Origin of the sequence: Rhodococcus sp. UNC363MFTsu5.1 (assembly GCF_000686785.1) — a bacterium.
Lineage (GTDB): Bacteria > Actinomycetota > Actinomycetes > Mycobacteriales > Mycobacteriaceae > Rhodococcus_G > Rhodococcus_G maanshanensis.
In genome coordinates, this window is sequence record NZ_JMLO01000039.1 from 1 (window position 1) to 45,914 (window position 45,914).

The window sequence follows — 45,914 nt, forward strand, 5'->3', positions numbered from 1 at the left end:
GGCTCGCCTGACCCACGGCCTGCGCCTGCCGGATGAGGGTTTCGGCATCGCGTGCCCACGCCTCCGTCGTGGTCCGTAGCGGGTCCCGCAGGTCATCGGAGAAGACGGCGCTCGCCCGGAGCTCACCCCAGGCGATGCTGTTCTCCCGGACCTCAGGGATGCCCCGGATCTCGAGCAGGAGCATCTGCTCGAGTTGCGTTCGGGGGTCGGAGGATTCGAATGCCTCGTCGGAATAGCGCTCGGCCCTGTCATTGATGTGGTCGAGGGCGCTGCGCAGTACCCCGGACCGGTCCTGGAAGTGGTAATAGATCAGGGCGGTCGAGACACCCGCCTCGGCAGCGAGCTTCTCCACCCGCAGGCCGCGCACGCCGTCCTGCGCGATCACACGGACCGCTGCTTCCATGATCTGTGTTCGACGGTCTGCCACGACACCTCACTCTACGGACGCGCTCGGGCCGCCCGACTCGGCGCGGCTGCCAGCGATCGGGCGCTTCGAGCACGACACCTCGACCACACCGAAGGAACGGCCACACGCAGGAGGAATGGCGAAAACTGCCCGCGGGCGCGGTAATCTCACTGCACGCGCCGACGACGTTCCGTGAGATCGGGGGCGCCCCGCGGCCCAACACCCGGAGGCAACCGCGACATGTCCGACCCAGCCACAGCAGGACCCGCACCCACCTTCGCGGGCCTCGGCCTTCCGCCGCTGCTGGTGCAGTCGCTTAACCGCGAGAAGATCACCGCCCCGTTCCCGATCCAGGCCGCCGCGATCCCCGACATCCTGGCCGGGCGGGACGTACTCGGGCGCGGGCCGACCGGTTCAGGCAAGACGCTCGCCTTCGGGCTGCCGATGCTGGTCCGGCTCAAGGGCGCGCCGAGCGCACCGGGACGGCCCCGCGGGCTCGTGCTCGCGCCGACCAGGGAACTGGCCGCGCAGATCGAGAAAGCCCTCGACGAGTCCGCCCTCTCGCTCGGACTGCGCCTGGCCTGCGTGGTCGGCGGCCTGCCGATCAAGGCACAGGCGCAGCGGCTCGCGCGCGGGGTTGACCTGCTGGTGGCGACGCCCGGCCGGATGGCCGACCTGATCGCACAGGGGTCCGCCTCGCTTGCCGATGTCCGCGTGACCACGATCGACGAGGCCGACCACATGGCGGAACTCGGATTCCTGTCCCAGGTCACGACCCTGCTCGACCAGACGGCGAAAGACGGTCAGCGACTGCTCTTCTCGGCGACCCTGGACGGTGGAGTGGACGACCTCGTCCGGGACTACCTCAATGATCCCGTCACCCACGCGACCGCGCCGGTGGCCGCGTCGGTGGCCACGATGGAGCACCACCTGCTCCACGTCCGCAAGGCCGACAAGTGGGCCGTGCTCGCCCAGATCGCCTCGCGCAACGGCAAGACCCTGCTGTTCGTTCGCACCAAGCACGGCGTGGACCGTGTGGCCGAAGAGCTGCGGGCGGCCGGGGTCGTCGCGGGCGCCCTGCACGGCGACAAGACGCAGAGCAACCGCACCCGCACCCTCGCGGCGTTCGCCGACGGCGACACCCCGGTCCTCGTCGCCACCGATGTCGCGGCGCGCGGCATCCACGTGGACGGCATCGACCTCGTCGTCCACGTGGATCCTCCCGCCGAGGCGAAGGACTACCTGCACCGCGCCGGACGGACCGCTCGCGCAGGCGAATCCGGGACCGTGGTGACCCTGGTGACCGAGGACCAACGCGCCGAGGTGGCCGCGCTCACCGCGAAGGCAGGCGTGAGTGTCGTCGGCGTCGAGGTGCGCCCCGGCGCCGCCGAACTCGTCGCACTGACCGGCGCCCGCGAGCCCACCGGCATCCCGGTGCCCCCGCCCTCCGCACCTGCGCCGACGGCACCGAAGGAACGGGCCGCCGGACCGGGTGCCCGCGGCAGGCGTCCTGGCTCGACCACGGTCCGCGCCGGCGGGCGGCGCGGCAGCGGCGCAGGGGCGCACGGCCACCGCAACCGAGGAGGGCGCTGAGCGATGTCAGGAACCCCGCTGTTGGCGGTCGCGTTCGCGCTGATCGGTGCACTGCTGTTCGCCTGCGGCTCCGTCGCGCAGCAGAGCGCGGCGGCCGGGGTCGCCGAGGACGAGGCCCTGCTGGCCGAGCTCGTCCGCAGCAAGCGATGGTGGGCGGGCCTGCTCGGTGACGGCGGCGGATACGTGTTCCAGGCGATCGCGCTCGGCGTCGGGTCGGTGCTCGTGGTGCAGCCACTGATCGTGGCCTCGCTGCTGTTCGCGCTCCCCCTCTCCGCCCGGTTCAGCGGCGCCAGGATGACCGCACGCACCTGGGCGATGGCCTTGGCGCTTGCGGCCGCGCTCGTCGTGTTCCTGATCGTCGGGAATCCGACCGAGGGCCACAACTCGGCGGCGATCGCCGACTGGCTCATCCCACTCGCGGGCGTCCTCGGACTCGTTGCCGCGGCGGTCGCGACCGCGATGACCCGGATCGGCCCCGGCCCGCGGGCCCTGCTGCTCGGGTTCGCCAGCGGCGCGCTGTACGGGGTCGCGGTCGCACTGACGAAGTCCGTCATCGACCTGCTGCACCTGGGACCGGCGGCCGTGCTCGGCAACTGGACCACCTGGGCGCTTGTCGCCGCCGGCCTCACCGGGTTCTACCTCCAGCAGCGCGCGTTCCACGCCGGTCCGCTCTCGGCGTCACTGCCTGCCATCACCATCGCCGAGCCGCTGGTGGCCGCCTTCCTCGGGTTCGCGGTGCTCGGTGAGCGGCTCCGGGTGCAGGGCCCCGGTATCGCCCTGATCGCCGTCGCGGTGCTGGTCATGGTGGTCACCACGGTCGGGCTGTCCCGGTCCCAGGCCGATGTGACCACCCACGCCCAGTCGTCGCAGCCGGTACTCTCGTAAGACGTGCGCTTCCTCGACGGCCAGCAGCCGCCCTATGACCTGACCTACGACGACGTCTTCATGGTGCCCAATCGCACCGACGTCACCTCGCGCTTCGACGTGGATCTGTCCACGCTCGACGGATCGGGTACCACCATCCCGATCGTCGTCGCCAACATGACCGCGGTCGCCGGGCGCCGGATGGCCGAGACCGTCGCGCGACGCGGCGGGATCGTGGTCATCCCCCAGGACATCCCGGCGTCCGCGGTCGCCGAGACCGTCGCGTTCGTCAAGAGCCGCCACCTGGTGGCCGACACCCCGGTCACCCTCGGCCCCGAGGACTCCGTCTCCGACGCGATCGCGCTGCTGCCCAAGCGTGCGCACGGCGCGCTGGTCGTCGTCGAGAACGACCGGCCGATCGGCGTCGTCACCGAGGCCGCGTGCGCGGATGTCGACCGCTTCGCCCGGCTCCGCTCCGTCGCCATCACCGACTTCGTCACCGCGCCCGTGACGGCCTCCCCGCGCGAGGTCTTCGAGCTGCTCGAGACCAAGCACGACCCGATCGCGGTCATCGTCGACGAGGACGGCACCCTGGCCGGCGTGCTCACCCGCACCGGCGCGATCCGGGCCGGCATCTACGAACCGGCCCTCGACGCAGACGGCAGGCTGCGCGTCGCCGCGGCCGTCGGCATCAACGGCGACGTGGCCGCGAAGGCGAAGGAACTGGTCGCGGCGGGCGCGGACGTCCTCGTGATGGACACCGCACACGGGCACCAGCAGAAGATGCTCGACGCGCTCGGCGCCGTCGCATCGCTCGACCTCGGCGTGCCGCTGGCCGCAGGCAACGTCGTGTCCGCGGCGGGCACCAGGGACCTCATCGCCGCGGGCGCGAACATCGTCAAGGTCGGCGTCGGCCCCGGCGCGATGTGCACGACAAGGATGATGACCGGAGTCGGCAGGCCCCAGTTCTCCGCGGTGGCCGAGTGCGCCTCGGCCGCACGGGAACTCGGCGCCCACGTGTGGGCGGACGGCGGCGTCCGGCACCCCCGCGACGTGGCACTGGCCCTCGCCGCAGGCGCATCGAACGTGATGATCGGCTCCTGGTTCGCGGGCACCTACGAGTCGCCGGGCGATCTGCGGATGGACCAGGCGGGCAACGCCTACAAGGTGAGCTTCGGCATGGCGTCCAAGCGCGCCGTCGCGGCCAGGACCGCAACCGACAGCGCCTTCGATCGCGCCCGCAAGGGTCTGTTCGAGGAGGGCATCTCCAGCTCCCGCATGCGCCTGGACCCGGACCGCCCCGGCGTCGAGGACCTCATCGACCACATCTGCTCCGGGGTGCGCAGCACCTGCACCTACGCAGGCGCCCGCACGGTCGAGGAACTGCACGAGAAGGCGCTGCTCGGAGTCCAGTCCGCGGCCGGGTTCGCCGAGGGTCGCCCGCTGCCCGCCGGCTGGTAGCCGCCGGACACACCGGCTGGTAGCCGACCCGACACACCGGCGCACCACCTCGACTACCGGGCACGGTCACCCGTGCCCGGTAGAATCGTGGTCTGCACGCGCCCACGCGCAGGGAAGCCCTGCGCACAACAGGAAGGAACAAGGTGCCTGAGGCACCCACACCGACCGTCGCCGACTCGACCGAGTCCGGCGGCGAGAGCACCTCTACGGAGGGCTCCTCTACCGAGCCGGGCGACAAACCCGGCGCACATCCCCCATCGTTCGGACCCACGCTCGGCGGCGATAGCTGATGGAGATCGCACTCACCGTCTTGAGCCTCATCGGGTTCGCGGCCCTGACCGCAGGCACCGCCTTGTTCGTGGCCGCGGAATTCTCGCTCACCGCGCTCGAGCGCAGCACCGTCGACGCCCACGCGCGCGACGGCGACCGGCGCTCACGCCAGGTGCAGCACGCACACCGCACCCTCTCGTTCCAGCTCTCCGGCGCCCAGCTCGGCATCACGATCACCACGCTGATCACCGGCTATCTCGCGGAACCGGTGCTGGCCAAGCTGATCGCGCCGCTGTTGACGGCAGTCAACATCAGCGAATCCGTTGCGAGCGGCATCTCGCTGACGCTCGCCCTGGTGCTGGCGACCTCGTTGTCGATGGTGTTCGGCGAGCTGGTGCCGAAGAACCTGGCCATCGCCCGCCCGCTGCAGACCGCACGAGCCACCGCGGGCCTGCAGGCCGGGTTCTCGGCGGTGTTCAAGTGGGCGATCAACGGGCTCAACGGATCCGCCAACTGGGTGGTCCGACGGCTCGGCATCGAGCCGGCCGAGGAACTGCGCTCGGCACGCTCCCCCCAGGAACTGGGGTCACTGGTGCGTACCAGCGCACGCCGCGGTGCGCTCGATGCCGGGACGGCGCTGCTCGTCGATCGCTCGCTGAGGTTCGGCGAGCTCACCGCGGAGGAACTGATGACCCCGCGGGTCAAGGTCGAGACCCTCGAACTCCGGGACACCGTCGCCGACCTGATCGAGGCCGCGTCCAGGACCGGCTTCTCGCGGTTCCCGATCGTCGACGGAGACCTGGACGACACGGTCGGCGTCGTGCACATCAAGCACGCGTTCACGGTTCCTGCCGCGGGCCGCGCCACCACGCCGCTGATCACCCTCGCGCAGAAGGTCCCTGTGGTGCCGTCGAGCCTCGACGGCGACGAGCTGATGGAGCGCGTGCGCGCCGACGGCATGCAGGTCGCGCTCGTGGTCGACGAGTACGGCGGCACCGCGGGCATGGTGACCATGGAGGACCTGATCGAGGAGATCGTCGGCGACGTCCGCGACGAGCACGACGAACCCGAGATCGAGGTGCAGCGCAGCGGCGACAGCTGGATCTGTTCCGGCCTGCTCCGCATCGACGAGGTCACCCAGACCACCGGTTACTCGGCACCCGAGGGCGAGTACGACACCCTCGGCGGCCTCGTCCTCGCCCACCTGGGCCGGATCCCGGAGGTCGGCGACCAGGTGGCGCTGCCCGATCCGGACGACGACGGCCGGTCGACGGGCGGCTGGATAGCCCGGGTCGCGGCGATGGACGGCCGCCGGATCGACCGGGTGGTGCTCACCCCGGTCGCCGACCTGGCCGACCACTCGACGGAGACGAAGGAGCGCGGCGATGAGTGACCTGTTCGCGGTCGCACTGACCGTCCTCCTGCTGGCGGGCAACGCGTTCTTCGTTGCCGCCGAATTCGCGCTGATCTCGGCCAGACGCGACCGGCTCGAGGCGCTGGAGGCGCAGGGCAAGAAGCGGGCCCGCACGGTGATCCGGGCAGGCGAGAACCTCTCGCTGATGCTGGCGGGCGCACAGCTCGGCATCACGATCTGCTCGATCCTGCTCGGCCGCGTCGGCGAGCCCGCGATCGCGCACCTGATCGAGATGCCGTTGGACGCCCTCGGCGTGCCTGCCGGGTTCCTGCATCCGATCGCGTTCACGGTCGCGCTCTCGCTGGTGGTGGTCCTGCACATCCTCCTAGGCGAGATGGTGCCGAAGAACATCGCCATCGCCGGGCCGGAACGCAGCGCGATGCTGCTCGTTCCCGCACACCTGGCGTTCATCCGACTGGTGCGCCCGCTCATCTCGTTCTACAACCTCTGCGCGAACGCGACGCTGCGGCTGGTGCGGGTGCAGCCGAAGAACGAGCTGGACACCACGGTGTCGGCGCTGGAACTCGCCGAGATGATCGGCGAGTCCCGGTCCGAGGGGCTGATCGACGAGGAGGAGCACCGACGGCTGACGCTGGCGCTGCACACCGCCGACCGGACCGTCGCGGACGTGCTGATCCCGCTCGACAAGGTGCGCAGCGTCCCGTTGACCGCGAACGGGACGACGCTCGGCGTCGTCGAGGAGGCCGTGATCGAGACCGGGTACTCGCGCTATCCCGCGCGGCTGGCCGACGGAACGCTGGCCGGGTACCTGCACCTCAAGGACGTCCTCGACGAGGTCGGTGACGTCGACGCGGGCCCGGACACGGTGATCCCGCGTTCGGACGTGCGACCGTTGCCGCAGGTAGGGGTACAGACCACGCTCGACGAGGCGCTCGGGACGCTGCGACGCGCGAGCAGCCACCTGGGGTCGGTGGTCGACGAAACCGGGCAGACGATCGGCATCGTCGCACTGGAGGACCTGGTGGAGGAGTTCATCGGTACCGTGCGCGACGGCACCCACCGGATCGACGACGCGGTGCCGGGACAGCAGACGCCGTGACACAGCCGGACCTCTCGAGCGGTTCACTCGTCCTCACCCAGGACGAGTGGACCGCCCGCCGCGACGCGCACAGGGAGCGGGTGGACACGCTGATCGGGGCGCACCTGTCCCGGCAGACGCGCGGTGAGAAGCACCCGGTGATCGACTTCCTGTTCACCTATTACAGCCTGCGGCCCGCGCAGCTGCGACGCTGGCATCCCGGGCTCGGCGTGCGCCTGACCGGACCTGCGGCGCGCGAATACTGGGACTACTCGGGTTACCACCGGTGCGGCGAGGACGCCGAGGCCGACCCCCGGCTGCTGACCCAGCGCCGCTCGATGCTCGAGTTCACCGAGCGCCTGCTCGCGGGCACCGCCGCGCGGCCCGCACAGCTCGGTTGCTTCGGCCTGCACGAGTGGGCGATGGTGTACCGCGGCGGCGAGGAGGCGGTCCGCCATTCGGGCACCCCGCTGCGGCTCGGGCCGGGCGGCACCGACGCGGTGGTGGAGTCGATGAACCTGCGCTGCACGCACTACGACGCGTTCCGGTTCTTCACCCCGGACGCGGTGGGCCGCAACGACACCGCGCTGCGGCGCGAGGACCAGGCGGCGCGGGAACAGCCCGGCTGCCTGCACGCGGGCATGGATCTCTACAAGTGGAGCTACAAGTTGGCGCCGCTGGTCGACTCCGACCTGCTGCTGCGGTGCTTCGAGCTGGCGATGGCCGCGCGCGAACTCGACATGCGGGCGAGCCCGTACGACCTGAGCGCGCTCGGCTACGAGCCGGTCACCATCGAGACGCCGCAGGGCCGAGCGGACTACGTTCGAGAGCAGTCGGCGCTCGCCGAGCGCGCGGCGCCGCTGCGCGCGGAGTTGCTGGCCAGGTGCCGGGCACTGCTGAACCGGTGACTCCCCCGGCGCTCACGCCCCCTGCGAGGCCCACTCGATCGCGGCCGGCTCCTCGGCGAGCGCGAAGGACCGCACTTCACAGGGAATCAGAAAACTGATCAGGTGAATCGCCTTGTCGATCCACTCGTGATCGGTGACCAGCGCGATGCGACCCCAGCTGTGCCGTGGACGAGACTCGAGCTCGGCGTCCTGCCACAGCGCACCCGCCGTGTAGCGGCTCAGGTCGTCGCCGAGCACATAGACGATGTTGACCTTCTCGTGCTCGGCGATCTTCGCGTCGATGGCCGGGTCGAGGACGTCCTTGTAGTCCTGCGCGGTCACCGTGCCGCTCGCGCGGAAACCCAGGGTGCCTGCGGGCAGGTTCTCCATGGTCTCGATCACGGATCCATGGTTTCACAGGTCGAGACCCGGTGGGACGCAACGCGAAAGTGCCGAGCGACCTGATTCGCTCGCGTCCCTCGGACGAGTACGCCAGGATCACACGGTGAAGTTCACCCGAGAAGACATCGACATCGAGGAACTCGACCGGCGCCGGGCGCTCTACGGCCCGCTCACCGCGGCGGTCCGCGACCTCGTCGACGCCACCATTCGCACCGAGGTCGACGAGGCGGTGATCCGCGAGGTAGAGGCCACGGTCGTCGCCGCGACCGCGAAGCTGCGCGCCCAGCAGATCGACGGCGGGTTCGGGATGCGATTCACCGCCGGCGGCGAGTCGATCGCCTGGGGCAATGCGGGGATCGGCCTGCGGAACGCGATCGCTCCGCCGCTGGTCATCGAATCCGACGACGCCGGCCTGCACTGGACGGAGGTCACCCTCGGCGCCGCCTACGAGGGCCCGCCCGGCCTGGTGCACGGCGGAATCTGCGCGCTGGTGATGGACCACCTGCTCGGCACCACCGCCAGTTCGATCGAGCCGCGGTTCACCGGCACCCTGACGCTGAGATACCGCCGCGGCACCCCGCTCGGACCACTGCGCGCCGAGGCCCGCATCGACCGCAACGAGGGACGCAAGACCATCGTCGTCGGCACCCTCTCGGACGACCTCGGCGTCACGGTCGAGGCAGAGGGGATCTTCATCGGCCCGGCCACGCAGAACTGAGGTCGCACCCTCGATCCGGTGGTGATCAATAGCGGCGTGTCATGTCCGCGCCTCGGGTAGCGTCCGCACCAGTTGCATCCCAGGAGGGCATCACGCAACGAAGGAGTTCGACAATGGAACTCTCACGACGTGGATTCTTCGGTATGGCAGGCTCGGTCGCCGCGCTCGGCTGGCTGGGCGCACCGGCGGCCTCGGCCCAACCGGGAGCGCCGGTGCCACCGCCGCCTCTCCCGATCCCGGATCTGCCGCCGCCGACCGCCCCGAGTCCGCTGAACTTCTCGTCGTCACCGCCGCTACGACGGTTCGTCACCGACCTGCCGCGCCTCCCGACGGCCCCGGCGTCGGGAACGCTCACCGCGCAGTCCAGCACCCACACGTACCACCCCGATCTGCCGGCAACGACGGTCCTCGGCTACCACGCAGGCATCCTCGGCCCCACTCTCGAGGCCCGTCGCGGCGCGCCGACGACGGTGTCGTTCGTCAATTCGATCGACGTCAATCCACTCGCCGACGCCGTCGACCTGACAATGCACGGCGCCACCGAGGAGGATCGGACGAATCCGCGCACGACGGTGCACCTGCACGGCGCCCCGAGCCGTCCCGACTCGGACGGGCATCCGTTGATCGCGTGGCGACATGGCGGCGTGCAGACCAACCACTACGCCAACGGTCAAGAGGCCGCGACTCTCTGGTACCACGACCATGTGATGGCGAACACCCGCCTGAACGTGCAGGCCGGACTCGCCGGGTTCTATCTGCTGCGCGACGAGTTCGACACCGGCCGCGCCGGCAATCCGCTCGGGCTGCCGGCCGGGGAGTTCGAGGTGCCGATCGTGGTGCAGGACCGTACGTTCAACGCAGACGGAACGCTGCAGCCGCGACTGGCCCGGTACCAGCCGAGCGGCTACGGCCAGGGCGGCCAGTTCGGGGATGTCGCCGTCGTCAACGGAGTCGCGTGGCCACGGATGCCGGTGCGGCGCACGCTGTACCGGCTGCGGCTGCTGCAGGGCTCGAACTCACGCACCTACCGGTTCGCGTTCTCGAACGGGATGCGGTTCACCGTGATCGGCGGCGACCAGGGCCTGCTCGACCAGTCCGTCGACACCGACCACATCGTCATGACCTCCGGGGAGCGCGCCGACCTGCTGGTGGACTTCGCGGCGCTCGCGCCGGGCGAGTCGGTGACGCTCGTCAACACCGCCCTCAACGCAGTCGCCAACGCCGTGCTCGCGGTCCCCGCACTGCCCGAGATCATGCGGTTCGACGCGGATCAGGCTCCGGCCGAACCTGTCCGGGCGCCTGCGCGACTGCGGGGCGGGCCTGGACTCCCACCGGCGATCGCGCCCGCCACCACCGACGGTGTCGTCCGCACGCGGGTCATGACGTTCCTGGGGCGCTTCGACCTGAACCGGACGGCCGCCGTGCTGCCGTTGATGGGGTCGATCAACAATCTGCCGTTCCTCACCGACGACATCGACGTCGCCAGGGCCGGGACGACGGAGATCTGGCACATCGTCAACGTGTTCCCGCTCGAGCATCCGGTCCACCTGCACCTGGCCCGCTTCCGGATCCTCGGCAGGCAGAAGCTGTGGTCGGCCGGCTACATGGCCGCCTCACCCCCGCCGCTCGAGAACGGCATCCGCTGGGCGCCGGACCCGTCGCCGTTCCTCATCGGGCAACGCGCGGCGCCGGCACCCTGGGAGGCGGGCTGGAAGGACACCACCCTCGTCGAGTCCGACGCGGTGCTCACCCTCCTCGTGCACTGGCCCTCGGTCGACGACCTCGGCTTCGACCCGGACGCGCCGATCCCGGTCCCGCACGACGCAGCCGGTGACCACGGCACCCACCAGGAGGTCCGCGGGTACACGTGGCACTGTCACAACCTCGAACACCAGGACCACGACATGATGCAGCAGATCCGGGTGCGCGGGTAGGCATGTCCACCCGATCGCGAGCTCATGCCGCGCGCGCGATGCCACCAACCGGACTGTATACCCATAGGGGTATCCTTGGGATGTCGCATCCATCCAGAGGAGGACCCATGTGTTACGCCGTCGCCTGTTCGACCTGCAAGAAGACGACCTGGGGAGGCTGCGGGGCGCACGTCGGAGACGTCATGAAGGCGGTCCCCGCCTCCGAACGCTGCGTCTGCGAGGAGAAGCCCGCCCCGGCCGCAAAGTCGGGATTCTTCGGTCGCCTCTTCGGCTGAGCGCCGCGCTGGCACCGGCCCGATCCTGCGGCCCGGGTCCACCTGATAGGTTTCGACCAGCCGCTGCAGGCCCGCGCTGGACAGTGCGGGCGCGTCCGACACGACCGTTCCGACCCGGGCCACCCGCCCGTTCCGATCGAAACTGCGGCAGGCCGGGCCGACTACGCCCGCGCCCCGTCCGCGCTCGCCTCACGCGCCGCACACCGCGCACGAGATGCCATAGCGCAGTGTGCGTCCCCTCTCGCACCTGGACAAAGAGTAAGAGGATTACCGGAGAGTAACATGTGGGTCGTCTGCAGGCTTTCACATGAGAAAGAGCGAGGAAATTCATGACTGAGCGCGTTCAGGTCGGTGGGCTTCAAGTCGCCAAGGTTCTCCACGATTTCGTGGGCACCGAGGCTCTCCCGGGTACCGGTGTAGACGCAGACGCGTTCTGGGCCGGTGCCGTCAAGGTCATCGAGGACCTCGCCCCGAAGAACAAGGCGCTGCTGGCCAAGCGCGACGACCTGCAGGCGCAGATCGATGCCTGGCACCGCGACCACTCCGGCCCGGCCTTCGACGCCGCGGAGTACAAGGCGTTCCTGCAGGAGATCGGCTACCTGCTGCCGACGCCGGCCCCGTTCAGCATCGAGACCCAGAACGTCGACGCGGAGATCGCGACGACCGCGGGCCCGCAGCTCGTGGTGCCGGTGCTCAACGCCCGGTTCGCACTCAACGCCTCGAACGCCCGCTGGGGCTCGCTGTACGACGCGCTCTACGGCACCGACGCCATCTCCGAGGCGGACGGCGCCGAGAAGGGCAAGGGCTACAACAAGGTCCGCGGCGACAAGGTGATCGCCTGGGCCCGTGAGTTCCTCGACACGGCGGCGCCGCTCGCGGCGGGCAGCCACGCCGACTCCAAGCGCTACTGGATCGACGGCGCCGAGCTCAAGGTCGAGCTGACCGACGGCACCGTCACCACGCTCGCGCAGCCGGAGAAGTTCGTCGGCTACCTCGGCGAGAAGGACGCGCCCACCTCGGTCCTGCTGCGCAACAACGGACTCCACGCGGAGATCCAGATCGACGCGAGCTCCCCCATCGGCCAGACCGATGCGGCCGGGGTCAAGGACGTCGTCCTCGAGTCCGCGCTCACCACGATCATGGACTTCGAGGACTCCGTCGCGGCCGTCGACGCCGACGACAAGGTCGTCGGCTACCGCAACTGGCTGGGCCTGAACCGCGGCGACCTCGCCGAGGAGATCAGCAAGGGCGGCAAGTCCTTCACCCGCACCCTCAACGGCGACCGCACCTACACCGCGGCCGACGGCGGCGAGCTGACCCTGCACGGTCGTTCGCTGCTGTTCGTGCGCAACGTCGGCCACCTGATGACCAACCCCGCGATCCTCGACGCCGACGGCAACGAGGTCCCCGAGGGCATCCTCGACGCGCTGATCACCAGCCTCTGCGCGATCCACGGCCTGAGCATCAGCGAGGCCAACGGACCGCGCAACAACAGCCGCACCGGCTCGGTCTACATCGTGAAGCCGAAGCAGCACGGTCCCGAAGAGGTCGCGTTCACCACCGAGCTGTTCGGTCGCGTCGAGCAGGTGCTCGGCCTGCCCGCGAACACGCTCAAGGTCGGCATCATGGACGAGGAGCGCCGCACCACGGTCAACCTGTCCGCGTGCATCAAGGAGGCCAGCGAGCGCGTGGTCTTCATCAACACCGGCTTCCTCGACCGCACGGGCGACGAGATCCACACCTCCATGGAGGCGGGCGCGATGGTGCGCAAGGCCGAGATGAAGAAGCAGAAGTGGATCGGCGCCTACGAGGACTGGAACGTCGACACCGGACTGGCCGCGGGCCTGCAGGGCAAGGCGCAGATCGGTAAGGGCATGTGGGCCATGACCGATCTGATGGCGGACATGCTCGAGCAGAAGATCGGTCACCCCCGCTCGGGCGCCAATACCGCGTGGGTCCCCTCGCCCACCGGCGCCACCCTGCACGCGACGCACTACCACCGCGTCGACGTGTTCGCCGTCCAGGACCAGCTCAAGGGCAAGCCGCGGGCGACCGTGGACGACATCCTGACCATTCCGCTCGCCCCGAGCACGGACTGGTCGGACGCGGAGAAGAAGGAGGAACTGGACAACAACTGCCAGTCCATCCTCGGCTACGTGGTCCGCTGGATCGACGCGGGTGTCGGCTGCTCCAAGGTGCCGGACATCCACGACGTCGCACTCATGGAAGACCGTGCCACCCTGCGCATCTCGAGCCAGCTGCTCGCGAACTGGCTGCGGCACGGCATCGTCACCGAGGCCGACATCGTGGCCAGCCTCGAGCGGATGGCCCCGGTCGTCGACCGCCAGAACGAGGGTGACGCCACCTACGTCCCGATGGCGCCGGACTTCGACACCAACATCGCCTGGCAGGCCGCCAAGGAACTGATCCTCGAGGGCGCGTCGCAGCCGAGCGGTTACACGGAGCCGATCCTGCATCGCCGTCGGCGGGAGTACAAGGCCGCCAACGCCTGACCCGCAGCGACACCGCTAAGCCGCCACCAGACCGATCCGGTCCGGTGGCGGCTTCGCCGCTTTCACGGTGCCGCCGTCCGTAGACTGCGGGGGAACCGATGAGGCGGACCTACGTGCCGCCACCGATCGACGACAAGGCGGGCACAGGTGGGGCAGCATCGCGGCACACGGGGCACGAGGGGTGTGAGCAGGGGCCCGGTGATCGCGGTGGGAGCCGTCATCGCCGTCGTGCTCGCCGTGGTCGGCTGGTTCCAGCTCAGGGACCGGATCTCGGACCAGGGCACCCAGGCGGCGCAGATGTGTGTCGAGGGTTCCGCCGTCCTCGACGTCACCGCGGATCCCGACATCGCCCCGCAGATCCAGATCCTGGCCGACCGCTACACGCAGACCACCCCGGTCGTGCGCGACCACTGCATCACCGTGGCCGTCACCGCTGCCGCCTCACAGGCCGTCGTCGACGCGATGACCGCGAGCGCCGGTCAACACTGGTCCGGTCCCGGACCGGCACCGGCGCTGTGGATTCCGCAGAGCACCCAGTCCATCGCGCGGCTCGGTGGGCAGACGGGCCTGATCGACGGCCAGCCGAAGTCGCTCGTCACCTCGCCGGTGCTGCTGGCGGCCCCCGTCACGCTGGCCGAGGCCCTCAGCGGATCGAAGATCGGCTGGCAGGACCTCGCACGCCTGCAGTCCGACCCGAACGCGCTGCAGGGGCTCGGGCTCCCCGGATGGGGCTCGCTGCGGCTGGCCCTGCCGACCGGCCCCGGCTCGGATCCCTCCACCTTGGCCGCCGAGGCCGTCGCCGCGGCGGTGTCGGGTGCGGGCGCGGGACCGGTCACCGAGGCGCAGGCCGCGTCCCCACCGGTCGTCTCGGCGCTCTCCACGCTCGCGGTCGGCTCCGCGGCCGCGTTCCCGAGCGCTCCCGACAAGCCCGCAGTGACAGCGGATGCGCTCGCCGCGCTCGGCGCGCAGCACGACCCACGGACCGGCGCATTGCACGCGGTGGCGGTCACCGAGCAGCAGCTCTACGCCGCCGAGCCGGACGCGAACGCGCTCACCGCCTTCCTGCCTGCCGGAGCCACCCCGATGGCCGATCACCCCGCCGCGATCGTCTCCGCCGGCTGGGTGGACGAGGCGCGTGGACGCGCGGCATCGGAGTTCGCGGACTACCTCCGTCGTCCCGAGCAGGCCTCGGTGCTGCGCGACGCCGGGTTCCGAGTCGACGGAAAGTCCCCCTCTGCGGTGGGAGCGGTCCCCTTCGCGCCCATCGACACGCCGCTGCAACCGGCCAACGGGGCCGCGGTCGACACGCTGACCCGAACGCTCACCAATTCGGCGGTGCCCCGCAGATCGACCGTCCTGCTTGACGTCTCGGGGTCGATGAGCAACGTCGAGGGCGACGGGACGCGGCTGACGAACACGACGGCGGCCCTGACCGAGCAGCTGAACCGGACACCGGACGCCACCGAGCTCGGGCTGTGGATCTACTCCAGGAACCTGGACGGCACCAAGCCGTACCGAATCGCCGTCCCGACGGGCCCGCTGACCGACACCGTCGGCACCGGAACACGGAGGCAGGCGATCGACACCGCGCTCGACGCCCTGACCCCCGCGACCGCGACGTCCACCTACGCGGCCGTCGAGGCCGCCTACGCGGACGCGGTGCAGGGCTTCGACGCGGACCGCCCGAACTCGGTGCTGCTGATCACCGACGGCCCGAACGACGACACGTCGATCACGGCCCGGCAGCTGCTGGCCTCGATCCGGGCGGCCACCGTGGACGGCAAGCCGGTCCGCATCGACGTCATCACGATCGGCGAGAACTCCGACTCCGACACCCTGCGGGCCCTCGCCGAGCAGACCGGGGGTTCGCTGACCGCCGTCGGCTCGTCGCAGGGACCCGAGCTGGGCGCCGCGATCGGCCAGACCCTCGGCTGACGCCGGGCCGGTGGGCCTACGGGTTCATGCCTTTGTCACAGGCACCAGGAGATGTCGGCGGAGCCGGGCAGCGGGACGACGAAGCACAGGTGCAACGACCCTCCCCCGATGATGCGGTCCTCGGCATTGGCCGCCGGGGCGGTGACGGCTGCGACGGACAGGACGACGGCGGTTGCGGCGGCGGCTCTTGCGATGGTGGTGAACATTGCCTGCACCTTTGGCTCGACGAGGGCGGCCGACAAGCCGCCCATACCCACCCCATCGTCCTCCGGGCAGGTCGCGGCAGACAAGGACCCTTCGGTGTCCTCACGAATGCGCGCGACCGCCCGGAGCGCGATCAGCCGCTGAATGCCTCGATCGGCGGGCACGAGCACACCAGGTTCCGGTCACCCGCCGCGCCGTCGATCCGGCGCACCGAGGGCCACACCTTGGCCCTGGCCTTGCCCAGCGGGAACACCGCGAGCTCGCGCGAGTACGGGTGGTCCCATTCCGCCGCCAGGCAGCCCGCGGTGTGCGGCGCGCCGCGCAGCGGGTTGTCCTCCACCGGCCACTCGCCAGCGCCGACCCGGTCGATCTCGCCGCGGATGGCGATCATCGCGTCGCAGAACTGGTCGATCTCGTCCAGGTTCTCGCTCTCGGTCGGCTCGACCATCAACGTGCCCGCCACCGGAAAGCTCATCGTCGGCGCGTGGAAGCCGTAGTCCGCCAGTCGCTTGGCGACGTCGTCGACCGTGACACCGGTTTCCTTGGTGAGCGGACGCAGGTCGAGGATGCACTCGTGGGCGACCATGCCGTTCTCGCCGGTGTAGAGCACCGGGAAGTACTCGTCCAGGCGGCGGGCGATGTAGTTCGCCGACGCGATCGCGGTGAGCGAGGCGCGCCGCAGCCCGGCCGCACCCATCATCCGGATGTACGCCCAGGTGATCGGCAGGATCGACGCGCTGCCGTACGGCGCGGCCGAAACCGGACCCGATCCGCCCAGCTCCGGCGCCATCGGGTGCCCGGGCAGGAACGGGGTCAGGTGCGAACGCACACCGATCGGGCCGACGCCGGGACCGCCACCGCCGTGCGGGATGCAGAAGGTCTTGTGCAGGTTCAGGTGGCTGACGTCGCCGCCGAAGCGCCCTGGCCGGGCCAGACCGACGAGCGCGTTGAGGTTCGCCCCGTCGACGTACACCTGTCCCCCGGCGTCGTGCACGGCCGCGCAGATGTCCGCGACCTCGTGCTCGTACACGCCGTGCGTGGACGGGTAGGTGATCATGATGGCCGCGAGCCGCTCGGCGTGGTCCGCGATCTTCGCCCTGAGGTCCGCCAGGTCGACGTCGCCATTGGGGCGGCAGGCCACCACCTCGACGCGCATGCCGACCATCACGGCCGACGCCGCGTTGGTGCCGTGCGCGCTGGACGGGATCAGGCAGGTGTCGCGGTGATCGTCGCCGCGGCTGAGGTGGTAGTTCCTGATGGCCAGCAGGCCCGCGTACTCGCCCTGGCTGCCGGCGTTCGGCTGCAGGCTCACCGCGTCATAGCCGGTGATCGCCGCCAGCCAGCCCTCGAGATCGTGGATGATCTGCAGCATGCCGGGCGCGTCCGCGGTCGGCCCGAACGGGTGTAGGCCCGAGAATTCCGGCCAGGTGATGGGCTCCATCTCCGCGGTGGCGTTGAGCTTCATCGTGCAGGATCCGAGCGGGATCATGCTCCGGTCGAGGGCGATGTCCTTGTCCGAGAGCATCCGCAGGTAGCGCAGCATCGCGGTCTCGGTGCGGTGCTTGATGAACGCGGGGTGGGTCAGGTAGTCCGAGGTACGCACCATCGCGGCGGGCAGCGAGGAGATCGACGCGTCCGCCGCGGTGTCGGGCCGGACACCGAAGGCGGCGAAGACCGACTCGAGATGGGCCTCCGTGGTCGCCTCGTCGCAGGAGATGCCGACGTGGTCGGCGTCCACCAGACGAAGGTTGATGTTCCAGCCCTTCGCCGTCTCGACGACCTCAGCCGCCCGTCCCGGGACGCGGGCGAGCACGGTGTCGAAGAACGACTCGTGCACGATCTCGACGCCCTTCGACCGCAGGCCGGTCGCGAGGGCGACGGCGCGCCCGTTCACGCGCTCGGCGATCGCCTTGAGCCCGTCGGCACCGTGGTAGCTGGCGTACATCGCGGCGACGATGGCCAGCAGCACCTGTGCGGTGCAGATGTTCGAGGTGGCCTTCTCCCGGCGGATGTGCTGCTCACGGGTCTGCAGCGCGAGCCGGTACGCGGGATCACCGTCGGCGTCGACGGACACGCCGACGAGGCGGCCCGGCAGCTGACGGGCGTGCTTGGTGTGCACAGCCAGGTATCCGGCGTGCGGTCCGCCGAAGCCCATCGGGACGCCGAACCGCTGCGTGGTGCCGAAACAGGCATCCGCGCCGAGCTCACCGGGCGGGGTGAGCAGGGTCAGCGCCAGGAGGTCGGCGCCGACCGCGACCAGAGCGCCACGCTCGTGGGCGGCCGCGATGAGGTCCGTGTGGTCGACGATGCGACCGGAGGCGCCCGGCAGCTGGGCGAGCACGCCGAAGAACTCTCCCTCGGGCAGCCCCAGGCTCAGGTCGGCCTCCACCAGCTCGATACCGAGCGGGGTCGCGCGGGTCTCGATCACGGCCCTGGTCTGCGGGAACAGGTCGGTGTCGATGACGAAGCGCGGGGAACGGCTCTTGCTGGCCCGGCGCAGGAGCGTCATCGCCTCGGCGGCAGCGGTGCCCTCGTCGAGCATCGACGAGTTCGCGACCTCCATGCCGGTGAGGTCGGAGACCATGGTCTGGAAGTTGAGCAGCGCCTCGAGCCGGCCCTGGCTGATCTCCGGCTGATACGGGGTGTACGCGGTGTACCAGGCGGGATTCTCGAGCAGGTTCCGCACGAGTACGGGCGGGGTCAGGGTGCCGTAGTAGCCGAGACCGATCATCGAGGTCGCGACGGTGTTCCTGGCGGCAAGCGCGGAGAGCTCGGCCAGCGCCTCGTGCTCGGTGAGCGCGGCGGGCAGCACGCTCAGGCCGTCGCTGATCCCGTCGGTCACGGTGTCGAGGATGCTCGCGGGAACGGCCTTCCCGGCCATCTCGTCGAGGCTACCGACACCGATCACACGCAGAATCCGCTCGAGTTCGGCGGAATCGGGGCCGATGTGGCGGTCGACAAATGAACGAGTTCTGGCGTCTGACAAGGCAACTCCCGCGGCTGAAGGATCGTAGGCACATTCGGCTCGACCCTGTCGGGCCGGGCGGAACGTTCCTCCCCCTCTGTCGCCTGCTCGTCGCCGCGAGCGCCTGAGAGATTGAGGGCCGCCTTCGTGTGGGCCCCTTTCCCCGTGGGCGGGTGGGTGCTCCCACCGCTTTCCAGAGACGTCGTAGCCCGCACGGTCCTCGGTGCCTGAGAGATTGACGGGGAGGTATTGCTCCTTCGGCGTCCGGATCGTGCTCCGGAACTCTCCCATGCGGCGGCGACGTACCCCGAATTCTAGGCTACGTTCGACCCCTTGCGCTCCCACGGGCCCGGCCGCGGGGTGTGCCGCGCGCCACGTCGACCGCGTGGGCGCCGGATCGGGCTATCCGGCGCGGCTGGCCCGGTTCTTGCGTCGTGACGCGAGCTCGTCCTCCGGGCTCGGTTCACTCTCGCCGCCGTCGGCCCGCTCGGCCGGGAAGTCCGCGATCGTGCCGGTCAGCTCGCGCATCGCGCCACTGACCGCGATCCCGAACACACCCTGACCACCCTGCAGGAGGTCGACGACCTCTTCGGCGGAGGTGCACTCGTAGACGGTGGTGCCGTCGGAGAACAGCGTGATCTTGGCCAGGTCGCCGACGCCGCGCTGACGCAGGTGGTCGACGGCGACGCGGATGTTCTGGAGCGAGATGCCGGTGTCCAGCAATCGCTTCACGATCTTGAGGACCAGGATGTCCTTGAACGAATACAGGCGCTGACTGCCGGATCCGGCTGCGCCACGGATCGACGGCACGACCAGCGAGGTGCGCGCCCAGTAGTCGAGCTGGCGGTAGGTGATGCCCGCGATCTGACACGCGCTCGGCACCCGGTAGCCCACCAGGTCGTCCGGCACCGAGTCATCGGGAAAGAGGCCCGGCTGAAGATCCTCGACACCCTCGGACGGGGCGAGGCCGCGCTGAGGCTCTTGCGGATGATCTCCCACTGACTGCTCCCTCTCGCATGGAATTCCATACCGTGGATTCGACTCAGAGTACGCCTCGGGGTGAATCACATGGTGTGCGTTCGATGGATCAAAGCTATTGCGACGATTGACCAGGGTCAATGCAACACGCCGAAGTCTAAACCTCAACTTGAGGGTGAGACCTTTTCGTTGCCCAGGCCATGAACTCGACACCGTCTCTCGACAGCGGGATCACACTAACCGTCAGTTGCCTTGAAATCGTCCGGCGACACGGATTCGAGGAACTCTTTGAATTTCTCGACCTCGTCCTCGCGCTCATCGGGCATCACCAGCCCGGCCTCCGCCAGCACCGCTTCGTCCGCAAAGATCGGCACGCCTGCCCGCAGCGCGATGGCAACCGAATCGGACGGCCGCGCCGAGATCCTCAGGTCGTCGGCGAAAACCAGGTCGGCATAGAAGGTGCCCTCCTGCAGATCGACGATCCGGACCTCGCGCAGCGCGTTGCCGAGCGCCGTGATGAGCGTGACGATCAGGTCGTGGGTGAGCGGCCGCGCCGGCTCCACGCCCTGCTGCTCCAGCGCGATCGCCGCGGCCTCGGTCTGACCGATCCAGATCGGCAGGTACCGATCCCCGTCGGCCTCCCGGAGCAGCAGTACGGGCTGATTCTGTGGCTGCTCGACACGAATCCCGATCACACGCATCTCGCTCATCGCGTCTGCCTCCCGTCTGATCAGCCTCACCGGCGTCGACCGCATTCATCGCATGAAGCCGTACCCAAATTCTAAGCGAACCCGGCGACCCATTCGACTCTCGCCGAACAGGTGCAGGTCGTCACGTGTCCGGCCAGGGCGATCGTCAGCGGTCGAGCGCGCCGCGCACGGCCGCCTTGACCAGACAGGTGTGCAGGGTGAGCGACAGCGCGGCGAGTTCACGCACCATCTCCTCGGCGCGATCACGCGCGCCCGCGTCCCTGCCCTTCGCGACGGGACCGGCGATCTGGGCGACCAGACCGGCCTCCCTGTCGGCCGCGAGCTTGAATGCGCGCAGGTGCCGCACCTCGAGTCCGAACTCGGACATCGCCTTTGCCGCCCGCGCCAACGTGACCGCATCCTCGTCGAAGAAGCCCGCGACGCCAGGCACGATCAGCCCGCTGCGCAACAGTTCCGCCAGGAACGCCTCGTCCGCGCCTGATCGGGCGATCAGGTCGGTGCGGCTGATGCGGACCTCGCGATTGGCCCGGAACTCCTCGGGCGAGACCTCGCCGGGGGCGATGGCAAGGGCCCGCGGCCGACGCGGGGCCGACTCGGTCGAGCCGACCACCGCGACGCCGCTGTCGATCGCCTCGAGCTGTTCCTTGATCACCTTCAACGGCAGGTACTGGTCGCGCTGCGCGGTCAGCACGAACCGCAACCGCTCACAGTCGGACAGCGAGAAGCGTCGGTAACCCGACGGGGTCCGCTCCGGACTGATCAGCCCCTCCGCCTCGAGGAAACGAATCTTCGAGATGGTGATGTCGGGGAAATCGGGACGTAGCCGATCCAGGACGGAGCCGATCGACATCCCGCCCTCGGTCCGCTGCCCGACCGCCGTCATCAGCTACCCGCACCCGCAGCGGAACTACCGGCGCCGCGGGGGCCGGTGAGGTACACGAGTCGGAACTTTCCGATCTGCACCTCGTCACCGTTGACGAGGGTGGCCGAGTCCACCGGCTCCCGGTTGACGTAGGTGCCGTTGAGGCTTCCGACGTCGACCACCTGGAACTCGTTCTGGTCCTGCCGGAACTCGGCATGCCGACGGCTGACCGTGACGTCGTCGAGGAAGATGTCGCTGTCCGGGTGACGGCCCGCCGAGGTGGTGGGCTGGTCGAGCAGGAATCGGGAGCCCGCGTTCGGGCCACGCTTGACGACGAGGAGCGCCGAACCGGCGGGCAGGCCCTCCACTCCGGAGACCTGCTCAGCGGCCTGCGGAGCAGCGGTCGCGCTGTCCAACTCGTTGAGGAAATCCGCCCGGAAAACCGACGTTGTCTCAGCCGGCGATTCTCCAAAAACCGCGTCGCTGTCGTTCTCGCTCACCGTTTCTCCTCCTGAAGTCCGATCGGTCCGGGAACCCTCCCGGACAAATCTTCTCAACACAATCACTTTCCGATACGGACCTACGCCCCGACAAGGCGGATGTGCTCCCTATCGACCGTACCCTGCGAATGCCTCCCACGTGGGCACTCGCAGGTCGATCCACGCGTGTCCTAGCCGCCCGCGATGTCCTGGTAGCCCGGCGCGTCCAGCATCGCGTCCAGCGCGGAGTCCAGCGTCGCCTCGTCGGCCACCTCGAGATCGACCAGCCAACCGTTTCCGTACGGCTCAGAGTTCACCAGCTCGGGGCTGGACTCCAAATCCGCATTGGCCACAATGACTTTCGCGTTCAACGGAGCGTAGATGTCCGACACGCTCTTCGTCGACTCGACCTCACCGAGCGACTCGCCTGCGACAACGGCCTCGCCGACCGCGGGCAGCTGCACGAAGACGACGTCACCGAGCTGCGACTGCGCGAAATCGGTGATCCCGATCCGCACGGTCGTCGGCCCGGTCCGCTGCACCCATTCGTGCTCCGCGGTGTAGCGCAATTCGGCCGGGATGTTGGTTTCGCTCAAGGTGAGAAGTCCTTTCGATCGCACCGGCGCGCGACAATACCGCGCGGTACCGGATTCAGTTTCCTGGCTGAGCGTATTGACGAGGCTTCGTCTCCCGCAAGGCGGTGATCGTGACCTGCTGAGATTGCTCCACTGTCAGCCGTCCACCGCTGCGGCCGACGGTGTCGATCACCCCGCCGGGAATGTTCAGAGCGGCCGCAAGGGTCGGCGGATCGCCGATCGCGCGGACCTCGTACGGCGCCCGCATGGCGGTGCCGTCCACCTTGATCTGACCGGCGGAGCCGGTGACCCAGGAATCGACGCCGATCCGGACCGGCTCGCCGCCCTCACCACGTATGGAGATCGCCTCGGCGCCCGCAGCCCGCAACTCCTGGATGAGGTCCAAGATCACCTCGGAGCCGACATTCGTGCCCGGGTCCGCGACCGTCAACACCACGCCGGGGCCTGCCGCGGGCACGGCTCCCACCTGGATCGACAGCGCGGTCAGGCGCGCCCTGGCCTCGTCCAGCGCGGCCTGCGACCCGCCGCCGCTGCGCTGGAGGGTCGCAAGGGTCTCCTCGAGCCCGGCGATCTCCTGCCGCAGCGAGGCCTCTCGCTGGCCCAGGTTGTCGAGTAGCACCAGCAGGTCCGCGGGGCGCGCCGAGTCCAGGGTGTCGCCCGAACCGGTGTTGCGCACCTGGGTGGCGATGGCGACCCCGAGCGCGGCCAGCAGCAGCACGGCCAACAGCCCGAAGACGACCCTGGAGCGGCGCGCCGAGGCGGACAGCTCGGTGTGCCACTCGTGCTTGCCCTCATGCCCGTTCACCGCCGATCACGCACCGAACAGCCGGCGCCGCAATGCGGCGGCATTTCCGAAGATCCGGATGCCGAGGACAACCACGATCGCGGTCGAGAGCTGCGTACCCACACCCAACTGGTCACCGAGCCACACGATCAGCGCCGCGACCAGCACGTTGAACACGAAGGACACGACGAAGACCTTCGCGTCGAAGATCTCGTCCAGGTAGGCGCGCAGCCCGCCGAACACGGCATCCAGCGCCGCGACCACGGCGATGGGCAGGTACGGCTGGATCGCGTCCGGGACCTGCGGACGGAACACCACGCCCGCGACGATCCCCGCGACGAGCGCGAGCACCCCGTAGACGGCGTATCCGTTCTTGACTGCCTTGACCGGCTTCACTGTCCACCCATCTCGTGTGCGGTTCTGATCTCCCTGGCGGTCGCGGCCGGGAGGCTGACATCTTCTTCTTCGGCGACGGTGAAGCCCACCCCGTACAGCTGCGCGACGCCCGACATCCGCAGGTACGCGTCGCTCACCACGAATCCGGTCTGCAACCGGTCCGCCGGCCCGATCGCCGAGATCGAATACGGCGAGAACACCGGCTGGTTGTCGACGAGCATCGCCCCGCCCGCCTGGCGGATGGTGGCCGAGGGACCGATGCGGACCCCGCCGACCGCGACCGCCTCGGCCCCGCTCGACCACAACGCGTTGACCACCGACTGGATGTCCCGGTCGAGGACCACCGCCTTGGCCGGGCCGGCGCCCGGCCTACCGCGGTCGGACAGGTCGGGACGGGCGGCGGGGTCGGTCAGCGTGACGGTCAGCCCGGCGCCGTGCACAGCGTCCAGCCCTGCGGCCTCTTCCATCGCGCGCAGCCGGGCCAGCACGTCGGAACCCTTGGCGTCACCCGCGAGCACCCTCGAGCGCAGTGCCTCGGTCTGTGCCGCCAGCTCGTCCCTTGTGCCCGCGAGGCCGCCACCGCGTTCCTGGGCGGCGTGGACCTTGCCCAGGATCTCGCTGCGCACCTGATCGGTGCCCGGCTCCCGGTCGTCTGCCTGTGCGTAGGCGATCCCGAAGATCAGTCCGAGGGCGATGCCCCCGGCCACGCACCAGCTCCCGGAATGCAGCGGACGGTGCAGGGAATGCCCCCTCGCCCGGTCCTCCGCCGCGGCGGCGTAGCCGGGGTCGAGATGGTCGTTCATCAGCGACCGGAGCAGCGAGGGCACCGGATTGCGGCGGACCTCGCCGTCGGTCACCGCGCCCGGTCCGATCGTGGGACCTCCCGCGCGATGTTCCGCGCGGCGAGCAGGTACAGGATCGCGGTCCACACGTAGAGCCCGGTCCCCCACACGAGTAGCGCATAACCCCAGGCCCTGGCGATCGGCGCGAACGCCCAGTCGCCCTGAGCGGCGAGTATCAGCGGCAGCGCGAACATGAGCGCGAAGGTAGCGGCCTTGCCGAGGTAGAGCACCGCCGGCGGCGGCAGACCGCGCCTGCGGTAGATCGGCAGGGTGAGCGCGAGGATCACGTCCCTGCCGATCAGCACCGCCGCCACCCACCACGGGATGATCCCGCGGATCGCGAACGCGACCAGGGTGGAGACCACGTACAACCGGTCCACCAGCGGGTCCAGCAGCGCGCCGAGCCGCGAACTCTGGTTCAGCAGGCGCGCGAGCTTGCCGTCGGCCCAGTCGGTGAACCCGCTGAGCATCAGGATCGCGAGCGCCCACCCGTCGGCATGCGGGCCGAGCAACAGGTAGACGAACAGCGGGACACCGACGAGCCGGACCGCACTGAGCAGATTCGGCACGGTGACGATCCGGTCGGACATGATCGGCGCGGTCGCGACGTCCGCCACCTCGCGTGGCCGGTCTCCGCTGCCCATTCGTCCCCCGTGTCCCTCATCCGTCAACTGCATCGTCCGCCAATTGCTTCGAACAGCTTTTCACACGGCGGACCGGGGTGCCGGGACGCGGGCGACCGCATCGGCGGTCAGGCTGCCCAGGTAGAGCCAGCCATCGGCCTCGCGGACACCGGTGATCGGCGCGTAACTGCCCGCGCCGCCCTGCAGGCTGTGCACGACGGCACCCGAGGCATCGAGCCCGAGCACCCAGCCACGGTGGTCGGGTTCGGGCTGCGCCCACCGCGGCAGGTTCGCGGCGACGACCCGGAGCGCCGGATGTGGGGCCAACAGGTCCAGCAGGCGCATCCGGGGGCTGTACAGCGCCACCCAGAACACCCCGCCTGCCGTCTGCGAGGTCAGGTTGTCGGGGAGGCCGGGCAGGTTCTCGGCCCAGATCGACACCCGCCCCGTCTCGGGGCCCGCGAGCTCGACCCGGCGGATCTGATAGGCCCCGGTCTCGGCGACCACCACGAAGGACTCGTCCGCGGACAGCCCGACCCCGTTGGCGAACTGCAGCCCGTCCGCGAGCAGGTCGGTCTCCCCCGTCGCCGGGTCGAAGCGGATCAGCCTGCCGGTGCCACCGTGCTCGAGCACGTCGGTGCGGTGCTCTGCGACGGAGAACTTCGACGAGGAGTCGGTGAAGTAGATGGTGCCGTCCCGCCCGACGGCGGAGTTGTTGCACGCCACCAGCGGTCGCCCGAGCGCGGTGTCGGTGAGGGTCTCGATCCGACCGGACTCGTCGACGCGGAGCACGCCGCGCTCGCAGTCGCAGATCAGGTACCGGCCGTCGTCGAGGATCTCGACGCCGAGGGGTCTGCCGCCCGTGTCGGCGATCAGCGTCGCGCGGCCTGCCGCGTCGAAACGCCACACCTTGCCGTCGTCGGTGCCGGTGATCAGCCGCCCCTCGTGGTCGACCGCGACGTCCTCGGGTCCCCTGCTCCCCGGCGTCGCCCAGCGCTCGGCACCGTCGAGCTCGGCGCTCGGGGCGAACGGACCCGTGAGCGGTGGCGGGGTCGGCGGGTGCCACGCCACGGGATCGATTCCGGTCCGGTCGAGGCCGCGCAGGGCCGAGAGCAGGATTCCCATGGCGGCCACGGTAGACGTCACCCGGTCCGCCCGCAGTGCCTTCCGGCGCCTTCTCCGGCGCAGGCAGACCTACCTGGACGCGAAGTCCGGCTGACCGAGGTCGTCGACCCTCGTCGCCCGCCCGTGCAGGGCCACCTCGCGGAACTGGTAGATGATCGCGGCGGTCGGCGCGAAGATCCGTGCGCCGCGGAACGGCCACTCGATCAGCGGCGCCGCGACCCCCTCGAGCGAGCGGAACTGCGGTTCGTGGTCGAGTTCGGCCAGGCTCACCTGGAAGACGTACTCCACCTCGTCGGGGTTCGGCCGAATCGGCTCGTCGAGCTCGCCAACCCAGATCACCACCGGGGTGATGACGTAGCCGGACCTGGTCACGAAGTCGTCGAGCCGGCCGAGCACGGCCGACGGCTGCGCCTGCACCCCGAGCTCCTCCGCCAGCTCCCGCAGCGCCGCGTCCCCAGGCGACTCCCCCGGGTCTATGCCACCGCCCGGCAACGCGAACTGGCCGGGATGTGCCCGCATCGTGCCGGGACGCACGGTGAGCAGCAGCGCCGGTACCCCGTCGGTGGTCACCACCGCCAGCGCGACCGCCGCGCAGCGATGCCCTGCGCGTTCGACGGCGCGCGCGTCGAACGACGCGATCGCGGCGGCGCAGGTGTCACGAGTGAGGGCGGGCTCCCGGTCTGCGTCCATCCGTCGACCCTAGCCCGCCCCGAAAACGAGAAAGGCGGCTCCGGATTACTCTGGAGCCGCCTTCTTCGGTCGGGCTGACAGGATTTGAACCTGCGACCACTTGACCCCCAGTCAAGTGCGCTACCAAGCTGCGCCACAGCCCGTCCACTCCCTTGCGGGCGCTCGATGAGATTACATCAGTGACAGTCGACAGAGCGAATCGGCTGCTCGCGGCGGGTTTCGACCTCGGAGACCACCCCTCGAACGACACTGGCAAGCCCCCGGTTTCGGGGACTTGCCAGTGTCGGGTCGGTCTCTGCAGTCGTCAGCGCTTGCCGCGATCGCGCTTCTCGCGCACGCGCACCGAGATGCGCACCGGGCTGCCGTCGAAGTTGAACTCCTCACGCAACCGGCGCTCGAGGAACCGGCGGTAACCGGCCTCGAGGAACCCGGTGGTGAACAGCACGAACGTCGGCGGGCGGGTGCCGGCCTGCGTGGCGAACATGATCCTCGGCAGGCGACCGCCACGCATCGGCGGCGGTGTTGCGGCCACGACCTCCTTGAGCCAGGTGTTCAAGCGGCCCGTCGGGATCCGCTTGTCCCACGACTCCAGCGCGGTCTCCAGCGCGGGAACGAGCTTCTGCACGGCGCGACCGGTGTGCGCCGAGATGTTGACGCGCTGCGCCCACGGCACCCGGACCAGCTCCCGGTCGATCTCCTTCTCGAGCATGTACCGGCGGTCCTCGTCGACGAGATCCCACTTGTTGAATGCGAGCACCAGCGCGCGGCCGGCGTCGGCCACCATGCTCAGCACCCGCAGGTCCTGCTCGGTGATCGGCTGCGAGGCGTCGATCAGCAGGATCGACACCTCCGATGCCTCGATCGCGCTCTTGGTACGCAACGACGCGTAGAACTCGTGGCCGCTCGCGTGGCTGACCTTCTTGCGCAGTCCCGCGGTGTCCACGAAGCGCCACACCTTGCCGCCGAGCTCGACCAGCGAGTCGACCGGGTCGACGGTGGTGCCCGCGACGTCGTGCACGACGGACCGCTCGGTGCCGGAGAGCTTGTTGATCAGGCTGGACTTGCCCACGTTCGGCTTGCCGACCAGCGACACCCGGCGCGGTCCCTGACCACCGGTGCCCTCGCGAGGCGTCTCGGGCAGCACCTCGAGGATCTCGTCGAGCAGGTCACCGGTGCCGCGGCCGTGGATGGAACTGACCGAATAGGGCTGGCCGAGGCCGAGCGACCACAGCGCCGCGACCTCGGACTCGGTCCGCTCGTCGTCGACCTTGTTGGCCACCAACAGAACCGGGGTCTTCGAGCGCCGCAACACCTTGGCGACGGCCTCATCCGTCGCGGTGGCGCCGACCACCGCGTCCACCACGAGCACGATCGCGTCGGCGGTCTGCATCGCGAGCTCCGCCTGGCGGGCCACGGACTGCTGCAGCCCCTTGGCGTCGGGCTCCCAGCCGCCGGTGTCCTGCACCATGAATCGGCGACCGGCCCAGTTCGCCTCGTAGGAGACGCGGTCCCTGGTGACCCCGGGGATGTCCTGCACGACGGCCTCACGGCGGCCGATGATGCGGTTCACGAGCGTGGACTTGCCGACGTTCGGACGTCCGACGATGGCGAGAGTCGGGACGGCGACGTGGCCCTCGCCCTCTTCACCCTCCTCGAAATCGACGAGCTCCCAGTCGGATTCCTCACTCCAGGTGCCGTCGCCGGCGATCGGGCCGCCGAGGTCAAAGCTGTCGGTCACTGCACTGCTCCAGTTCTGTCACGTACCACCAGCAGCAACCTGCCGATCACGTCATCGATTCCGAGTTCGCTGGTGTCCACGATCACCGAGTCCTCGGCGGGCCGGAGCGGGGACACCGCTCGGGTGGAGTCCAGATGATCGCGGCGCTCGACGTCGGCGAGCACCGCCTTGTAGTCATCGCCCCTGCCCTCGGCGATGTTCTGCGTGTTCCTGCGCTCGGCCCTGGCCGCAGCGGAGGCGGTCAGGTACACCTTCACGTCCGCATCGGGCATCACGACGGTGCCGATGTCGCGCCCCTCGACCACGATCCGCTCGGTGCGCGCGATGAACTCGCGCTGCTTCTCGACCAGGATCGTGCGCACCTCGGGCACCGCCGAGACCGCGGACACGGCCTGGGTGACCGCGCCGCCGCGGATCTCGTCGGTGACATCCTCACCGGCGAGCAGCACCCGGTCCGAGGCCGGATCGGTGCCGATGGTCAGCTCGAGCGCCTTCGTGGCCGCGGCCACCGCCGCCGGGTCACTCGGGTCGACGCCGGAGCGCAGCACGTGCAGCGTCGCGATCCGGTACATGGCACCGGTGTCGAGATACTGCGCGGCGAGTCCGGTCGCGAGCCGCCTTGCGACGGTCGATTTCCCGGTACCGGACGGCCCGTCCATGGCCACCACCAGGCGGCCTGCCTCGCTCACAGTCCGACCGCCTTGTACAGCGCGCCGACCTCGCCGGGGCCGATGACCCGCAGGGTGCCCGGACGTCCGTCCCCGAGCGCGACCGGTCCGATGTCGGTGCGCACCAGCCGGACCACCGGATGCCCGACGGCCTCGAGCAGGCGACGCACGATGTGCTTGCGGCCCTCGTGCAGCACGACCTTGACCAGGGACTTGCCCTGGTTCACGTCGAGCAGTGCGTACGAGTCGACCTTGGCAGGGCCGTCCTCGAGCTCGACGCCCGCCTTGAGCGTCTTGCCGAGGTTGCGGTCGACCACGCCGGACACCGTCGCGAGATAGGTCTTGGGCACCTCGAAGGACGGGTGCATCAGCCGGTGCGCGAGATCGCCGTCGTTGGTCAGCAGGATCAGGCCCTCGGTGTCGGCGTCGAGGCGCCCGACGTGGAAGAGCCGCTGGCCTGCGGAGACCCGCTCGGAGACGATGTCGCCGATGCAGGGCCTGCCGAGGTCGTCGGACATGGTGGACTGCCAGCCGCGCGGCTTGTTGAGCGCGATGTGGACGAGATCCTTCTTGACGACGACGCGGACGCCGTCGACCCGGACCACCGCGTTCTCGGGGTCGACCCGCAGGCCCTGCTCGACGACGATGCGGCCGTCGACCTCGACGCGGCCCTGCTCGATCAGTTCCTCGGCGGCGCGACGCGAGGCGACTCCCGCCTGGGCGAGCACCTTCTGCAAACGCATGCCCTCGCCCGCGGGCAGCTTCGCGGGACCCTGGCCCTCGGCGTACTGGTGGCGGGCCGGCTTGGCGTTGCTGATGGTCGGCGCGACGGACTGCGCGCGCTGCGGCTTCGGCGCCTTGGGCTTGCCCCGCTTGGACAGCTGCGGCGCGGGCCCTCCGCGGGGGTAGCCGCCGGTCTTGCGCGGTGCCGCGCCGCGTTCGGTGCGATCCTGGGCGCCGCGCGGTGCGCCGGCGCGCTGGGAGCGGTCCTGCGAGCCGCGGGATTCGCCGCTCCGCGGTGCCGCGCCGCGCTCGGTGCGGCCGGAGGAGCCCCGGGGGGCGCCGCCGCGCTCGGTGCGATCGTAGGAGCCGCGGGATTCGCCGCCACGGGCGGAATCGCGGGGTGCCGAGCCCCTCGACCCCGACCCCTTCTGGGGCGAGTCCCTTCGGCTCGAGCTCTTGTGGGCGGGATTGCTCCTGCCCCGGTCCGGTGTGCCATCACGGCGAGCGGAATTGTTCACTTGGGTGTCCTGTCACTCTTCACTATCTATGCCGGGATCCAATACGGGTTCGGATCCCGCCCTGCCGGCTCCCAATTTGGTGAACCGAGGGTCTGACTCCATGTCGTCACTGATGTCGTCGATGACGTCGACGTCGGGCAGCAGCGGCGCCAGCGCGGGCAGGTCCGCCAGCGAGGCGAGTCCGAGCCGCTCGAGGAAAAGCTCCGTCGTCGAGTACGTCGTCGCGTTGGTCTCGGAGTCCACACCGGCCTCCGAGATCAGTCCGCGGGCGAGCAGGGTTCGCATGACGCCGTCCACGTTGACGCCACGAACCGCACTCACCCGAGCACGGGTCAAAGGTTGACGGTACGCAATAACTGCCAATGTTTCCAAGGCCGCGCGTGTGAGCTTCGACCTAGCGCCGTCGAGAAGCAGCCGCTCGACGTACGGCGCGTACTCGTTTCTGGTGTAGAAACGCCACCCGTCGCCTGCGTACCTGAGGTCGATCCCGCTGCGTCGGGCTGTCAGCGCCGCGGACATCCGGCGCAGCGTCGCGTCGACCCGGCCGGCCGAGTCCCCGACCGCCGACGCGAGGGCCTCGTTGCTCGCGGGCGAGTCCACGACCAGCAACACCGACTCCAGTGCCGCCTCCAACTCGTCGTCCTCGAGCCGGTCGTCGAGGTCGAGCGCACCCTCGTCGTCGAGCTCCGGCGCCTGATCGAGCTCGCTCATCCGTAATCCTCCGCACTCACCAGCGTCTGCCCGTCCGCGTCGACGTCACCGGTCCAGCTGACCATCAGTTCCCCGAGCGGCTCCGGCTGCTCGAACGCGACCGCCTTCTCGCGGTATAGCTCGAGCAACGCCAGAAATCTTGCCACGATCTGCACCGTCAGGTCGCAGCCCGCGACGAGGTCGCCGAACGACGCCCAGTTCCCCTCGCCGCGCTGTTTGAGCAGCTCGAGCACCATCGAGGCCTGCTCGGGTACCGAGACCGTCGGGACGTGCAGGTGATCGAGGCCGACGGTCGGCACCGGTCGCGGTGCGAAGGCGGACGCTGCGATCTCCGCGAACCTCTGCGGGTCGACGCCGAGCAGGACCTCGGGCAGCAGTCCGGCGAACTGGTCCTCCAACGACACCGAGCGCGGGTAGCGGCGCAGGGCCGCCGACTCGAGCTCCGCGAACAGCATCGCGACCTGCTTGTAGGCCCGGTACTGCAGGAGCCGCGCGAACAGCAGGTCTCTTGCCTCCAGCAGCGCCAGGTCCTCGGCGTCCTCGACCTCGCCTGAGGGCAGCAGCCGGGCGGCCTTGAGGTCGAGCAGAGTGGCGGCGACCACGAGGAACTCGGTCGTCTGGTCGAGGCTCATCTCGCTGCCAAGCGATCTGGTGTATGCGATGAACTCGTCGGTGACCTGGTGCAGCGCCACCTCGGTGACGTCGAGCTTGCGCTGGTTGATCAGCGTCAGGAGCAGGTCGAACGGCCCCTCGAAGTTACGCAGCTTCAGCCGGAAGCCCGGTTCGTCCGGTGTCGCCTCGGCGGTCGACGGCAGTTCCTCGATCGGCGTGTCGTCCACGGTCCCCAAAGCGTGTGGTTCCCCTGACGGAACCTCGGCCACTCGCTCGGCCTCGTCGGTGTCCATCTACCGTCCGGACCGGTGGATCACCTCACGGGCAAGAGCCCGATAGGCCTCCGCACCGCCGGACTTCGGTGCCCACGTGGTGATGGGTTCGCCCGCGACGCTGGTCTCGGGGAATCTCACCGTCCGGTTCACCACCGTGTCGTAGACCAGGTCGCCGAACACCTCGACGAGCCTGGCCATGACCTCGCGCGAGTGCAGCGTCCTGGCGTCGAACATCGTCACCACGATGCCGGAGAGCGACAGCTTGGGGTTCAGGCGCTCGTGCACCTTCTCCACCGTGTCGTTGAGCAGCGCCAGCCCGCGAAGGCTGAAGTACTCGCACTCCATCGGGATGATCACGCCCTCGGCGCAGGCAAGCGCGTTGACGGTCAGCAGCCCGAGCGAGGGCTGGCAGTCGATGAGGATGTAGTCGTAGCGGTCGAGCACCGGGTACAGCACCCGCCCGAGCGTCTGCTCGCGGCCCACCTCGGTGACGAGCTGGATCTCGGCCGCGGACAGGTCGATGTTGCTGGGCAGCAGGTCCAGGTTCTCCACCCGGGTGCGCATCAGCACCTCGTCGATGGAGACCCTCGGCTCGACGAGCAGGTTGTGCACCGTCAGTTCGAGGTCGTGGTGCGCGACGCCGAGGCCTGCGGACAACGCCCCCTGTGGGTCGAGGTCGACGAGCAGCACCCGGCGGCCGTACTCGGCCAGCGCGGCGCCCAGGTTGATCGTGGAGGTCGTCTTGCCGACGCCACCCTTCTGGTTGCACATCGCGATGATCTGCGCGGGGCCGTGGGTGGTCACCGGCGTCGGGTCGGGTACCTCGCGAAGCGGTCGGCCGGTCGGACCGAGCGACGACTCTGCGGGTGCGGCACCGTTTCCCTCGATGCGGTCGGTTTGTGGACGGGTAGGCGGTTCCGGCTTCCGGGTGTAGAAGTAGGCACCCGAACGCTCGGACTCCGCCGCTGGCGGCTGCGGTGTCACCACGGTCTGCTGCTCCCCTGTCTGTTGTCCCTGATGGACAAACGCTACCGCCTGGCGGGCGGCGTTCGGCCAACGGACACGCGGGGCACGGCTATGGGCTCGATCATGCACGGCGCTGAGCAGCGCGATCCGCGACCCCAGCCGGGTGGCCGCTCGCTGAACATCTCGGCCTCGATGTCGACGGTCACCACTTACGGCGCCTGCTCGCCGGGCTCCCCCGGCGCGGATCGGCGCGCGGCAGCGGCGAGCACCTGCGGGCCGGTGACAAGCGCCCTCCGCCACGGCGCGACACCGTCGATCTCGATTTCGATGGACAGACTCAGGACGGTCCGGATCAGCACGATCATCCCGAGCACGGCGACGTCCGTCAACGAGGGCACGGACGTGACGGTCTTGACGATGTCCGCCGCGACCAGCAATTCGAGCCCGAGCAGGATCGCCCCACCCAGTGACTCCCGCAAGCTCTTGAACGCCCGTCCGCCGTCGCCGGTCCGCTTCCACGTCCGCGCGGCGAGAACGAACGCGAAGGCGAACCCCACCACCATCGACAGGACACCGAGAACCTCGAACAATTCCGTCACCAGTTCGAAGAATCGGACCGTGTCCATGCCCTCACCCCTTCACAACGCCCGCGGATGGGCTCCGGCCCAGACCTCGCGCAGCGCACCGACTGTCACGAGGGTGTAGATCTGTGTCGTCGTCACCGACGCGTGCCCGAGCAGCTCCTGCACCACCCGGATGTCGGCGCCGCCGTCGAGCAGGTGGGTCGCGAACGAGTGCCGCAGCGTGTGCGGCGACACCCCTTCGCCGATCCCGATCCGATCGGCCGCGCTCCGCAGCACCTGCCAGGCGCTCTGCCTGGAGAGTCGCCCGCCCCGGATGTTCAGGAACACCGCAGGTCCGCCGCGGACAGCGTGCGCCGCGCGCCCACGGACCAGGTACGCCTCCAGGGCGGCGATCGCGGGCCTGCCGATCGGCACCACCCGTTCCTTGCCGCCCTTGCCGCGCAGCAGCACCGCGCGGTCGACCGCGTCGATGTCGTCGATGTCCAGCCCGACCGCCTCCGAGATGCGGGCGCCCGTCGAGTAGAGGAGCTCGAGCAGCGCCCGATCTCGCAGGGCCCGCGGCTGATCGGCCGCGTCGGGGCCACCGGTGGCCTCGAGCAACGCCAGCACCTGGTCGACCGGCAGCGACTTCGGCAGCTGCTGGCCGGGCGCGTGCGGCTTGACCTCGCGCGCGACGTCGACGGCTGTGATGCCCTCGGCGGTCGCGAACTTGTGCAGCCCGCGGACCGCGATCAGTGCCCGAGCCGTGGAGCTCGGGGCCAGCGGCGGGAGCTCCGCCACTGGATCGCCCTTGCGCAACGCGACGACGAAGCCGCTGATCTCCCGTTCCCGCACCGCGGCCAGGTCGTCGATCCCGAGCTCCGCCAGGTACCGCTGATAGCGGATCAAGTCACGCCGATAGGAACTGAGGGTGTTCGCCGCCACCCCGCGTTCGACCGCGAGATGGTCGAGGTACGTCTCCACCTGGTCGGCGAGCACGCCTACGCCCCGTCGATGTTCGCTCCGCCGGCTCCGCTCGAGCCGTCGATGTTCGCTCCGCCGGCTCCGCTCGAGCCGTCGATGTTCGCTCCGCCGGCTCCGCTCCGGCCGTCGTGCCTGCGCCGCGCCATGGCCATCGGACGATCGACCCAGTCCGAATCCGCAGGCCGGCCGGTCACATCAGGACGGCCGTCGCGGGCCCTGGCGGCGGCGAGCGCGAGGATCCCGGACAGCGCCGTCGCGTTCACGATCTCCCCCGACAGGGCCCGGCCGACGGCCTCCTCGACCGGGACCCGATCGACCTCGAGGTCGGCCTCCTCGTCGGTCGGGGTCGGCTGGTGCGCGTCGGTGAGGCCGGTCGCGAGGAACACCCGCACCACCTCGTCGGTGAAGCCCGGCGAGACCGCGACGTCCACCAGCACCGACCACCGCTCGGCGGCGAGGCCCGTCTCCTCGGCCAGCTCGCGCCGCGCCGCGTCGACGGGATCCTCGTCCGCCTCGTCGAGCAGTCCGGCGGGCAGCTCCCAGACACGCCTGCCGAGCGGGTGCCGATACTGGTTGATGAGAATCAGCCGGTCCCGCTCGTCGACGGCCACGACGGCGACCGCGCCGTAGTGCTCGACCACCTCGCGATCCGCTGCGCGGCCGCCGGGCATGGCCACCCGGTCGACCCGCAACGTGATGATGCCGCCCTCGTACACGGTTCGCGTGTCGAGGGTCTCGAACTCGTGCTCTCCCGGCCTGCTCATCGTGTACCGGTGGGTCAGCGCACGATCGGCGCGTCGACCGACTCGACGTCGTCCTCCGCGGACTCGGCGTCCTCCGGGTGCACGTCCACCTCGAGCCGCTCGGCGGCCTTGTACTTCAGCGCCGCGCTGATGAAGGCCGCGAACAGCGGGTGCGGCCGGGTCGGACGGCTCTTGAGCTCCGGATGCGCCTGCGTCGCAACGAAGAACGGGTGCTTGTCCGCGGGCAGTTCGACGAACTCGACGAGATGGCCGTCCGGCGAGGTGCCACTGAACTTCAAGCCGCTCTTCGCGATCCGGTCCCGGTACGCGTTGTTGACCTCGTAGCGGTGGCGGTGGCGCTCGGAGACGTTCTCGGAGCCGTATGCCCGCGCGACGACCGAGCCCTTCTCCAGGACCGCAGGGTAGGCACCGAGGCGCATGGTTCCGCCGAGGTCGGCCTCACCGGCGACGATCTCCTCCTGATCGGCCATCGTGGAGATCACGGGATGCTTGGTGTCCGGCTCGAACTCCGCGGAGTTCGCGTCGTCGAGGCCAACCGAACGCGCGGCCTCGATGACCACGGCCTGCAGTCCGAGGCACAGGCCCAGCAGCGGGATCCCGCGGGTGCGGGCGAACCGGATCGCGCCGAGCTTGCCCTCGATGCCACGGATACCGAATCCACCGGGGATCAGCACCGCGTCGACCTCGCCGAGCTTCTCCTGTGCTCCTGCCTCGGTCTCGCAGGCGTCGGAGGGCACCCAGTCGATCTCGACCTTGGCGCGGTGGGCGAACCCGCCCGCCCGCAGTGCCTCGGTCACCGAGAGGTACGCGTCCGGCAGATCGACGTACTTGCCGACCAGCGCGATCCGAACCGATTCGCGCGGCTCGTGCACGCGCTTGAGCAGGGCACCCCACACGGTCCAGTCGACGTCCCGGAACGGCAGTCCCAGCTTGCTCACGACGTAGGCATCGAGTCCCTCACGGTGCAGCACCTTCGGGATGTCGTAGATGGACGGGGCGTCGGGCGTCGAGATGCAGGCGTCGACGTCGACGTCGCACATCAGCGCGATCTTCGACTTCAGCGGCTGCGGCACGTCGCGGTCGCAGCGGAGGATCAGCGCGTCCGGCTGGATACCGATGTTCCGCAGCGCCGCAACCGAGTGCTGGGTCGGCTTGGTCTTGAGCTCGCCGGAGGGGCCGAGGTACGGCACCAGCGAGACGTGCAGGAAGAAGACGTTGTCCCTGCCGATGTCGTGCCGGACCTGTCGTGCCGCCTCGAGGAAGGGCTGCGACTCGATGTCGCCGACGGTGCCACCGATCTCGGTGATCACCACGTCCGGGCTCTGGCCCTCCGCGTCCGGACCGCTCATGGCGAGGATCCGGCTCTTGATCTCGTCGGTGATGTGCGGGATCACCTGGACCGTGTCGCCCAGGTACTCACCGCGCCGCTCCTTGGCGATGACGGACGAATAGACCTGGCCGGTGGTGACATTGGCGATCCCGGACAGATCCCGGTCCAGGAAGCGCTCGTAGTGTCCGACGTCCAGGTCGGTCTCCGCGCCGTCCTCGGTGACGAACACCTCGCCGTGCTGGAACGGGTTCATGGTGCCCGGATCGACGTTGAGGTACGGGTCCAGTTTCTGCATGGTCACCCGCAACCCGCGCGCGGTGAGCAGCTGCCCGAGGCTCGACGCCGTCAGACCCTTGCCGAGCGACGAGGCAACGCCCCCGCTGACGAAGATGTGCTTGGTGGCGGTACGCGATTGACTGCGTGAAAGTGGCAAAAGAGCTCCCGTGACGACCTTGCAGGGCTTGGCTAATGGTAGAGCTGGGGCCTGCCGACCCACGGGACTTCACGGTAACACCAACGCGCCGGTTTCTCCGCATGGCACGCCGCGAACCGCTGGTCATGGCCCCGTGGGTCGCACATTCGCTGTGATCTCAGCCGACCGGAGCGCCGACTGTGATCGCCGTCGCGTTCGGGCCGGTGCCGTACCGGCCCGCCTGCCCCGCGAGCTGTTCCTGCAGACCGAGTGCGGTGGTGATCCGGCCCGCTTCCCTGTCCACGTTGTCGATGGTGGTCACGCCCGACGACAGAGCCGTGTCGGACCGGACAACCGCGATCGGACCGTTGCCCGCGGCCGCGCCCGGCCTGCCCGCCAGCACGGTGCCCGCGCCGCGGGAGTCCATCGCGCCTGCGAAGCGCGCGATGATCGCACCCCGGTTGCCGCCCTCGGACCCGTCCGGCGCCTTGCCGGAACCGGTGAGCACCACCGCGAGCTGGGCGGGCTTGACCGAGCCGTTGTCGTAGGCGATGAACCCGCCGGATCGGAGCGTCTCCAGCGCGAGCGCCAGTTCCTCGGGCGTGCTCTGCGGCTGCGCGCTCTGGGCGTTGAGCAGGAGCACCGAACCGAGCAGATCGCCCGCAAGGCTGCCCTGGTCGACGGCACCGGTCCTGAGCTGGACCCCAGCCGGGATCACGTTGGTGATCGTGGTGCGCAGCTGATCGCCGTTGGCGGCGTCGACGAACGAATCGGTCAGGGAGACCCGGCCGGTCACGGTCCCGCCAGCCGCGCCGATCATCCTGGTGACGCCCTCGAGATCGCCGGGGTCGGCGTCCGGCGAGGTCACCAGGATCACCGTGCGCTGGGCGAGGGCGTCGTGCACCACCCGGCCGGACACGGCCGCGTCGAACCCATCTGCGGAGTTGAGCTGCTGTTCGAGCTGGTTGTTCGTTTCCTGCAGGGCGTTGACCTGGCCCTGCAGCTCCGACTTGTCGTCCCGGAGCCCGGACAACAGACCGCCGGAGAGGGTGCCCGAACCGAGCACCACCCCGACGGCCAACGCCAGGAAGATCGCCGCTATCGAGATAGCGTGTTGACGCATAGAAATCACTTGAGCAGTCCCTGCACCCACGTCGCGAAGCTGTTCCAGGTCGCGATGGCCCAATCGAGGGCCTCACCGCCGATGTTCGAGACGACCAGCGCGACGATCACCGCCGTCAGCGCGGCCAGCACGAGCAGCGCGATGGCGCCGCCCGAGACACGGCTGCGGTACAGCGTCGCGACCGCCTTCGCGTCGACCAGCTTGGGTCCGACCTTGAGCCTGGTCATGAAGGCCGCCGGATTGCTCTCCCGCCTGCCACGGTCGAAGAACTCGTCCAGCGAGACGGTGCTGCCGACGGTGACGATCAGCGAGGCGCCATGGTGGTCCGCGAGCAGCAGGGCCAGGTCCGCGGGGGCGCCGGAGGCAGGGAACGTCATCGCCCCGATCCCGAGGTCCTGGATGCGCTCGAGGCCCTTCGCGTGCCCGTCCGGGTCCGCGGGGAGCACGACCTCGGCACCGGACTTGAGGGTGGCGCTGCTGATGTCCTCGGGGTCGCCGACGATCAGGTCGGGGCGGTAGCCGGCATCGGCCAACGCGTCCGCGCCTGCCCCGACCCCGATGAGGATCGGCGAGTACTCCTTGATGAACGGCTTGAGGCTCTTCAGATCGGCGACGTGGTCGGCTCCATCGGCCACCACGACCACGTGCCGGTCCTGCAGGTCGACGTCGATGTCGGGGACCCCGACGCCGTCGATGAGCAGCGGACTCTCGGTCCTGATGAACTCGATGGTGTTGCCGGAGAAGGCCTCCAGGTGATCGACCAGACCGGTCTTCGCCTCGATCATGAGATCGGAGATCTCGGCCTCGCTCTGCTCGACGCCCTTGGCGAGCCTGCGTTCACCGGCGTAGACGCCGCCCTCGTTGAGGCGGACTTTAGCCCCGTCCTTGACCTTCTTGAAGACCTCGTCGCCGACGGAGTCGATCAGGGTGATCCCGTTCGCGACGATGACTTCTGGCCCGAGGTTGGGGTAGCGGCCGGAGATGGACGGTGACACGTTGACGACCGCGAGCACCCCGGCCTCCACCAACGCGTCGGCGGTGATCCGGTCCAGATCCAGTTCGTCGAGGACCACGATGTCGCCTGGGCCGACGCGACGCAACAGCTTCGTCGTGTCTCGGTCGACCCGGGCGATGCCGCTGATCCCCGGCAACGATTCGGTGTTTCGTGACAACAGGGACGGCATCTTCATGCCATCGATGATGACCCCGACGAGGCCCGGACCAGCGGAGGCGCGCCGACCCGAGCTGACAGGAGGCGAATCGGGGCCGCGGCCGACCGGAGGCGCCGGGACGGACCCCGCGCCTATTCGACGCGCGCGGCCTTCGCCGTTGCCAACAGCTCCTCGGCGTGCGCGCGACCGGTCTGCGTGTTGTCCAGACCCGCAAGCATCCGGGCCAGCTCCACCACGCGCTCGTCATCCGTCAGGGTGCGCACCCCGCTGTCGGCACCCTTGCGGCCGTCGACCTTGTCCACGACCAGATGGGTGTCGGCAAAGGCGGCCACCTGCGGCAGGTGCGTCACCACGATCACCTGGTGGGTACGCGCCAGGCGCGCAAGGCGCCTGCCGATCTCCACCGCGGCGCGACCGCCAACGCCCGCGTCGACCTCGTCGAACACCATCGTCGCGCTGCTCTCGGCGCCCGCGAGCACCACCTCGAGGGCGAGCATCACCCGCGACAGCTCACCGCCCGAGGCGCTCTTGCTGATCGGGAGGGCCTGGGCCCCGCTGTGCGCGGCGAGCCGGAACTCCACCTCGTCGACCCCCGCCGACCCGGCGTGCAGCTCGCGACCGTCCACCGTCAGCGGCGCGGAGTCCTGGGCACCCGCCACCAGCGGCTGCACGGTGACCTCGAGCCGGGCCTTGCCCATCGCGAGACCACCGAGTTCGGTGGTCACCGCCTTGCCGAGCTTGACCGCGTACTTAGTCCTCGCCTGGCTCAGTGCGCCCGCGGCGACGGCCACTGCGGCCGCGCAGTCGTCCACCCGGGCCGCCAACGCCGCCAGCGCCTCGGCGGAGACGTCGATCTTGGACAACCGCTCGCGGGCCTGATCGGCCCAGGCCAACACCCCGTCGACGTCGGCCGCGTACTTCCTGGTCAGCGTCTTGAGCTCGGCCTGCCGGTTCAGCAGGGTGTCGAGCGCACCCGGATCCGACGGCAGGTCCGCGAGATAGCCGGTGAGGTCGGACGAGACGTCGGTGACCACCGCGATGGCCTCGGCGAGACGCGGGCCGAGCGCGGTCAGTGTCGGATCGTCCGAGGACTCGATCCGGGCGCGCGCATCCCCGAGCAGGTCGAGCGCGCCGACGCCGTCGGCACTGTCGTCGGCACCGTCGGCGGCCCCGCCGAGCAGGGCGGCCTGCGCCTCGGCCGCCGCCGACCGCAGCGAGTCGAGGTCGCTCAGGCGCCGGACGTCGGCGACGATCGCCAGGTCCTCGCCCGGTTGGGGGGCCACCGCGTCGATCTCGTTGAGCCCGAACTCGAGCCGGTCGACCTCCTGCGCCAGCTCCCTGCTGCTGCGGGTGCGTTCGGCGAGCTCGTCGCGGGCCTCGATCCACTCCGCACGCAGGGACCGGTACTTGTCGAGCAGGGACCCGATCGGCGCGCCGCCGAACTCGTCGAGGGCCTGGCGCTGCTGATCGGGACGCTGCAACCGGAGTTGGTCGTTCTGACCGTGCACCGTCAGGAGGGGGCCGGTCAGCTCGGAGAGGGCTCCCGCGGGCACGCTTCGCCCGCCCAGGTGGGCGCGAGAGCGTCCGTCGGTGCCCACGGTGCGCAGGGCGATGATCGTGCCGTCCTCGTCACGCTCCGCGCCGGTCGACTCGAGCAACCGGTCGACCTCGGAGACCACCCTTGCCGACGCGTTGGCGGTGGAGAACCTGCCCTCCACGACGGCCCGGTCGGCGCCGAGCCGCACCCGGCCCGCATCGGCGCGGGCCCCGCTGAGCAGGTGCAGGCTGGTGACGACCATCGTCTTGCCCGCGCCGGTCTCACCGGTGAGCACCGTCAGCCCCTCGTGGAACTGGGCTGCCGCCTTCGAGATGACACCGAGACCGTCGATCCGGATTTCAGCGAGCACTGGTGTTGCTCCCTTCGCCGTCGGCCCTTCGTCCCCGCCAACCCTTGACCGGGAGCTCGAACTTGCGCACCATCCGGTCCGCGAACGGTGCGGAGTCGAGCCGGATCCACTTCACCGGCTCCCGACCCCTGACCACCTCCACCCGGCCTCCCGCGGGGAGGTTCATGGTGCGGCTGCCGTCGCAGAAGACCAGTCCGTTGTGGCCCCCGGCGAAGGTCTCGACCGCGATCAGCGATTCGGGGCTCGTCACCAGCGGTCGCGCGAACAACGCGTGCGCATTGCTCGGGATCACCAACAGGGCCTCGAGCTCGGGCCACACCACAGGACCGCCGGCGGAGAACGCATACGCGGTCGATCCGGTCGGCGTCGCGACCAGCACGCCGTCGCAGCCGAAGGACGAGACGGGACGGCCGTCCACCTCGAGGACCACCTCGAGCACGCCGAGCCTGGACACGTTCTCGATGCTGGCCTCGTTCAGCGCCCATCCGCGGTCGATGATCTCGTCGTCCACCCGGATGATCACGTCGAGCGTCATCCGGTGCTCGACGCGATACTCGCGCCGCACCACCATCGCGAGGGCCTCCTCGAGATGCTCCGCCTCGGTCTCGGCGAGGAACCCGATCCGGCCGAGATTGATGCCGAGCACCGGAATCGATGCGGCCCTTGCCAGTTCGGCTCCCCGTAGGAACGTGCCGTCGCCGCCGAGAACCAGTACCAACTCGCAGCCGACCGCGGCCGACAGACCCGGCTCGACGACCCGCAGCGCGAGATCGGGCAGGCGGAAGGAGTCGTGGTCGTGCGCGGCGGTCGGGTCCGTCCGGTCGGCCTCGGTTGCCAGCACCCGCAGTCCGATGCCGGCCTTCTCGAAGATCTTGGCCACCCTCAGTGCGGTGGCGGTGATCTCGGCCCTGCCGGTGTGGGCGACGACCAGGATCTCGCGGCCGGGCGAAGGCGTCCCCACTTCCGAGCTCACTGGGGCCCCTCCTGTACCGCTCGCTCGATGACCTCGCGCACCGAATCCACCCCTGGTTCAGCCTGTTTCCTCAGCCACAGGAAGTACTCGACGTTGCCCGACGGTCCTGGCAGCGGGCTGGCCACCGCCCCGAGGGTCCGGAGCCCGAGCGCGTCCGCGGCCTCGGCCACCTCGACGACGGCCTCGATCCTGAGCGCGGGATCGCGCACGACGCCGCCGGATCCGACCCGGTCCTTGCCGACCTCGAACTGCGGTTTCACCATCGGCACCAGGTCGGCGCCGTCGGCGGTGCAGCGGACGAACGCGGGCAGTACGAGCTTGAGCGAGATGAACGACAGGTCCGCGACAACGACCTCGACCGGTCCCCCGGTCTGCTCGGGCTCCAACGAACGAACGTTGGTCCGGTCCACGACGGTGACGCGGTCATCGGACTGCAGACGCCACACCAACTGTCCGTACCCGACGTCGACCGCGACCACCTCGCAGGCGCCGCGACTGAGCAGGACATCGGTGAACCCGCCGGTGGAGGCACCGGCGTCGAGGCACCGCTTGCCGTCGACGGAGAGCCCGGACGGCTCGAAGGCCTCGAGCGCGCCGAGGATCTTGTGTGCGCCGCGCGACGCCCACGAGACCTCGTCGACTTCCTCGGTCACCAACAGTGGGGTGCCCGCCTCGACCGCGGTCGCCGGCTTGACCGCGACGGTTCCCGCGATCAGGACCCGACCAGCGCCGATCAGCTGGGCTGCGTGTTCTCTTGATCGGGCCAATCCCCGCCGAACCAGCTCGGCGTCGACCCGTGCGCGCCGAGCCACCTCAGATCTTGTCCACTGTGGCCAGCGCGTGCACCAGGACCTCGTGCGCTCGCTCGAGGATCTGGGCCTGCCCCGGGATCCGGCCGTGACCGGTCGTATCGTCGTCCGCCGGCCCCACCGAGTCCAGGCGCGCCAGCAGTCCGTCGACCTCGGCGTGGATTCGGTCGGGGTCGACGGTGGTCGGCGGTCCGGGAAGGTGCTGCCCGGGGCGTGGCATTGGCGTACTCATCGGGGCCAACGCTAGCCGATTCGAGGCCCGCACGCCCACACCGCGACACGGCGCGAATCCACCCGCGGCGCCGGTTCCGCGATCAACCGACGAGGTCAGCAACGGCCGCCGCGGCGACCGGGTCCTCGGCCCGCAAGCCCTCGAACCCGGGTCCGGCCCAGGCCGCGTCCAGCACCGATCGGACGACATCGAGACGGTCAGGGGTCGACGCTCGATCGCACGACACGACGAGGTCGGAGTCCTCGCGCCGCACGCTCACCCCCGGATGCGGGCGGATGCTCAACCGCTCGGCAGGCAGATCCAGCTCTGCCAGCCGGGAGGCCAGATAGGTGGGCCGGTACGACTCGGGCGCGCGCAGCAGGTCCGCGACGGAACTGACACCGCTGAGCACAAGCAACGAGTCGACACCCACCGCGTTCGCACCCGCGATGTCCGTGTCGATCCGGTCCCCGACGACCAGCGGCCGCTCGGAACCGCTGCGCTGGAGGGCGTCGTCCATCAACGGACGGGCCGGCTTGCCCGCGACCAGCGGCTCCCGGCCGGTCGCGGCCCGCACGGCCGCAACCATCGCGCCGTTGCCGGGGCACAGCCCGCGTTCGGTTGGCAGCGTGGTGTCGACGTTCGAGGCCACCCAGAGCGCTCCCGCCCGGATCGCCAGCGTCGCCTCCGCCAGGATCGCCCAGCCGGTCTCCGTGGAATGCCCCTGAACGACGGCCATGGGGTTCTCGTCGAACCGCCGGACGGGCCGGAGCCCGACCAGACGAACCTCCTCGGCGAGGGCCTCGGTGCCGACGACCAGGACGGACGAGCCCTGATCGAGACCCTCCGCCAGCAACCGTGCGGCGGATTGCGAACTCGTCACCACCTCCGATTCGGCGGTGGGGAAACCGAGCTCGCGCAGGTGCAGCGCGACCGCGAGCGGGCTTCGGCTCGCATTGTTCGTGACGTAGAACAGCCGCGCGGACCCGCCGACGAGCGCCTCCCTTGCCCCGGGGATCGCGTGTTCACCCTGGTACACGGTTCCGTCGAGGTCCAGCAGCAGCACATCGTGCAGGTCACGCAGTGACGGCGGGGTCCCCACCGTCACTGGTCGCCGGAGAGTTCGGCCACCCGATCCTCTGCGTCCGTGTCGCCGTCGTGATCGGCGGCCGCGGAGTTGAGGAACCACTTGAGACCGTCCTCCACGCGACCGGCCGCCACCAGGGCGTCGGCGTACGCGTAGAACAGGCGGGCCGCGGTCGGACCCTCCTTGGCCGCATCGAGTTCCGGAGTCTGCAGCGTCACCACGGCCTGATCGAACTGGCCGAGATCCATCCGGGCGCCCGCGACCACGATGCGGAGCTCCGTCGCCTCGTCACCGGAGAGGGTCCTGGCCTCGTCGCTGCGCCCGAGCTCGATCGCCCGCTCGGGCCTGCCGAGGCCGCGTTCGCAGTCGGCCATGACGGCGAGCAGTCCTGGTCCGCCCGCCATCCGCCGAGCGGCACGCAGCTCGGAGAGGGCCTCGGCCCACTCGCCCGCGTGATAAGCGGTGATGCCTGCGGTCTCCCTGACCACGGCGACACGGCCGGCCCGCTGCCGCGCGGCACGCGCATGGGCCAGCGCCAGACGCGGGTCGTCGTCGATCAGCTTGCTCGCCATCACCAGGTGGCGGGCCACCGCATTGGCGTTCGACTTGTCGAGGCTGAGCAGATCCCGACGAACGGCCGGGTCCAGTTCGCCCGCCTGCACGTCCTCGGGCAGATCCGGTTCCTCGGGCCGCGGGGCACGCCGCTCGGCGTGCGCTCCGCCGTCGCGCGGGGGCGGGCCGAAGCTGCCCTCACCGCCACGACGCCTCGGCGGGCCGTCGCCGCGCCGATCCGGACGGCCTCCGCCGCCACGGGCTCCGCCGCCGGTGTTGCCGCGGGGACCGCCGGCACCTGCGCCACGGTTGTCCCCCGACCGACTGCGGTCAGAACCGCCGCTCCCATACGAACGACGGCCGTCGTTGTTGTCCGACACAGCATCTCCTTTCAGACAACACACGCTATGCATAGAAAACACGAAAGGGGACCCAGTATATTGGGTCCCCTTTCGGTAACGGATGTTCGGCGGTGTCCTACTCTCCCACACCCTGTCGAGTGCAGTACCATCGGCGCTGGAGGGCTTAGCTTCCGGGTTCGGAATGGAGCCGGGCGTTTCCCCTCCGCTATGGCCGCCGTAACTCTATGAAACTGTCACACATTCAATTCCCCCGCCCGAACCACATCCCACAAGTGGGGTGTGTTGGGGGTGAATGGTATCTGTGTGTTGTTTCAGATACCGCACAGTGGACGCGTAGCTTCTTTGTGGTAAGTCCTCGGCCTATTAGTACCAGTCACCTGCACACGTTACCGTGCTTCCAGTTCTGGCCTATCAACCCGGTGGTCTGCCGGGGGCCTTACCCCCTCGAGGGGGTGAGAAACCTCATCTTGGAACAGGCTTCCCGCTTAG

The 45,914-nt window shown here is 69.9% G+C and carries 44 protein-coding genes, 1 tRNA gene, 2 rRNA genes and 1 riboswitch; of the genes, 11 read left to right on the forward strand and 36 right to left on the reverse strand.

Translation table 11 applies throughout. The features are described from left to right. Nucleotides 1–427: TetR/AcrR family transcriptional regulator (locus BR31_RS0123360; RefSeq protein ID WP_027503105.1), on the reverse strand; the 427-nt coding region annotated here is incomplete at its 3' end. Between the two features lie 219 nt (nucleotides 428–646). On the opposite strand from BR31_RS0123360, the gene BR31_RS0123365 reads away from it, so the two are divergent. The 6 genes from BR31_RS0123365 to BR31_RS0123390 all read left to right on the forward strand — a co-directional run bounded on the left by BR31_RS0123365 (nucleotide 647) and on the right by BR31_RS0123390 (nucleotide 7,955). After that, entirely contained in the window at nucleotides 647–1,999 is a 1,353-nt protein-coding gene (locus BR31_RS0123365; RefSeq protein ID WP_027503106.1) for a DEAD/DEAH box helicase, read from the forward strand. 3 nt (nucleotides 2,000–2,002) lie between these two features. Then, nucleotides 2,003–2,884: a DMT family transporter gene (locus tag BR31_RS0123370; protein WP_027503107.1), complete on the forward strand. Its 882-nt coding sequence runs from the start codon at nucleotides 2,003–2,005 to the stop codon at nucleotides 2,882–2,884. 3 nt (nucleotides 2,885–2,887) lie between these two features. Beyond that, nucleotides 2,888–4,324, forward strand: coding sequence for a GMP reductase (locus BR31_RS0123375; protein WP_027503108.1), 1,437 nt, complete (start codon nucleotides 2,888–2,890; stop codon nucleotides 4,322–4,324). A 289-nt stretch (nucleotides 4,325–4,613) separates the two neighbouring features. Then, on the forward strand, nucleotides 4,614–5,987 hold the full coding sequence (locus BR31_RS0123380) for a hemolysin family protein (protein WP_027503109.1): 1,374 nt from the start codon (nucleotides 4,614–4,616) through the stop codon (nucleotides 5,985–5,987). Further along, the gene (locus BR31_RS0123385; RefSeq protein WP_027503110.1) at nucleotides 5,980–7,068 is read left to right on the forward strand and encodes a hemolysin family protein; all 1,089 of its coding nucleotides are present in this window, start codon (nucleotides 5,980–5,982) and stop codon (nucleotides 7,066–7,068) included. The genes BR31_RS0123380 and BR31_RS0123385 overlap by 8 nt, the downstream gene beginning before the upstream one ends. After that, nucleotides 7,065–7,955, forward strand: a complete 891-nt coding sequence (locus BR31_RS0123390) for a hypothetical protein (protein ID WP_027503111.1) — start codon at nucleotides 7,065–7,067, stop codon at nucleotides 7,953–7,955. Before BR31_RS0123385 ends, BR31_RS0123390 begins: the two co-directional genes overlap by 4 nt. Nucleotides 7,956–7,967: 12 nt before the next feature. Here the strand turns inward: BR31_RS0123390 and BR31_RS0123395 are convergent, their stop codons facing one another. Next, entirely contained in the window at nucleotides 7,968–8,336 is a 369-nt protein-coding gene (locus BR31_RS0123395; protein WP_027503112.1) for a SpoIIAA family protein, read from the reverse strand. Nucleotides 8,337–8,439: 103 nt separating this feature from the next. On the opposite strand from BR31_RS0123395, the gene BR31_RS0123400 reads away from it, so the two are divergent. From BR31_RS0123400 to BR31_RS0123420, 5 genes are all read left to right on the forward strand, one after another. Beyond that, on the forward strand, nucleotides 8,440–9,054 hold the full coding sequence (locus tag BR31_RS0123400) for a PaaI family thioesterase (protein WP_027503113.1): 615 nt from the start codon (nucleotides 8,440–8,442) through the stop codon (nucleotides 9,052–9,054). 113 nt (nucleotides 9,055–9,167) lie between these two features. Beyond that, nucleotides 9,168–10,988 (forward strand): multicopper oxidase family protein, encoded by a 1,821-nt coding sequence (locus BR31_RS0123405; protein WP_037177994.1) that lies wholly within the window; start codon nucleotides 9,168–9,170, stop codon nucleotides 10,986–10,988. Between the two features lie 107 nt (nucleotides 10,989–11,095). Then, the gene (locus BR31_RS31990; protein ID WP_197023697.1) at nucleotides 11,096–11,263 is read left to right on the forward strand and encodes a hypothetical protein; all 168 of its coding nucleotides are present in this window, start codon (nucleotides 11,096–11,098) and stop codon (nucleotides 11,261–11,263) included. A gap of 329 nt (nucleotides 11,264–11,592) precedes the next feature. Further along, nucleotides 11,593–13,776, forward strand: a complete 2,184-nt coding sequence (locus tag BR31_RS0123415) for a malate synthase G (protein WP_027503115.1) — start codon at nucleotides 11,593–11,595, stop codon at nucleotides 13,774–13,776. A 198-nt stretch (nucleotides 13,777–13,974) separates the two neighbouring features. Further along, on the forward strand, nucleotides 13,975–15,711 hold the full coding sequence (locus BR31_RS0123420; protein WP_027503116.1) for a substrate-binding domain-containing protein: 1,737 nt from the start codon (nucleotides 13,975–13,977) through the stop codon (nucleotides 15,709–15,711). 35 nt (nucleotides 15,712–15,746) lie between these two features. On the opposite strand, the gene BR31_RS31995 is transcribed toward BR31_RS0123420, so the two are convergent. The 34 genes from BR31_RS31995 to BR31_RS0123590 form a co-directional block, all read right to left on the reverse strand. Continuing rightward, nucleotides 15,747–15,917: a hypothetical protein gene (locus tag BR31_RS31995; protein ID WP_197023698.1), complete on the reverse strand. Its 171-nt coding sequence runs from the start codon at nucleotides 15,915–15,917 to the stop codon at nucleotides 15,747–15,749. A 131-nt stretch (nucleotides 15,918–16,048) separates the two neighbouring features. Next, nucleotides 16,049–18,901: an aminomethyl-transferring glycine dehydrogenase gene (gene gcvP / locus BR31_RS0123430; RefSeq protein WP_027503117.1), complete on the reverse strand. Its 2,853-nt coding sequence runs from the start codon at nucleotides 18,899–18,901 to the stop codon at nucleotides 16,049–16,051. 183 nt (nucleotides 18,902–19,084) lie between these two features. Then, nucleotides 19,085–19,180: riboswitch (glycine riboswitch) on the reverse strand. 102 nt (nucleotides 19,181–19,282) lie between these two features. Continuing rightward, complete coding sequence (locus BR31_RS0123435; protein WP_027503118.1) at nucleotides 19,283–19,879, reverse strand: MerR family transcriptional regulator; 597 nt, start codon at nucleotides 19,877–19,879, stop codon at nucleotides 19,283–19,285. Between the two features lie 215 nt (nucleotides 19,880–20,094). Next, nucleotides 20,095–20,568: a bifunctional nuclease family protein gene (locus BR31_RS0123440; protein WP_027503119.1), complete on the reverse strand. Its 474-nt coding sequence runs from the start codon at nucleotides 20,566–20,568 to the stop codon at nucleotides 20,095–20,097. 145 nt (nucleotides 20,569–20,713) lie between these two features. Beyond that, a complete protein-coding gene (gene ftsR, locus BR31_RS0123445; protein WP_027503120.1) occupies nucleotides 20,714–21,451 on the reverse strand; it encodes a transcriptional regulator FtsR in 738 nt (245 codons plus the stop codon). Next, nucleotides 21,451–21,930: a glycogen accumulation regulator GarA gene (garA, locus tag BR31_RS0123450; RefSeq protein WP_027503121.1), complete on the reverse strand. Its 480-nt coding sequence runs from the start codon at nucleotides 21,928–21,930 to the stop codon at nucleotides 21,451–21,453. Before garA ends, ftsR begins: the two co-directional genes overlap by 1 nt. A gap of 170 nt (nucleotides 21,931–22,100) precedes the next feature. After that, nucleotides 22,101–22,505, reverse strand: coding sequence for a glycine cleavage system protein GcvH (gene gcvH / locus BR31_RS0123455; RefSeq protein ID WP_027503122.1), 405 nt, complete (start codon nucleotides 22,503–22,505; stop codon nucleotides 22,101–22,103). 55 nt (nucleotides 22,506–22,560) lie between these two features. Further along, nucleotides 22,561–23,310: a DUF881 domain-containing protein gene (locus tag BR31_RS0123460; protein WP_027503123.1), complete on the reverse strand. Its 750-nt coding sequence runs from the start codon at nucleotides 23,308–23,310 to the stop codon at nucleotides 22,561–22,563. 6 nt (nucleotides 23,311–23,316) lie between these two features. Further along, entirely contained in the window at nucleotides 23,317–23,685 is a 369-nt protein-coding gene (locus tag BR31_RS0123465) for a small basic family protein (protein WP_027503124.1), read from the reverse strand. After that, nucleotides 23,682–24,488 carry a DUF881 domain-containing protein gene (locus BR31_RS0123470; protein WP_051637688.1) on the reverse strand — a complete coding sequence of 269 codons (807 nt, stop codon included), beginning with the start codon at nucleotides 24,486–24,488 and terminating at the stop codon, nucleotides 23,682–23,684. Before BR31_RS0123470 ends, BR31_RS0123465 begins: the two co-directional genes overlap by 4 nt. A 50-nt stretch (nucleotides 24,489–24,538) precedes the next feature. Continuing rightward, complete coding sequence (locus BR31_RS0123475; protein ID WP_027503126.1) at nucleotides 24,539–25,171, reverse strand: cardiolipin synthase ClsA; 633 nt, start codon at nucleotides 25,169–25,171, stop codon at nucleotides 24,539–24,541. Between the two features lie 60 nt (nucleotides 25,172–25,231). Continuing rightward, a complete protein-coding gene (locus tag BR31_RS0123480; protein ID WP_027503127.1) occupies nucleotides 25,232–26,275 on the reverse strand; it encodes an SMP-30/gluconolactonase/LRE family protein in 1,044 nt (347 codons plus the stop codon). Nucleotides 26,276–26,344: 69 nt separating this feature from the next. Then, nucleotides 26,345–26,965: an NUDIX hydrolase gene (locus BR31_RS0123485; RefSeq protein ID WP_027503128.1), complete on the reverse strand. Its 621-nt coding sequence runs from the start codon at nucleotides 26,963–26,965 to the stop codon at nucleotides 26,345–26,347. Between the two features lie 69 nt (nucleotides 26,966–27,034). Then, a tRNA-Pro gene (locus BR31_RS0123490) sits at nucleotides 27,035–27,108 on the reverse strand. 161 nt (nucleotides 27,109–27,269) lie between these two features. Continuing rightward, nucleotides 27,270–28,703: a ribosome biogenesis GTPase Der gene (gene der / locus BR31_RS0123495; RefSeq protein ID WP_027503129.1), complete on the reverse strand. Its 1,434-nt coding sequence runs from the start codon at nucleotides 28,701–28,703 to the stop codon at nucleotides 27,270–27,272. Continuing rightward, nucleotides 28,700–29,362 carry a (d)CMP kinase gene (gene cmk / locus BR31_RS0123500; protein WP_197023699.1) on the reverse strand — a complete coding sequence of 221 codons (663 nt, stop codon included), beginning with the start codon at nucleotides 29,360–29,362 and terminating at the stop codon, nucleotides 28,700–28,702. The genes der and cmk overlap by 4 nt, the downstream gene beginning before the upstream one ends. Before the next feature lie 26 nt (nucleotides 29,363–29,388). Continuing rightward, nucleotides 29,389–30,612, reverse strand: a complete 1,224-nt coding sequence (locus BR31_RS31285; protein ID WP_081830651.1) for a pseudouridine synthase — start codon at nucleotides 30,610–30,612, stop codon at nucleotides 29,389–29,391. Between the two features lie 12 nt (nucleotides 30,613–30,624). Beyond that, nucleotides 30,625–31,323, reverse strand: a complete 699-nt coding sequence (scpB, locus tag BR31_RS0123510) for an SMC-Scp complex subunit ScpB (RefSeq protein ID WP_027503132.1) — start codon at nucleotides 31,321–31,323, stop codon at nucleotides 30,625–30,627. Next, a complete protein-coding gene (locus tag BR31_RS0123515; protein ID WP_027503133.1) occupies nucleotides 31,320–32,228 on the reverse strand; it encodes a segregation and condensation protein A in 909 nt (302 codons plus the stop codon). The genes scpB and BR31_RS0123515 overlap by 4 nt, the downstream gene beginning before the upstream one ends. Continuing rightward, nucleotides 32,229–33,098, reverse strand: coding sequence for a ParA family protein (locus tag BR31_RS0123520; protein ID WP_442970242.1), 870 nt, complete (start codon nucleotides 33,096–33,098; stop codon nucleotides 32,229–32,231). A gap of 287 nt (nucleotides 33,099–33,385) precedes the next feature. Continuing rightward, complete coding sequence (locus tag BR31_RS0123525) at nucleotides 33,386–33,802, reverse strand: DUF1622 domain-containing protein (protein ID WP_027503135.1); 417 nt, start codon at nucleotides 33,800–33,802, stop codon at nucleotides 33,386–33,388. A gap of 12 nt (nucleotides 33,803–33,814) precedes the next feature. Continuing rightward, a complete protein-coding gene (locus BR31_RS0123530; protein ID WP_027503136.1) occupies nucleotides 33,815–34,738 on the reverse strand; it encodes a site-specific tyrosine recombinase XerD in 924 nt (307 codons plus the stop codon). Between the two features lie 2 nt (nucleotides 34,739–34,740). Continuing rightward, entirely contained in the window at nucleotides 34,741–35,487 is a 747-nt protein-coding gene (locus BR31_RS29840) for an NUDIX domain-containing protein (protein WP_081830652.1), read from the reverse strand. A 14-nt stretch (nucleotides 35,488–35,501) separates the two neighbouring features. After that, a complete protein-coding gene (locus BR31_RS0123540) occupies nucleotides 35,502–37,250 on the reverse strand; it encodes a CTP synthase (RefSeq protein ID WP_027503137.1) in 1,749 nt (582 codons plus the stop codon). A gap of 157 nt (nucleotides 37,251–37,407) precedes the next feature. Next, nucleotides 37,408–38,361, reverse strand: a complete 954-nt coding sequence (locus tag BR31_RS0123545) for a copper transporter (protein WP_027503138.1) — start codon at nucleotides 38,359–38,361, stop codon at nucleotides 37,408–37,410. Then, on the reverse strand, nucleotides 38,358–39,542 hold the full coding sequence (gene steA / locus BR31_RS0123550; protein WP_027503139.1) for a putative cytokinetic ring protein SteA: 1,185 nt from the start codon (nucleotides 39,540–39,542) through the stop codon (nucleotides 38,358–38,360). Before steA ends, BR31_RS0123545 begins: the two co-directional genes overlap by 4 nt. A gap of 113 nt (nucleotides 39,543–39,655) precedes the next feature. Beyond that, nucleotides 39,656–41,431: a DNA repair protein RecN gene (gene recN, locus BR31_RS0123555; RefSeq protein WP_027503140.1), complete on the reverse strand. Its 1,776-nt coding sequence runs from the start codon at nucleotides 41,429–41,431 to the stop codon at nucleotides 39,656–39,658. After that, complete coding sequence (locus tag BR31_RS0123560) at nucleotides 41,421–42,404, reverse strand: NAD kinase (protein ID WP_027503141.1); 984 nt, start codon at nucleotides 42,402–42,404, stop codon at nucleotides 41,421–41,423. The genes recN and BR31_RS0123560 overlap by 11 nt, the downstream gene beginning before the upstream one ends. Beyond that, a complete protein-coding gene (locus BR31_RS0123565; protein WP_027503142.1) occupies nucleotides 42,401–43,216 on the reverse strand; it encodes a TlyA family RNA methyltransferase in 816 nt (271 codons plus the stop codon). Before BR31_RS0123565 ends, BR31_RS0123560 begins: the two co-directional genes overlap by 4 nt. A 1-nt stretch (nucleotide 43,217) precedes the next feature. Beyond that, nucleotides 43,218–43,445 (reverse strand): hypothetical protein, encoded by a 228-nt coding sequence (locus BR31_RS0123570; RefSeq protein WP_027503143.1) that lies wholly within the window; start codon nucleotides 43,443–43,445, stop codon nucleotides 43,218–43,220. Nucleotides 43,446–43,527: 82 nt separating this feature from the next. Beyond that, on the reverse strand, nucleotides 43,528–44,532 hold the full coding sequence (locus BR31_RS0123575; protein ID WP_027503144.1) for an HAD-IIA family hydrolase: 1,005 nt from the start codon (nucleotides 44,530–44,532) through the stop codon (nucleotides 43,528–43,530). Then, nucleotides 44,529–45,443: a tetratricopeptide repeat protein gene (locus BR31_RS0123580; protein WP_442970241.1), complete on the reverse strand. Its 915-nt coding sequence runs from the start codon at nucleotides 45,441–45,443 to the stop codon at nucleotides 44,529–44,531. The genes BR31_RS0123575 and BR31_RS0123580 overlap by 4 nt, the downstream gene beginning before the upstream one ends. Before the next feature lie 84 nt (nucleotides 45,444–45,527). Next, a 5S ribosomal RNA gene (rrf, locus tag BR31_RS0123585) occupies nucleotides 45,528–45,644 on the reverse strand. Nucleotides 45,645–45,768: 124 nt separating this feature from the next. Further along, a 23S ribosomal RNA gene (locus tag BR31_RS0123590) occupies nucleotides 45,769–45,914 on the reverse strand; the annotation flags it as partial.

Excerpts from the sequence above, each read along its gene's own strand:
- BR31_RS0123365 (WP_027503106.1), top strand. The coding sequence starts at position 647 with ATGTCCGACCCAGCCACAGCAGGACCCGCACCCACCTTCGCGGGCCTC.
- BR31_RS0123370 (WP_027503107.1), top strand. The coding sequence starts at position 2,003 with ATGTCAGGAACCCCGCTGTTGGCGGTCGCGTTCGCGCTGATCGGTGCA.
- BR31_RS0123380 (WP_027503109.1), top strand. The coding sequence starts at position 4,614 with ATGGAGATCGCACTCACCGTCTTGAGCCTCATCGGGTTCGCGGCCCTG.
- BR31_RS0123385 (WP_027503110.1), top strand. The coding sequence starts at position 5,980 with ATGAGTGACCTGTTCGCGGTCGCACTGACCGTCCTCCTGCTGGCGGGC.
- BR31_RS0123405 (WP_037177994.1), top strand. The coding sequence starts at position 9,168 with ATGGAACTCTCACGACGTGGATTCTTCGGTATGGCAGGCTCGGTCGCC.
- BR31_RS31990 (WP_197023697.1), top strand. The coding sequence starts at position 11,096 with ATGTGTTACGCCGTCGCCTGTTCGACCTGCAAGAAGACGACCTGGGGA.
- BR31_RS0123415 (WP_027503115.1), top strand. The coding sequence starts at position 11,593 with ATGACTGAGCGCGTTCAGGTCGGTGGGCTTCAAGTCGCCAAGGTTCTC.
- BR31_RS31995 (WP_197023698.1), bottom strand. The coding sequence starts at position 15,917 with ATGTTCACCACCATCGCAAGAGCCGCCGCCGCAACCGCCGTCGTCCTG.
- BR31_RS0123440 (WP_027503119.1), bottom strand. The coding sequence starts at position 20,568 with ATGAGCGAGATGCGTGTGATCGGGATTCGTGTCGAGCAGCCACAGAAT.
- ftsR (WP_027503120.1), bottom strand. The coding sequence starts at position 21,451 with ATGACGGCGGTCGGGCAGCGGACCGAGGGCGGGATGTCGATCGGCTCC.
- BR31_RS0123470 (WP_051637688.1), bottom strand. The coding sequence starts at position 24,488 with ATGAACGACCATCTCGACCCCGGCTACGCCGCCGCGGCGGAGGACCGG.
- BR31_RS0123475 (WP_027503126.1), bottom strand. The coding sequence starts at position 25,171 with ATGGGCAGCGGAGACCGGCCACGCGAGGTGGCGGACGTCGCGACCGCG.
- BR31_RS0123480 (WP_027503127.1), bottom strand. The coding sequence starts at position 26,275 with ATGGGAATCCTGCTCTCGGCCCTGCGCGGCCTCGACCGGACCGGAATC.
- BR31_RS0123485 (WP_027503128.1), bottom strand. The coding sequence starts at position 26,965 with ATGGACGCAGACCGGGAGCCCGCCCTCACTCGTGACACCTGCGCCGCC.
- cmk (WP_197023699.1), bottom strand. The coding sequence starts at position 29,362 with ATGGACGGGCCGTCCGGTACCGGGAAATCGACCGTCGCAAGGCGGCTC.
- scpB (WP_027503132.1), bottom strand. The coding sequence starts at position 31,323 with ATGAGCGAGCTCGATCAGGCGCCGGAGCTCGACGACGAGGGTGCGCTC.
- BR31_RS0123515 (WP_027503133.1), bottom strand. The coding sequence starts at position 32,228 with ATGGACACCGACGAGGCCGAGCGAGTGGCCGAGGTTCCGTCAGGGGAA.
- BR31_RS0123525 (WP_027503135.1), bottom strand. The coding sequence starts at position 33,802 with ATGGACACGGTCCGATTCTTCGAACTGGTGACGGAATTGTTCGAGGTT.
- BR31_RS29840 (WP_081830652.1), bottom strand. The coding sequence starts at position 35,487 with ATGAGCAGGCCGGGAGAGCACGAGTTCGAGACCCTCGACACGCGAACC.
- steA (WP_027503139.1), bottom strand. The coding sequence starts at position 39,542 with ATGAAGATGCCGTCCCTGTTGTCACGAAACACCGAATCGTTGCCGGGG.
- BR31_RS0123570 (WP_027503143.1), bottom strand. The coding sequence starts at position 43,445 with ATGAGTACGCCAATGCCACGCCCCGGGCAGCACCTTCCCGGACCGCCG.